The organism is Pseudoalteromonas sp. G5_S1_14_S5 (genome assembly GCF_054968605.1).
The window spans coordinates 1-54,117 of the sequence record NZ_JBQKUM010000034.1; the positions used below are offsets into that span (position 1 = coordinate 1).

A 54,117-nucleotide genomic window follows, 5' to 3' on the forward strand; every position below is an offset into this window, starting at 1 on the left:
TTTGAAAGTGAAACATGAAGAGCATTTTGGCAGAGTGCAATCCTTGCCAAGGTTGAGGTCACGCCTAATCCTTGAAGATCGGGAACCTCTTGTGTCGCTCCATTTTTAGAGTTGTACATAAAGGGCATTCTGGCAGAGTGCAACCTTAACAAGGTTGATGTCATACCTAATTCTTGAAGATCGGGAACCTTGTGTGCTGCTCCAATTTCTTTTTAAGCTATCTGGCTTAGATATAGGCTTTAAGCCTAAGCTCTTTCTTTAATGCTGCGAAGCATAATTCCCCAAAAAAGCAAATAATCCTCCATCATGGTGGATATTTTTTTGTCTTAAATTTTTCTTAGCAACTGGAATGCTAGTAATCATCAGGTCTCTGAAGTAGATACTTGATGCTTTTCACATCTATAAACAGACTTATCCACAAATAGTTAGATGTGGATAACTTGGTTGATAAAGTTATTTTAGGCTTAATTCTTTATATCTCTCAAGAAGATCTTTCTTGTTTTCAATATGTTAGCGAAACCTTAATGTTTGTAACCTATTGTTTTGTATGGGTTTGTGTGCGTATGCTGGATTTGATGAAAGATCGTTAACTTGTTGTTTTTTGATCTTAATCATTTATCGGTACTGTGTTTAACTTTGTGTAGGTGTCGGAAGTTTACGAGAGTTCTGAATTTTTTCCACATTGCCAAAATTGAGAACAAGGTCAAACATTGTTCTAAAATTATGTGCAACGAGTTATCTTAAATATTGGACTGTTAGTAAGAGCTAGCCTGCCAGACATTGGCATATGTAGGGCTAAGCATCTCTTGGTAGTCCTTTCTCAACAATGCGTATCAGTCGATGCTTTTTAGTTGCGACTTTGCTATTACCTTTTTGAACCTCCATCATGCTCGGCAATTGCTGTAATTGTTTTTCTAAAGCCCACTCGATATGAACATCTAACATGTCGCAATTACCTCGGTGAGACTCTAAGGTTTCAACAATACGTTGTTGGTATGGTGCATTACCCATAGCAACATAAATATTGCGTAACCATTGGGTATGACCAATACGTCTAATCGCTGAGCCTTCCATTTTCTTTAAGAAGGTCGCTTCATCCCAACTTGCGAGTATAACTAGGTCGGCTTCTTTAAAATCTTCTCTGCGGTGGAAGTCTTTTTGCTCAGTGATATCAGCGTGTCGATTCCATGGACAAACCAATTGGCAGTCATCGCAACCATAGATTCGGTTCCCAATTGCTTCTCTGAATTCCTCTGGGATTACGCCATCGTATTCAATCGTTAAATATGAAATACATTTTCGAGCATCAACCACACCATCAGCAATAATGGCGCCGGTTGGGCAGGAGGTGATACATGCGGTGCATTTTCCACATTCGTCAACACTCGGCTCATCGACTGGAAGAGGAATGTTCACTAGTAGCTCTCCAAGGAAGAACCAAGAGCCCGCGTCTTTATCGAGTATGAGTGAGTGTTTACCTGTCCAGCCAAGCCCTGCTTTTTGAGCAAGTGGTCTTTCTAAAATAGGTGCAGAATCGACGAAAGGACGAGAGTCTAAACCTTCGACCTCTTTTTCAATTCGTTGCCCCAGCTTTTTCAATTGGTTACGGAACAATTTGTGATAATCGCGACCTAAAGAATAACGGCTGATGTAACCTTGAGTGGTATCACTGAGGTTTGAGGCAAATTGAGCTTCTGGTGGTAGGTAGTTCATTCGGGCGCTGATCACTCGAATGGTTCCTGGGTGAAGTTCATTAGGACGTGCGCGCATCATGCCATGACGGGCCATCCAATCCATTTCGCCATGATGACCCGCATCTAGCCATGCTTGAAGAGGGGCTTCGTGTTCACTTAAAGCAACATCACAGATGCCAACTTTTTGAAAGCCTAGCTCTTTTCCCCAAATTTTAATTTTTTCAGAAAGATGGTCTAGATTCATGGCTTCATTCTTATAGAGATAAGGATAACTAAAATGAGGTTCGGCAAAAATGGGGGCGGATCTTAACGGATCTTAGTGGTGTTGACCAGAACAGACGTGTTTTGAATAGTATTTTTCATAGAACTTACACTTGAGTGCTTGTCTCTCAAAAGCATCACGGTTTACTATTCTTGTTCTTTTGATTTTTATATAGTCAACGATCGATTTTTAGAGAACGTATTCATGAGCACTAAACAATTTACTTTGAAAGATGAACAAGCAACGATTCAACTAGGAACGGAGCTTGCTAATCTTTGCTCACAGCAGACAACGATTTATCTACATGGTGATCTTGGCGCAGGTAAAACGACGTTTAGTCGCGGCTTTGTAAAAGCACTTGGTCATCAAGGAAATGTAAAGAGCCCAACGTATACTCTAGTTGAACCTTATCAACTTGCAGATTGGCAGGTGTATCACTTTGATCTTTACCGCCTAGCCGATCCTGAAGAACTCGAGTTTATGGGGATTCGTGATTACTTTACGCCTGACGCGATCTGTTTGGTTGAATGGCCAGAGAAAGGCCAAGGGCTGCTACCAGAAGCGGACATGGATATTGATATTCGTTACCAAGACGATCACCGTATTGTTTCCCTAACCGCTAATAGTGAATACGGACAGCGCTTACTTAGTCAGTTGGAGTTATGTTGATTTCTAGACGCCTTTTGCCAACAGTAGCCATGATGGCTGCTGTTTTCTCCTTACTATTTTCATCATTGGTTTCTGCGAATTCACTAAAAGGTTTGAGGGTTTGGCCTTCACCTGAAGACACGCGTGTGGTTATCGATCTTAAATCTGAGGTCGACTTTAGCTATTTCACACTGAGTAGCCCAAGCCGCTTGGTTGTTGATTTAAAAAATACCGAATTGGCGACTAAGCTGCCGGTGGTGGTGAAAGATAGTCCAGTACTTTCTAAAGTTCGTAAAAGCTCTCCCCCACAGAAAGGAACCTATCGCTTAGTTTTCGAGTTGAAGAAATCCTCTAAAGTTAACCTTTTTAAGTTAAGCCCAACACCGGGCGGTCAATATGGGCACCGCTTGGTGATCGATCTGCCTCATGGTACGGTAAGCAAGAGTAAACCAACGATAAAACCAAGTAAGCCAACGGTAAGTAAAGATATTAATCAGGTTAAGCGTCAGAAAGATATCTTGATTGTGATTGATCCTGGGCATGGTGGTGAAGACCCAGGCTCGATCGGCCCAAGTCGTAAATATGAAAAAGATGCGACGCTGAGTATTTCTAAAAAGTTAGCTGCTCAATTGAATGCGATACCGGGTATCAAAACTCGTATGACTCGTAATGCTGACTACTTTGTAAACCTCAATCGACGTGTTGCTATCGCTCGTGAGAATGAAGCACACCTATTGATCTCTATTCACGCGGATGCCTTTACTACACCTCAGCCTCGAGGCGGTTCGGTGTTTGTGCTGAACACTCGACGTGCGAATACAGAAATCTCCCGTTGGATTGAGAATAAAGAGAAACAATCAGAATTGTTGGGAGGCACGGGTACTGCTTTCACTAGCAACATTGATGATAAGAACGTCAACCAAACTCTGTTGGACCTGCAATTTAGCCACTCTCAGAAAGAGGGCTATAAACTGGCAACAGCGATTCTGTCTGAAATGGGGAAAGTTGCTAAACTACACAACAGTAAGCCGATTAATACGAGTTTGGCAGTATTGCGCTCACCGCAGATCCCATCGGTATTGGTAGAAACGGGCTTTATTTCAAACCCAACGGAAGAGAAGTTACTTTTCCAACGTTCGCATCAAGATAAACTTGCGCGTGCTGTGACTAAAGCCGTGGTGAAGTACCTAAAAGAGAACCCGCCTGAAGGGATTATCTTGTCTAATGCGACATCATCAACAGGCAGTGTGAGTCAGCACAAGGTGTCTCGTGGTGAATCGTTATCGGTGATTGCGAGTAAGTACGGCACATCGACACAAGCATTGATGAAATACAACAACCTGAAATCAAGCAGCCTAGCGATTGGCCAAGTGCTTAAGATTCCAGGCAGCGCTTCAAGCTCATCATCAAGCAGTGCGGTTAAAACTAAGACTATCACTCATACGGTTAAGTCTGGAGAATACCTAGGTAAGATCGCTAGCAGTTATAAAGTGTCTGTGGCTGATATTAAACGTGAGAACCGTCTAAAATCAGAAACAGTAAGAGTCGGTCAAAAGTTACGTATTACGGTTGAGGTTAAAGATATTCCTCTGCGCAAACATAAAGTCGCAAGAGGCGATTACTTAGGCAAGATCGCCGCTAAATACGGTGTGAGTGTGAACAGTATTCGCCAAGCGAATAAGCTCCGCTCTGATGAACTGGCGATTGGACAAGTGCTGATTATTCCTCATAAATAATCGAGTTTAACTAACATAGAAGTGCCTTCTAAGCTTGGAAGGGCTTCTATGGATGGCAGTAAGGTAGCTATAAATATGACGATCAAAATACTGCCAGCTCGCTTAGCGAACCAAATCGCAGCGGGTGAAGTGGTAGAAAGGCCAGCCTCTGTTGTAAAAGAGCTGGTTGAGAACAGTTTGGATTCTGGCGCGACACGTATCGATATTGATATAGAGAAAGGTGGCGCCAAGATGATCCGTGTTCGTGATAACGGTAAGGGCATCGTAAAAGATGAGCTTGCTCTCGCACTAAGTCGCCACGCTACTTCTAAAATCCATACTCTTGATGACCTTGAGGCTATCGTCAGCCTAGGTTTCCGTGGTGAAGCGCTAGCGAGTATCAGCTCAGTGGCGCGTTTAACTATGACTTCACGCCCTGCTACTCAAGATCAAGCTTGGGCTGCGCACAGTGAAGGCCGAGACATGCAGGTAAAATTGCAGCCTGCCGCACACCCAATTGGCACCTCGGTTGAAGTGCTGGATCTGTTTTTCAATACTCCGGCACGCCGCAAATTCTTACGTACTGAAAAAACCGAATTCACTCATATTGATGAGCTGCTTAAGCGCATCGCCCTAAGTCGCTTCGATGTGACGATCAATCTGCGTCACAACGGCAAGATGATTCGTCAGTACCGCTCAGCTAAGACAGAGGTTCAAGCCGAAAAACGCATTGCTGCAGTATGTGGTAATCCATTTGTTCGTCATATGCTCAAGATAGAGCTTGAGCATCAAGGGTTAAAACTTCACGGTTGGATCACCACGCCAGAAGGGGCAAGGCAGCAAAGCGACTTACAATACTGCTATGTGAATGGTCGCATGATGCGTGACAAACTGATCAATCATGCGATTCGTCAAAGCTACGAAACTAGCTTGCGTCCAGACCAATTTGCAACTTACGTACTCTTCATTGAGCTAGACCCGCATCAAGTCGATGTGAACGTTCACCCTGCTAAACATGAAGTGCGCTTTCATCAGGCTCGTCTGGTGCATGATTTTATTTATCAAGCACTGAGCGATGGCTTAGCACAAAGTAAGCAAGTCGATGCAGCGCCTATTAATCAATCCGCTTTCCACCAATCAGAAGCCCCTAACTATCAGCAAAATAGTTCTGTGCCTGAAGCGGAAGAGACGACGAGTTTTAGTGCTCCAGAAAGCAATGTCCCAGCTCATTCGGAACAATCGCAGGTTTCTGAAAGGGTGCGACATGCCATTGAGCAGACTCCAGCCTATCCGAGAAAAGCAGAATCCGAGCAAGCTTATAACCAGCCTCAACACAGTGTTCATGACGGTGGTCAGCACTATGGCTCAGCGTCTAACAGAGGTTCTTCAAGCTGCGGCTCTTTAAGTAATCTAGGTTCATCGGCTAACCGAAACTCGTCTGCTCGTGAAACCAGTTTTACCGGTTCACCTCGTCAAGAGTGGACAGAATCACGACCTGCTCCGAAAAAAGAGAAAGAGTCACATCAACACCACGCCGAACCTGCACCTTCGAAGCGCGAGGTGAGCGCTTACAAAGAGCTATTGAAAACGCCAGATTTTGAGCGTCAAACGGATGCGCCATCAGAGGCTCAACAGCCAATGTTGCAAACAGCGCCAAGCGAAGCTGAGTTGCCTCAACAGAAGCTACCTCAGTCGAAGCCAAGAACACCAGTCACTGAATTAGGTAAGGCGGTCTCTATTGTCGAGCGTCAGTTCCTGATGATGGGCAATAAGAATGGTTGCGTGTTGGTCTCCTTGGCTAAAGCGGAATTACTGCGCGTTATTGGCCAGCTCGATACACGAAGTGGGGCATTGAAAAGCCAGCCATTACTGGTGCCTTTATCGCTTAAAATTGGCAGTGAATTGGTTGAGGTGGCGAAGGCATTGAGCCAACCACTGGCTCGTCTTGGTATTGAGCTTAAAGTTCGAAACAGTGAAGCGGTCATGGTGATGGGGGTTCCTTCTCCATTAAGACAGCAAAACTTACAAATTCTGATCCCAGATCTGTTATCGTACGCGGCTTCAATAAATGCCCAGAGTACAGTGAAGCAACCTAATGACATGTTGCCAGCTTTGGTTAACTGGATCGGGGTTCAAACCTCACAAGTAAAAAGCGACTACACTCTATCTGAAGCGGTTCAATTAGTTGGGGAACTTGAACAACTTTGGCATGGTCTACTCCCATTAGATGATCCTGAGTTTGTTAACCCTATCGACTTTTCGGCGACTATTGCGGCATTTATGGCTTAGTTTACTGGTAAATTAAGCTATTTTACGGCTTAGGCTGTGTATGATTTTATTTTTACGATGGGACGCTATTTTTGAACGCGAATCCCTCGTGACAAAAGCCCTTTGCTAAAAAGTGCTATAACTGAGAAACAAATACTAAATATCATGACTGAAAAATTACCTTTAGCGTTGTTTTTAATGGGCCCAACGGCATCAGGAAAAACAGATTTAGCTATCCGCTTACGTCAGAAATACCCAGTAGAGATCATCAGTGTCGATTCGGCACTTATCTACAAAGACATGGATATCGGCACCGCTAAACCGGATGCAGAAGAGCTTGCGCTCGCGCCTCATCGCTTGATTGATATTCTTGACCCAAGCGAAGCGTACTCTGCGGCAGATTTTCGTCGTGATGCTCTGAAAGAGATGAACGAGATCGTTGCCCAAGGCAAGATCCCTCTTTTAGTGGGCGGCACCATGCTTTACTACAAAGCGTTGTTGGAAGGTTTATCGCCACTACCGGCTGCGGATCCTGAAATTCGCAAGCAGATTGAAGCGGAATCTATTGAGCAAGGTTGGCAAGCATTACATGCTCAATTAAGAGAGATAGATCCCGTATCCGCTGAAAGAATACACCCAAATGATCCACAAAGGCTTTCAAGGGCATTGGAAGTTTATCGAATTTCGGGTAAAACATTAACAGAGCTAACTCAAACGAAAGGCGATAGCCTGCCATTTCGTGTAAAACAATTTGCAATAGCTCCCAAGGAAAGGAAAGAACTCCATCGCCGCATTGAGCTGCGTTTCGAGAAGATGATCGAAGCAGGGTTTGAAGAAGAAATGAAGGCGCTGTACGCCAGAGAAGATCTTCATCCTGAATTGCCATCGATCCGATGCGTTGGTTATAGGCAGATGTGGGATTACTTAGATGGTAATTGTGATTTAGACGAAGCGGTTTTCCGTGGTGTCTGTGCAACCCGTCAGTTGGCCAAGCGACAGATCACCTGGTTGCGCAGTTGGGATGATTTAACTTGGTTGGATAGCGAAAACATTGATCAAGCGTTAGAAACTCTTTCAGATGCAATAGCATCTGATTAGTATTGCTGTGTATAATGTTATCGCTTTTGCGTGAATATACTCTGGAAAGGATCCGTTATTGAGGCTTTTTAAAATCACAGCCTTTCAATAACAACGGAGTTTTTTTATTCATTTAGCTCAGATGCAAAGGCCGCACCTTTTTGTGCACCACTAGCTAAATAATTACAACAAAATACAAAATAAGGAAAATAAAATGGCTAAGGGGCAATCGCTACAAGACCCATTCCTAAATGCACTCCGCCGTGAGCGCATTCCAGTCTCAATCTATCTTGTAAACGGTATTAAGCTGCAGGGTCAGATCGAGTCTTTCGATCAATTCGTGATCTTGCTGAAGAACACGGTAAACCAAATGGTTTACAAGCATGCGATTTCTACTGTGGTTCCTGCTCGTGCAGTGAGTCACCACAGCGGCGAGCAACGTGCTCCATCTGATCGTGCTGAGAAGACAGAAGATTAATCGTTCAATTAACACAGCAAATGCTGTGATAAGGAGTTGGTTGCTTGTTTGACCGTTATGAATCCGGTGAGCGAGCCGTACTTGTTCATATCAACTTCACGCATGAGGGAGAATGGGAAGACTTAAGCGAATGCGAAATGCTGGTCTCTTCTGCGGGGGTAGAAACGCTACAAGTGATTACTGGTAGCCGCCAATCCCCACTCCCTAAATACTATGTCGGAGAAGGTAAAGCCCTAGAAATCGCACAAGCTGTTCAGCTGACCGGTGCTGAAATTGTGATTTTTAACCACTCCCTCTCTCCTGCCCAAGAGCGAAACCTCGAGCAATTGTGTAAATGTCGTGTGATTGATCGCACGGGTTTGATCTTAGATATCTTTGCACAACGTGCGCGAACTCATGAAGGTAAGCTACAAGTTGAGCTCGCTCAGCTTCGTCATATCTCTACCCGATTGATTCGTGGTTGGACTCACCTTGAAAGGCAGAAAGGTGGTATTGGTCTTCGTGGTCCAGGTGAAACTCAACTGGAAACCGATCGACGTTTGTTGCGTGACCGTATAAAGGCAATATTACGTCGTTTAGCTAAGGTAGCTAAGCAACGTGAACAAGGGCGACGCGCTCGTAATCGAGCTGAGATTCCAACCGTTTCATTAGTTGGTTATACCAACGCGGGGAAATCAACGCTTTTCAATCGAATCACTAGTGCCGGTGTTTATGCGGCAGACCAACTGTTTGCAACACTAGACCCAACACTACGTAAGATTGATTTGCCAGATGTCGGGCCTGCGATTCTCGCAGACACTGTAGGTTTTATCCGTCATCTACCACACGACTTGGTCGCTGCGTTCAAGGCTACGTTACAAGAGACGCAGGAAGCTGACATTTTGTTACATGTTGTTGATGCCAGTGATGACCGCTTTCGTGAGAACATTCAGGCTGTTCATGATGTATTGGAAGAAATCGATGCTCATGAAGTGCCAACCCTTGTAGTCATGAACAAGATTGACTGCATGGAAGACCAAAAACCTCGCATTGATAGAGACGAAGATGGCGCGCCACGCGCTGTTTGGGTTTCTGCAATGGAAGGCGACGGTATCGAACTGCTGTTTGAAGCTTTAACTGAGCGTTTAGCGAGTCAAATGGTTCAATACCGACTGTGTATTCCGCATCAACATCAAGGCCGAATTCGTAGTTTATTTTTCCAGCTGAAATGTATTCAACAGGAAGAGTATGATGAAAATGGTAACTTGTTGATAGATATCCGAATGCAACAGATAGATTGGTCTAAACTTGAAAAAAGAGAAGGGGCGCTCTTGGGTGACTTTATCGTTACCTCAGAGACTGCTACAGTATAACGTCATATCAAATGATGGAGTTTTCTAATGGCGTGGAATGAGCCTGGAAATAACAACGGCGATAACGGCCGCGATAATGACCCTTGGGGCAATAAAAATAATCGCGGTGGCCGAGATCAAGGACCGCCAGACCTAGACGAAGTGTTTAACAAGCTGAGTCAAAAGTTGGGTGGCAAGTTTGGTAAAAAAGGTGGCAACGGAAACGGATCATCTATTGGTGGTGGCGGTGCAATTGGCTTTGGTGTCATTGCTGTTATTGCTATCGCTATCTGGTTCTTCGCTGGTTTCTATACCGTTGGCGAAGCAGAGAGAGCGGTTGTACTTCGATTAGGTCAGTTTGATCGTATTGAAGAGCCTGGTCTTAACTGGCATCCACGTTTCATCGATCAAATCAGCGATAGACAGCTGGTCAATGTTCAAGCGATCCGCTCACTGCGCGCATCGGGCACAATGCTGACGAAAGATGAAAATGTAGTGAATGTATCAATGGATGTTCAGTATCGTGTAACTGATCCATACAAGTATCTCTACCGAGTGACGGATGCGGACGATAGCTTACATCAAGCGACAGACTCTGCTTTGAGAGCAGTGATTGGTGATTCTCTGATGGACGCGATCCTAACCAGCGGTCGTCAGCAGATTCGTCAAAGTACGCAAGAGACGTTGAACCAAATTATCGATAGCTATGACATGGGTATCACCTTGGTTGACGTAAACTTCCAGTCGGCACGTCCGCCTGAGCAAGTTAAAGATGCGTTTGACGATGCCATTGCTGCTCGTGAGGATGAAGAGCGTTTCATTCGTGAAGCTGAGGCTTACAAAAACGAAATCTTACCAAAAGCGACAGGTCGTGCTGAGCGTTTGAAGAAAGAAGCGCAAGGTTACAGAGAGCGTATTACTAATGAAGCAGAGGGTCAGGTAGCTCAGTTTGAAAAACTACTTCCTGAATACGCTGCTGCTCCTGAAGTGACACGTAATCGTCTGTATCTAGATACAATGGAAGAAGTATATAGTAATACGTCTAAGGTTCTTATTGATTCAGAATCAAGCGGCAACTTGCTGTACCTTCCGATTGACAAGTTAGCCGGTCATGATAACGAAAGTGCTAAAGCTCGCAAATCGAGAACAGGTTCTGCTTATGATGAGATTCAACTAGAGTCTGACCGTAAAGACGTTGCACCAAAATCTAACTCTGAAACTCGCTCAACATCACGTCAAGGGAGATACTAAGAATGCGTAAGTTAATGATCCCTGTATTAGTGATTGCATTGGCTCTTATGTTGATGTCACTGTTTGTGATTCCAGAAGGTGAGCGTGGCATTGTTGTTCGTTTTGGTCGTGTTCTGAAAGACAATAACGAAATCACTCGCATCTATGAGCCGGGTTTGCATTTCAAAATGCCGATGTTTGATCGCGTACAGCGATTAGACGCGCTAATTCAAACCATGGATGGCCGCTCTGATCGTTTCGTAACTTCGGAGAAAAAAGACGTAATCATTGATTCGTACGTAAAATGGCGTATTGAGGACTTCGGTCGTTACTATCTGGCGACAGGGGGTGGTAATGCAATGCAAGCAGAGGCACTACTTGAGCGCAAGGTAACCGATGTTTTACGTTCTGAAATCGGTTCTCGCGAAATCAAGCAAATCATTTCTGGTCCTAGCGACAAGAGTAAAGAGCTTGCAGACGGCGTTGAAGATGAATTAGCGAATGAAGCTGCATTGAAAGCGTTAGAGATTGATGGCGAACGTGATCAAATCATGCAAGAGGTTTTGGATGATACTCGCAAGAGCGCACTAAAAGATTTGGGTGTAAGAGTTGTTGACTTCCGTATTAAGAAGATCAACTTACCTGATGAAATTAGTGAGTCTATTTACCGTCGTATGCGTGCAGAGCGTGAGTCCGTAGCTCGTAAATTCCGCTCTCAAGGTCGTGAGAAAGCAGAAGTTATCCGAGCTCAAGCTGAGCTTGAGGTGGCAACCATTCTTGCTGAGGCAGATAAAACGGCTCGTGTGACTCGTGGTGAGGCGGACGCAACGGCAGCTAAGATATATGCGGATGCGTACAATCAAGACCCAGAGTTTTTCAGTTTGCTACGCTCTCTCAAAGCCTACAAGAAATCGTTCAGCTCTAAGAGTGATATTCTAGTATTGGATCCAAAGAGTGAATTCTTCCAGTACATGAATCAAGCGAGCGGTGCTCCAGCGAAATAAGCTGAGTAGTTATTGAAGCAGCAAACGCAGTCCTTCAATAACGAGACATGTTAAGACTCAAAAGGCTCCCATTGTGGGAGCCTTTTTGCTTTTTGGGATTCTGCATTTCATCTTGTCTTGAGCTGCTATGAGAGAGTGGTTGCTCGAACTATCTTTCATCTAGCAATGCTAAGGAATTATACAGAGAAGCTATTCTGAGAAGTGATGACGTGAATTAGTGGTGTGTCATAAAAGCGATCACGGCGCCAGCGACAACAAGGCAGCCACCAATGCGGCGTAATTGAGTATCGGGCTGCTCGCTTAGCTGAGCGACCATATTTCTCCAGCCATTTGGTGCGATTAATGGGCCAAGCCCTTCCACGATGAGAACAAGCCCAATTGTGAGCCAAATTGAATCAGACATGATGCTGCCTTATATCTATAAAAATATAATGATATCAGCATCTTTAGCGATCTGCCCTTCGTAATCGCTGTTTTATTTTTGTACAGCGTTAACGTTTATGAACAAAAAGTGACTGCAAGAAGTGTGATTCAGTGCTAGAATCCATTTTTAATTAGCAACAGAAATTGGAAAGATGGGAAATAACGTAGTCGTTCTAGGCACCCAATGGGGTGATGAAGGTAAAGGTAAAATCGTTGACCTTTTAACTGAAGATGCAAAATACGTGGTTCGCTACCAAGGCGGTCACAATGCAGGTCATACACTTGTAATTGACGGTGAAAAAACCGTTCTTCACTTAATTCCATCAGGCATCCTGCGCGATAACGTTAAATGTGTTATCGGTAACGGTGTTGTACTTTCGCCTGAAGCACTTCTTAAAGAAATGAAGCCTCTTGAAGAGCGCGGTATCCCAGTTCGCGAGCGCCTTTTCGTTTCTGAAGCTTGTCCACTAATTCTTCCTTACCACATCGCTATCGATAACGCGCGTGAAATCGCTCGTGGCGCGAAAGCTATTGGTACAACTGGTCGTGGTATCGGTCCAGCTTACGAAGATAAAGTTGCTCGTCGCGGTCTACGCGTTGGTGATCTTTTCGATAAAGAAATGTTCGCTGAAAAACTAAAAGAAGTAATGGAATTCCATAACTTCCAACTAGAGCACTTCTACAAAGCTGAAACAGTAAGCTACGAAGATGTACTTGAGCAGTGCATGGGTTACGCAGATCTACTAACTTCAATGGTTATGGACGTAACTGACGAACTAGACACAGCACGTAAGCGCGGCGACAAGATCATGTTCGAAGGCGCTCAAGGTACTTTACTAGATATCGACCACGGTACTTACCCATACGTAACTTCTTCTAACACGACTGCTGGTGGTGTTGCTGCAGGTTCTGGTTTTGGTCCTCGTCACATCGGTTACATCCTTGGTATTACTAAGGCTTACTGTACTCGTGTTGGTTCTGGTCCATTCCCAACTGAGTTATACGATGGCCTTGAGAAGCAAGACCCAATTGGTAAGCACCTAGGTGATGTTGGCCACGAGTTTGGCGCAACGACTGGTCGTCTACGTCGTACTGGTTGGTTCGATGCTGTTGCTATGCGTCGTGCAATCCAAATCAACTCTCTAACTGGTATGTGTCTGACTAAACTAGACGTTCTTGACGGCCTAGAAGAGATCAAGATCTGTACTGGCTACAAGATGGCTGATGGTTCTATCCTAGAAGTTTCTCCAATGGCTGCTGAATCTTTTGAAGAAGCAACGCCAATCTACGAAACAATGCCAGGTTGGTCTGAAACAACATTTGGTGCCAAGTCAATCGACGCGCTTCCACAAGCTGCTCTTGATTACATCAAACGTATCGAAGACCTAACAGGTGTGCCAATTGATATCGTATCAACTGGTCCAGACCGTAACGAAACTATCATCAAGGTTCACCCATACAGCGCATAATGCCTGATTGAGTGATTACTACTGCACCTTTAGTGCTTTGATAATTAAATCGTTTTCTAAAAGCCGACTTTCTTAAGTCGGCTTTTTTATACTTGTAATTTGAGGGACGATACCAATCACAGTAAGTAAGTGATCAAAAATAGCGCCGGAAAAATGCTTGAGAACAAGGCAGAATTTTTCGATAAGTAGTTATTCTACAATCAAAAATTCTAACGAAGTTATCGAGTATTTTAACAAGCTAGAGTGAGCAGTTATTTACTACGATTGGTATATAGCTTTCTGTGATGATCTTTTGAACACCATCTGGCAAAAAATTGCCCATTTGCGGCAAATTTTGTCTAAAGCGATACGCTTAGTTGCCGATACAGATATCATAGTGAGTGAAATGTAATTGAGTTTAGGTTGCCCAAAGGCTCGATTCGTTTTTAAAACCGATAATAGAGTGCAGGTATGAAGCTACGAATTGTGGCAGCTTCATTGATAATGGCGCTGAGCTCACCCTTGAGTCAGGCAAATTTGGCTGATGTCGGGGAGCCGGTTCCAATATATACAGAAGCTGAACTGATTAATTTAATCGAGAATAATCAACACCTAGAGCGAGTGAAAGCTGATAAGTGCCAGTTAGTTGAAGATATCGTTGCTCGTGCAACGCGTATTAGCTTGCCTTCTTATGAGTTTTTATACGGCGATATGCTAGCGTGGGGTGTATGCGTTCCTCAAGATGTAGAGCTGGGTCTTTACTATATGGAAAACGCGGCACACCAAGGTTTACCTGCAGCACTAGAGCAATTAGGTCGTTATTATGCTCGTGGAACCTTGGTTCAACAAGACCAAGAGCGTGCGATCCCATACCTGCGTGAAGCGGCCTCTTTGGGGAACCTGAGTGCCAGTATTCATCTCGCAGAGTTGTTGTTGCGTGACTATGGCAGCCCGTTAGATTACGAAGATGCTTACCGCTGGTTATACAACTCGGTCACGGCAGATCAAAGGCAACACAAGCGCATTACTGTATTGCGAAGTGGTCTGGAAAAGAGAATGCCAGACAATATTATTGCTCGAGCAAAACGCCGAAACGCGTTCTGGTAAGACAGAACTAGAAACCTGTAATGACTCCTGCACTCATTGTTACAGGTTACAAGAGAAAAGAAGCCCCGCCTAACTGAATTAGTGCGGGGCTTTTTACGTTTAGATAGTCATGTTATTCGATAGCGAACTTATTGAACTACTTCACCTGATTCGATAACGGTTTCACGAACTACCTTGGTGAAATCGAGCGCCTCCTGACGAATCTTATCTTCATCTACCGTTAGCATGTCGCGATCTTGCATGATGATTTTGCCATCGATGATCGTGTGACGAACATTGCCAGAGTTAGCTGAATACACCAGTGCTGAATACGGGTTGTAAACAGGAACCATGTTTGGTGCTTTAGTATCGATCACTATGATGTCTGCTAGCTTACCGGCTTCAAGGGAGCCGATCTTATCTTCCATGTGTAGCGCTTTTGCAGCGCCCATTGTTGCCATGTCGATCACTTTGATCGGCGGCATTGCTGCACGATCTTTATTGACTAGCTTATGAACTTTAGCCACTTGGTTGAATTCATCAATGGTGCTCAGAGTGTTGCCAGACATTGGGCCATCTGTGCCTAAACCGATACGTACATTCTCATCATACATCTGTAGTGCTGGTGATACGCCTTTTGCCGACTTGATGTTTGCACTCATGTTATGAGCGACACCCATATCTGATTTTTTAACAAGCTCAATGTCATGGTCGTCAACTAAGATCATGTGTGCACCAACCAGGTTTTTGTTGAGTGCGCCAATGCTATCCATGTATTGAACCGGCGATAAGCCTTCTGAACGCTCTGCGATCTTCTCTACTTCACGGTGCGATTCTGCAAGGTGGATCATCACTGGCACATCTAGCTCTAGTGATAACTTAGAAATCTTCTGCAGGATCTCTGTGGTGTTGGTGTAAGGCGCATGTGGTGCAAATGCAGGAGTAATACGTGGGTGATCCTTATATTCTTCAATGAAATTCAACGCGTACTTGATACCTTCTTCAGCGTTTGCAGCATCGGCAACTGGGAACTTAATAACGGTCTCACCAAGGATGGCACGCATACCAATCTTATCGACCGTTTTTGCAACTTCATCCTCGAAGTAGTACATGTCGGCGTAAGTTGTCACACCGCCTTTGGCCATTTCAACGTTACCTAGGTTAGCACCAATGCGCACCATATCGCGTGATACTAACTTCTTCTCTAGTGGGAAGATGTAGCGGTGTAGTCGGTCTGGCACATCATCAGCCAGTGAACGGAAAACCGTCATTGATACATGGGTGTGAGTATTGATTAGGCCTGGCATTACGATATCGCCATCGACGTCTAGCACTTGCTCAGCCTTGTATTGCTTCTTGAGTGAAGCATCGCCAACCGCAATGATTTTATTGTCTTTGACGACAACCGTTCCGCTCTCATAAACCGTTTTGTCTTGGTTCATGGTTAGAACCATTGCATCGGTAATCATAAGGTCAGCTTTTTCCATCGCAGAACTTACGAATGGGAATAGCGCAAGGCTCGCCATTGCTGAAGCCAATAAGGTGCGTTTTAATTTCATATCAATACTTAGAACAGGAGTTGGTAAAAGTGTCTGGATAATAGTGCATTTAACGCATGAGGCAAACGTTTGTTTTATCGTTTGCGTAAAATTCTGATAGTAGTCCGTTACTGTGAAGTGATGTTTCACAAAATGAAGATATGTATCAATCTGAGGTTATTTTCGGGTTTTCTAAAGCATATCTGTAGCTTACCTCTAGCATCGGATATACTAGAGGGATATACCTTCCTTGCTTAAGCAGGCCCGCCTATGTCAAAAAACACACCGATGTCAGAAAACACGACAGCTACCACTAACGTTGATCCTTTTGCCGATCGAGAGTCGAAGAATTACGACAATCCAGTACCAAGCCGAGAGTTCATTTTATCGTTTCTAACGGAAGCGAATATTCCAATGAACCGCAATGACCTATTCGAAGCGCTTGGCCTTGCTGGAGAAGAACAATATGAAGGGCTACGTCGTCGTTTACGTGCTATGGAGCGTGATGGACAGCTTGTCTTCACTCGTCGCCAATGCTACGCGCTACCTGAAAAACTGGAGCTAGTGAAAGGCTATGTGATTGGCCACAAAGACGGTCATGGCTGGGTTCGTCCTGATGGCAGCAAAGGCAAGGATGACGATATTCTACTGCCGCATCATCAGATGAAAACCACCATGCACGGTGACTACGTTCTGGCTCAGCCAACGGAAAACAGCAAGCGTGGCCGTCGTGAAGGTCGTTTAGTTCGCGTGCTTGAAGAACGTACTACGCCAATCGTCGGTCGTTTCTTCTTGGAGTATGGTCACTCTTATGTGGTTGCTGACGATTCACGTATCAGTCATGACATTCTCATCCCAACCGAGCATAAAGGCGGAGCTCGAATGGGGAATGTGGTTGTGATTGAAATAACTGACCGTGGCGGTCGCTCTCGTAACATGATGGGTAAGGTAACTGAAGTACTTGGTGAAAACATGGCTCCGGGCATGGAAACCAAGATTGCGATTCATACCCACCAGATCCCAAATGAGTGGCCAGAAGCTGTTGATAAACAAATTGCTAATTTGGGTGAGCATGTACCTGAAGAAGCGAAAGAGGGGCGTGTTGACCTGCGTAAATTGCCATTGGTAACAATCGATGGTGAAGATGCACGTGACTTCGATGATGCGGTTTATTGTGAAGCGGAGAAAGGTGGTGGCTGGCGCCTATGGGTAGCGATTGCAGATGTTAGCTATTATGTTCGTCCTGATACTGCGTTAGACAAAGAAGCGATCAATCGTGGTAACTCGGTTTACTTCCCATCGCAAGTTGTACCAATGTTGCCAGAAGTGCTTTCTAATGGTTTATGTTCATTGAACCCTCAAGTAGACCGTTTGTGCATGGTGTGTGAGATGACTATCTCAGATAAAGGTAAACTGTCTGGTTACAAGCACTATGAAGCGGTAATGAACTCTCATGCTCGTCTTACTTATAACAAAGTAGGGGCAATCCTAGATGGCAACGAAGAACTTCGTGAGCGTTACGTTCAAGAAGTGCCGCATCTAGAAGAGCTACACAGAATGTACAAAGTACTGAAGCAGACTCGTGACGAGCGTGGTGCGATTGAGTTTGAAACGGTAGAGACTAAGTTTATCTTCAATGCGGATCGTAAGATTGACCGTATTGAACCCGTGATTCGCAACGATGCGCACAAGATCATCGAAGAGTGTATGATTCTGGCGAACATCGCGTCTGCCTCTTTGGTGGAGAAAGCGAAAGAACCATCGTTGTACCGTATTCACGAAACTCCAGGTGAAGAGCGCTTAGCAGGCTTTAAAGATTTCCTAAGTGAGCTTGGCTTATCGCTAGATGGCGGTTTGTCTCCGTCACCAACGGATTACGCAAAACTAATGCAGCAAATTAACGAGCGTGAAGATCGCGAGTTAATTCAAACCATGCTGCTACGCTCAATGAAGCAAGCGGTATACAACGCAGATAACGTAGGTCACTTTGGTCTGGCGCTAAAACGCTATGCTCACTTTACCTCGCCGATTCGTCGTTACCCTGACTTGCTTCTGCACCGTGCGATTAAGTACCTTATTGCGAAAGAAGAGGGTCGCAACAGCGAACGTTGGACACCAACCGGCGGTTACCACTACACTTTCGATGAAATGGACTTCTACGGCGAGCAGTGTTCAATGACTGAGCGTCGTGCCGATGACGCCACGCGTGAAGTGAACGACTGGCTGAAATGTGAATACATGCAAGACCACGTCGGTGAAGTGATGGACGGTGTGATTGCTAACGTAACGGGCTTTGGCTTCTTTGTACGTCTCACTGAACTGCACATTGATGGTCTGGTACACATCTCAGCGTTAGCGAACGATTACTACCAATTTGATGCTGTTGGTCAGCGCTTGGTGGGTGAAAGCTCTGGCAACATCTACCGCTTGGGTGATTCAGTTAAAGTGAAGGTTTCTGCGGTTAACCTAGAAACTCGCCAAATTGATTTTGATTTGGAAGACACTGTTCGTCAGCCTCGTGGCAAAGGTAAAACAGCCAAGAAGCGTGCTGCTGAAGCAATGAAAAAGGCGAAAAGTAAGAAACGCGCCTCAGTGAAGAGCAACAAACCGGGTGTCGCAGCTAAACCATTAGTTGAGCCAACTAAGCGACCAGATGGCAGTTCAGAAGCTTCTGAGAAAAAGAAAAAATCGCGTAATAAGACAGGTGCAGCAAAAGCTCGAGCGAAGAAAAAGCGCTCAGCAACGCGCAAGGCAAGGGCGGACAAGTCGTAGGACATCGCCAAGCGTTAACAACGAATGTAATGCGAGAGTGTCGGGCGTGAAACGCATACTCTCGAAATAAACAACGCAGAGCTGAATGCATTGGAGTTAGTGACATTCATCTCTGAGCAATAAGAGTAATTTGAGACAATGAGTAACGAATTTATTTACGGTATTCACGCGGTGAAAGCCGTATTAGAAAAAGATCCAGCACGCTTCATTGAAGCGTATGTGCTGAAAGGTCGTCAAGACGAGCGCCTTTTACCACTACTGAATCAGCTACAGCAGTTTGGTGTATCTATTCAACAGATGGGCCGTAAGCCGCTGGATGACAAAGCACAAGGTGCAAACCACCAAGGCATTATCGCTAAGGTGAAGCCTGCTAAGCAGCTTAACGAAACTCACCTAGATGACATCCTAGCGCAGCACGAACAGCCATTACTGTTGGTTCTAGATGGCGTAACAGACCCTCATAACTTAGGTGCTTGTCTGCGTAATGCTGATGCGGCTGGTGTTGCTGCGGTTATCGTGCCTAAAGACCGCTCTTCTCCATTAACAGCAACAGTTAGTAAGGTTGCATGTGGTGCTGCTGAAACCGTTCCTCTAGTACGTGTAACCAACCTAGCTCGTACAATGCGTGCTCTGCAAGAACAAGGTGTATGGTTTGTCGGTACTGCGGGTGAAGCGACGCACGACATCTACCAAGCGAAGCTAACTGGTCCTCTAGCAGTGGTAATGGGGGCAGAAGGTGACGGTATGCGTCGTCTAACGCGTGAAACCTGTGATGACCTCATCAAGATCCCGATGGCTGGTAGCGTATCAAGCCTGAACGTGTCAGTGGCTTCCGGTATTTGTCTGTTTGAAGCGGTACGTCAGCGTCTAGCTCAGTAACCTTTAAAGAGACATTGGCTTAAGTCCATGAATTTATTAACGCTCACCACTTGCTGGTGGGCGTTTGTTTTTAGCCGAACCCTTCGGGCAGCCTTTGTGGTTCATTTCTACTGTGTTATCGGCTTTTTACGTAGGCTAGCTACACGTCAAAGCCTCTGTCTTGTAGAAATTTCCCACCAAGAGCTGCAAAAGCCAGCTCTAAAGATTAACAGCCCCTAAATGGCGAAAGAAAAACTGTTTCATTATTCGCCAAATACCACTTGCCAATACAGGGTTCTTTCTATAATATTTGCCGTCCTTAAAACTCGGTCATTTATCTTTAGTTCCTTGCTTCCTCTGGACGACCGAGCCATTCGTGGAAGCTAATAATCCGTAAGGAGCAACCAAATGCGTCATTACGAAATCGTATTCATGGTTCACCCTGATCAAAGCGAGCAAGTTGCTGGCATGATCGAGCGTTACACTGGTTCTATCACTGAAGCTGGCGGTACTATCCACCGTCTAGAAGACTGGGGTCGTCGTCAAATGGCTTACCCAATCAACAAGCTTCACAAAGCTCACTACGTTCTTATGAACGTTGAAGCTGGTCAAGAAGTGATTGACGAGCTAGAAACTGCTTTCCGTTTCAACGATGCAGTTCTACGTAACATGATCATGCGCACTAAAGGCGCTGTGACTGAGCAATCTATTATGCTTAAGCAAAAAGAAGAGCGTGCAGAGCGTGCTCCTCGTCGCGAAGAGCGTACAGAAGCTAAACCAGAAGCAGCTGCTGAGTAATTCTTTTTTGGCTTAATGCCTTAAAAAATTCTCAACTTGTTTTAAGTCTTTCACCACTTTCTAAGTTTTGAAAGGCTGCATTATTAAATTTAAGATCAGGAGATAGCCCATGGCTCGTTTCTTCCGTCGTCGTAAATTCTGCCGTTTCACTGCAGAAGGCGTACAAGAGATTGACTACAAAGACGTAGCAACTCTTAAAAACTACATCACTGAAGCTGGTAAAATCGTACCTAGCCGTATCACTGGTACAAGCGCTAAGTACCAGCGTCAACTAGCTCGCGCTATCAAGCGTTCTCGTTACCTAGCTCTACTACCGTACACTGACAAGCATCAGTAATCGGTAATAGTTAATAATAGTTTAAGAGGACTAAGATAATGCAAGTTATTCTACTTGATAAAATCGGTAACCTAGGTGGCCTTGGCGACCAAGTAAACGTTAAATCTGGTTACGCTCGTAACTTCCTTATCCCACAGGGTAAAGCAGTTATGGCAACTAAAGGTAACGTTGAGATGTTCGAAACTCGTCGTGCTGAACTAGAAGCTAAAGTTGCTGAGCAACTAGCTGCTGCTGAAGCTCGTGCAGAGAAAGTTAACGCTCTAGAAGGCGTTTCTATCGCTTCTAAAGCTGGTGACGAAGGTAAACTATTCGGTTCTATCGGTACTCGTGACATCGCTGACGCTATCACAGCGGCAGGTGTTGAAGTAGCTAAGAGCGAAGTACGCCTACCTGAAGGCGCTCTACGTAACATCGGCGAATTCGAAGTAAGCATCCAACTTCACTCTGAAGTTTTTGCTACTGCGAAAATCGCTATCGTTGCAGCTGAGTAATTTCAGTACCAAGACGAATTCTTTCTTTATGAAAGTTTTAAACACCAGCTTCGGCTGGTGTTTTTTTATGTCTGACTTTCCTGACTGAAGATAATTAGCCCAGATATTGAGTGTTGCGAATCATAGTTGTTAAAGAGCCATTATTGGCAAACGTTTTTGACACCCCCTGCCTCAAGCTATTTTATTGAGAGTGTTAGAATGTGAATAATAGGCTGATGGACATGACAGAGTCCTCTTGGCTTAATCCTTCCGGAACCTTGTCGTGGTATTGGCGAGAATGAGCAATTTTCAGTGCTATGTTGTCAGTAATATTATTGATTACTTCTAAATCGGTATCAAAATTCAAGTTACTGTGGCCAGACACCAATGTTATATCGGCTTTGAGTTGTAAGTTGGGTAAAACTTGCCATGACGTCTTAACGTTGCCACGGAAAATCGCTTCTTCAACGATCTCTGGAAAGATGATGTCATCATCGTCGATCTCATCGAGGTTTGGCTCTTGGTAACGGAAACCCGGGCCCACTTCGACTTCCAATACAAACTCTTCGGTATTCGAAAACTGGTAACCCAGACCGCTCGAAACGGTGTAGTCCTTAAAGTAAGCACTGTAGCGTGAATCGACGCCTTTGAAACTGCCGTAAAGATAGGTTTTAGGGCTTAACTTGTAGTCACTCTGAGCCGTGTAAGTCGATTGCCTTTTATCTTCTTCGCCATCTTTATAGAGGTTGTAGTATTTCCATTCGCCACTGGTTCTGTGGCGGCCAGCCGTGTATTCACCGTTTAGGCGTGCGTTTAGAGAGCGTGAATCGGAATTACCAGTATGCGACTGATATCCAAACTCAACTTCAGTTTTTAGTGGGCTTGGCAGCTCGGTGTCACTCGTACCACTTGGGGCGATATCCATATCTTTGTCTTCTGGTGCTGGTTCAACGACGATCGGCTCAGCAGTAGGTTCTGGTACTACTATCGAGTCGAGGATTGCATCAACATCGGTTTTAGCATCATCAGCTAAAGCCATCGGAGCGCTCAGGAGACCAGCGCTGAGAAGACCAGTGCTCAGAGCCAATAGTTTGGACACGCATACCTCAGTTATACAGTGAATGAATGGCGAGATCGTAATGCTAGCCTTGGTTAATTTCGTCAGCAATAAGTAAATTCTTCCTACATAATAAAACAAACTCATAGGAACGGATTACAAATGAGTGTTCTTGGGTATAATGAACGATCATTATTAGTTATTGAGTGTAGTCATAGTGGATACCAAAAGTCAGAAATCAGCCAAAGATCAGGTGGACGCCATTAAGGTCCCGCCACATTCATTAGAAGCTGAGCAATCTGTTATTGGCGGTTTGTTATTAGATAACGAACGCTGGGATACGGTTGCTGAAAAGGTTGTGGCCAAAGACTTTTATAGCCGTCCTCACCGTCTGATCTTTGAAGCGGTAAAAGATATCCTTGAAGAAAGCTCTCCTCTGGATCTTATTACACTCTCTGAACACTTAGAGCTGCGTGAGCAACTTGAAGAAGTGGGTGGCTTTGCCTACCTTGCTGACCTAGCTAAGAACACGCCAAGTGCGGCTAACATTAACGCTTATGCGGATATCGTCGCTCAGCGTGCATTAGTTCGTAGCCTGATTGGTGTGGCGAATGAGATTGCTGATTCTGGTTACGATCCACAAGGTCGTACATCAGAAGACCTGCTCGACCTTGCTGAGAGTAAAGTATTCGCGATTGCCGAAGGTCGTGCGAGTGAAAACGAAGGCCCGCAAAACGTAGATAGTATTCTTGAGAAGACGCTAGAGCGTATCGAAATCCTGTACAAAACTCCGCAAGACGGTGTGACAGGTGTTGATACTGGCTTTAATGACCTCAACAAGAAAACAGCAGGTCTACAAGGTTCTGATTTGATCATTGTGGCGGCACGTCCATCGATGGGTAAAACCACGTTTGCGATGAACTTGTGTGAAAACGCGGCGATGAAACAAGACAAGCCAGTGCTTATCTTCTCGCTAGAGATGCCAGGCGAACAGCTGATGATGCGTATGCTTGCATCCCTGTCTCGCGTGGACCAAACCAAAATTCGTACCGGTCAACTTGATGACGAAGACTGGGCTCGTATCTCTTCGACCATGGGTATCCTCATGGATAAGAAGAACATGTACATTGATGACAGCTCAGGCCTAACGCCAACCGAAGTTCGTTCTCGTGCGCGTCGTATTGCTCGTGAACATGATGGTCTTTCAATGATCATGATCGACTACCTTCAACTGATGCGTGTACCTTCACTGTCTGATAACCGTACCCTTGAGATCGCCGAGATTTCACGCTCCCTTAAAGCGCTAGCAAAAGAGTTGAACGTTCCAGTTGTGGCACTTTCTCAGCTTAACCGTTCCCTAGAGCAACGTGCCGATAAGCGCCCTGTTAACTCGGACCTGCGTGAATCGGGCTCGATTGAGCAAGATGCCGACTTAATCATGTTTATCTACCGTGATGAAGTGTATAACCCAGACAGCTCACTGAAGGGCATCGCTGAAATCATTATCGGTAAGCAACGTAACGGCCCGATCGGTTCGGTTCGTCTGACATTCCAAGGGCAACACTCCCGTTTCGATAACTATGCAGGTCCTGCATTTGATGACGAGTAATCGCTAATGACGTATATGAAAGCAGCGACCGCGAGCATTGACTTAAATGCGCTTGAGCACAATCTAAGCCAAATAAAATCGAAAGCCCCGCAGTGCAAAGTGATGTCTGTTGTCAAAGCCAATGGCTATGGTCACGGCTTACTGCAAATTGCTAAGCACTCTAAAAGCTCAGATGCGTTTGGTGTGGCGCGTATTGAGGAAGCACTGCAGCTGCGCGCTGGTGGTATTGTGAAACCTATTTTGTTGCTCGAAGGCTTTTACTCTTCGGGTGATTTACCGATTCTTGTCACCAATAACATTCAAACGGTGGTGCATTGTGAAGAGCAATTAAGCGCGCTAGAGAATGCCGACCTAGAAACGCCGGTTGTGGTGTGGCTAAAAGTCGATAGCGGTATGCACCGTTTGGGTGTTCGTCCAGAGCAATACCAAGATTTCGTTGAGCGTTTGCATCAATGTGCGAATGTAGCTAAGCCTCTTCGTTACATGAGCCACTTTGGTTGCGCTGATGAGCTGGATCGAACGACTACGGTAGAGCAGACTGAGCTGTTTTTGTCTCTTACTGATGGTTGTGAAGGGGAGCGCTCACTGGCAGCTTCTGCTGGTTTGTTGGCTTGGCCTGATAGTCACCTTGATTGGGTACGCCCTGGTATCATCTCTTATGGTGTATCGCCGTTTATTAATAAAACAGCAAAAGAGCTTGGCTTTATGCCAGTGATGACCCTTACCTCGCACCTGATTGCCGTTCGTGATGTAAAAGCGGGTGAAAGCGTGGGCTATGGTGCTAACTGGACCAGTGAGCGTGACACCAAAGTGGGTGTTATCGCGATTGGTTACGGTGATGGCTATCCTCGAACTGCGCCTAACGGTACACCTGTGTTTGTAAATGGACGAAAAGTGCCTATTGCAGGCCGAGTCTCTATGGATATGTTGACGGTCGACCTTGGGCCGGACGCTCAAGATAAAGTCGGTGATGAAGCCACACTTTGGGGTAAAGAGTTACCTTCAGAGGAAGTCGCAGAACATATCGGCACGATCGCTTACGAGTTGGTTACCAAGCTTACCTCGCGTGTAGCGATGGAATATGTGAAGTAGCTATGGACTCAGTACAGTAAATGATGTTCAAGCGAACCACTCGACACTTAGTGATGTCAGCAATGGCATTACTCGGTGTGAGCTTTTCTTCTTCAGCCCTGAGTGAAGAAAAAGACTCTGCCTTTGTCCCTTTTTACTTCAGCACTGAAACCATGGGTAATACCTTTGGACTTGCTGGTGTCGCAAAGGGTGTTTGGCAGCCTCAAGCCGCTCTATTTGGTATGGCACTGTATTCAGATAAAGACAGCTACGTCGGTTTCCTATCCGCTTTTAACTTTGCACTGTCTGAGAACGTACTGTTCAGTACTCAGATGTATCAAGCTCGCTTTAACGAAAACCCTTATTACATTGGCTCTCAAGGCGATAACGATTCATCGATTGATGACAAAACTATTGCCGATGGCTTAGAAGAAAACTATCAGTTTGAGTTTAAGTATCTGCTGCCATGGGGCAATGTTGCTGAGCATGGTTTGTTGGGTGTGTTTCAACCTATCAAAGATGTGCGCTTTGCCTCACCAGTCGAGTCGGGGGTCAGCTCGATTATTTTTACGCCTTTTTATACTTCTCGAGAGTTAGAAGGTTTAAATAATAATGAAGAGGCGACAGGCTTTAGTTTAGCGTTTGATTGGGAGAACCGTGATAGCACACGCAACCCAACCAAAGGCTCTCATACCAATCTTGAGTTCACTACTGGCGCTGAAAGTTGGTCTAACGACGACTTATGGCTGAAGTGGACATTTCAAAATAGTCAGTACTTTGCTTTAGGCCCGTTGGGTGATGTGTTTGATGAGCAAGTCTTAGCATTTGATTTCTATACTGCAGATACACCGACTTGGGATAACTGCACAGGGCAGGATTGCGCTCGACCTCCAGAGGCGGAACAAGCTCGATTAGGTGGCTTATACCGCTTAAGAGGCTATACCGGAGGACGTTATCATGGACGTTCTGCAGTCCATTACTCGGCGGAGTATAGGGTGATTCCAGATTGGCAACCACTGGACGATATTCCACTGATTAATTACTACGACTTACCTTGGTGGCAGTGGGTTGCATTTGCCGAAGTCGGGCGCGTTGCCGATGAGTACGATATCAAAACACTGCATACCGATATGAAGTGGAGCTTGGGCGGCGCGGTTCGCTTCCAAGTCGAAGGTATTGTGGTTCGTGCTGAATTGGCGCGAGGCGGTGATGAAGGGACCTTTAGGGTTATGATAAACCAGCCCTTCTAAAGCTTTTTGCCTATAGTAGGCCAAATACTATTTTTATAAGAGTGGTTGTGGAAATACACCACTCTTTTTTTATTAAGAAGGCATTGCTTTTATCAAGAAGGTCTAGCTTTTAAGCAGCCTACTCCCCCTGAATCGTAGCAACCACAGTGCGGCTACCACCGTAGTCTCGGTGCTCCCCTAAGTAAATACCCTGCCATGTTCCTAAAGCTAAACGACCATTGGTGATAGGGATTGTCACACTGTTGCCAAGTGTTGATGCTTTAATGTGAGCAGGCATATCATCATCACCTTCATAAGTATGCTTGTAGTAGGGCGCTCGTTCGGGCACAAACTTGTTGAAGTGTGACTCCATATCTCTACGGACGGTCGGATCGGCGTTTTCATTGAGCGTTAAGCTGGCAGAAGTATGCTGAATAAATAGATGTAATAAACCAACAGATAGAGAGTTTATCTCGTGTATCTGTTGTTCAATTTCATCAGTAATGAGATGAAATCCACGCTTTTGTGCGTTTAGGTGTATGGTCTTCTGAATCCACATACGCCATCCTTTATAATGTATTTGGAAAAAAAATGGTTTGAGGCTATCTTTTGAACTTGAATTTATCAGGTCTCGCTCACATTTAATTATCTTAGAGCCAGAGTCTGTACCGATTCCTATCTCAGGAAATCTAATCCTGATTTATCTCAAGGTACAGCTCTTCATATACGGCATAATACGTCGTGAAAAAAAATTACAAAGAATCTTTCAGTGGTGACGCGGTTTGGTCATCACAGAAAAATATAAACTTTCGCCTAATCGGGGGTTCTATTCATCACCCAGGTGACGTTTAGAATAAAACCTAAAGTAACATCGGGATAGATACCATGTTGAAAAATATCAACCCAACGCAAACACAAGCGTGGAAAGCTCTAACCGCTCATTTCGAGTCTGCTCAAGATATGGATATGAAAGAGCTTTTTGCTCAAGATGCAAAACGTTTCGAGAGCTTTTCTACTCGTTTCGGTTCAGACATCTTAGTCGATTACTCTAAGAACCTAATCGATGCAGAAACGATGCAGCACCTATTCGCTCTTGCAAACGAGACTGAAGTTAAGTCTGCAATTGAAGCGATGTTCAGCGGTGAGGCAATCAACAAGACTGAAGGCCGTTCAGTACTTCACACTGCACTGCGTAACCGTAGCGACAAGCCTGTAATGGTTGATGGCAAAGATGTAATGCCAGCCGTTAACGCTGTACTAGCAAAAATGGAACTGTTCACACACCGCATCGTTTCTGGTGAGTGGAAAGGTTACACAGGTAAAGAGATCACTGATGTTGTGAACATCGGTATCGGCGGTTCAGATCTTGGCCCATACATGGTGACTGAAGCACTAACGCCATACAAAACTCGCCTAAACATGCACTTCGTTTCGAACGTAGATGGTACGCACATCGTTGAGACGCTTAAGTCTCTGAACCCAGAAACAACGCTATTCCTAGTAGCATCAAAGACATTCACGACTCAAGAAACAATGACGAACGCACACTCTGCTCGTGATTGGTTCCTAGCAGAAGCCGGTGATGAAGCGCACGTAGCTAAGCACTTCGCTGCACTATCGACTAACTCGACTGCAGTCGCTGAGTTTGGTATCGATACTGACAACATGTTCGAATTCTGGGACTGGGTTGGTGGTCGTTACTCACTATGGTCTGCGATCGGTCTTTCTATTTCTCTTTCTGTAGGCTTCGATAACTTCGTTGAGCTACTAGAAGGTGCTCACGAGATGGATAACCACTTTGCTTCAACTGAGTTTGAAAGCAACATTCCGGTAATCCTTGCGCTTATCGGTATTTGGTACAATAACTTCCACGGCGCAGAGTCAGAAGCGATTCTACCTTACGACCAGTACATGCACCGTTTTGCGGCTTACTTCCAGCAAGGTAATATGGAATCAAACGGTAAGTTTGTAGACCGTGAAGGTAACCCAGTAGAGTACCAAACAGGTCCTATCATCTGGGGTGAACCAGGTACAAACGGCCAACATGCTTTCTACCAACTGATTCACCAAGGCACTAAACTGATCCCATCAGACTTCATCGCGCCTGCTATCAGTCACAACCCAGCATCTGATCACCACCAGAAGCTAATGTCTAACTTCTTTGCTCAAACTGAAGCACTAGCATTCGGTAAAACAAAAGAAACGGTAGAGGCTGAATTCCTAGCGGCTGGCAAAACTGCAGAAGAAGTCGCTGAACTCGTACCTTTCAAAGTGTTTGAAGGTAACCGCCCAACGAACTCTATTCTTGTTAAGCAAATGACACCTCGCTCTCTGGGTAAACTAATCGCGATGTACGAGCACAAGATCTTCGTTCAAGGTGTTATCTGGAACATCTTCAGCTTCGACCAGTGGGGTGTAGAACTTGGTAAGCAACTAGCAAACCAAATTCTTCCAGAGCTTGCTGATGACGCAGAAGTGACATCTCATGACAGCTCAACGAACGGTCTAATCAACGCATTCAAAGCGCTTAAAGCTTAATTGAGTTGATAGCATTAAAGTAAACGCCAACCTCAGGGTTGGCGTTTTTGTATCTGTAGAGTAAGCAATGGTTGAATTGCAGGTAATAAAAAAGGCTGACGTATCGATGCCAGCCTTCTAAATATTTTGCAGCAGTTACTTCTATTCGAAACAGATCTCGATGAAGGCATTACCCCACTGAGATGAGAAAGGCATGATGATGATTGCGCCTTCGCATTTGTGGCGAATAGTGTGGCCTTTACCAGAAACCACCATAGGTGTTGCCATGTCGAAGTCGAAGCCGCTTTCCGCAAGAATACGTTTTGCACCACCCGTTACCATGTTGGTGATCTCACCAACCATGTCGGTTACCTCTTCGTTCAAACCGTTTGGTCGCTCACCAAGCATGTTTTCCATGATTTGCAGAGCCAGACCTTCATCAAAGGTAATCGACATTGAACCACGTGACTGTGGAGCAACCATACCGATTAAACCAGAGACATCACCACGAGCGATTTCATCTTTCTTAATTCTTGGTTTTTGTGGCTTCAATTCTAGCGAAGCCATCGTTTTTAGAACGTTCATCAAAGAAGCTAAAAACGGGTTTACAAATTCAGCGCGCATAATGTTCTTCTATAATCTTATTCTTTCATATCGGAGGAGCAAGACTGGCAAATGCCATGCGATTCAATGACGTGGTTGGTCAATTGAAAGCCATGCTTCTCAGCGTTACTCGCGAGCAGAGTAACAAGGGAATCGTCTTGTAGTTCTATCACTGTGCCACATTTATCGCAGATCAGTAGTTGGGAGAAATGTTTATTGGCATTACAAGAACAGCAGCATATAAAGCTGTTGGTTGACTCAACTCTGTGAATGAAACCTTGCTCCAACAAGAAATCCAAAGCGCGATATACGGTAGGTGGCTTGGCTTGCGGCTCACTGACTTTCAATTGCTCTAATAATTCATAAGCACTAGAGGCTTTATTATTAGAGAGGATGAGCTCAAACACTCGCTTTCTTTGAGGCGTTAATCTAACACCACGCGATGCGCATATCCCTTCAACTTGCTCTATTAATGTGTGGTCCAAATTCTTCACCATTCAATCGGACATCCTTAAACAAACCCTATTTTCAGGTTATTTCGGTTAAGGAGCCATTGATTTCTATTAAAGTCAGGTACAGAGCGTATTGTGACCCACGATTTTGAATAAGACAAGGTAACTCAAAATGACATTGTGACTCAAGGCATAACTGATTAGTGAAGCTGAATTAGAGATCTGGTGAATGTTTTTTAACAATCTTCTCATTTGTGAGAGTGCGGAATACATTACTTTAGTATGAAAAAGGTACTCTTTGCATTATTGTTTCTACTGTGCTTGTCGCATGCAAAAAATTCAGACTATATTGTAGGCGCGGGGTTAAGTGCTGATAACAACCATATACTAGGGTCAAGTAAAGAAACCTATGTGTTGAGAGGCGGGGTTATCACGAACGATGCTCACCGATTTTTAGGAACCTATACATATTCGAATGAGAGCAAGTTATCGAAATATCTTGGCTCATACGATTATATGTATGGTGTAGGGGCGAGTGGTAGGTTAAATACTTTCATTGGCTTAAGTGCGGGTTATAAAAACACCAAAACATCAATACGCTCAGCGGCAAGGGGGCTTACGTGGCCGGAGGGCAGGTTGGGGTGAACTACTTATTCACACAGTCTTTATCTACGGAATTAGGTTATCGAGTATTGAATGGCAGTATGCAAGAAGATGAGTCGATGAACGATGAACGATGAATTGTATCTGACACTCTACTACCGATTCTAGATTTTTCGCCGCTGGTGGCGATGATTTTTAATGTGAGAAATCGGCCTTCCGATTTCTCTCCCCTTATCTCGTGGTGATTGGCAATGAATCACAGCGAAAGGCCTTATTGGCAACCATTCCGGACTTACAACATCGACATCGCCCCATCCTCTTATTTGACCAACCATCGACCAAAAAGGGTTTAGCGTTACTTGGCGCGGGAGCGGCTTTGGTAGCTGGTTACCCTGAATTTATCACCGCGAGCGTATCGGCAGACGGTGTTCAATTCGGTGGCCTTATTGGCGCAAGTGATCCAATAGTATTTGGCCTATGGGAAACCCTACGCAATGAGTTCAAGTAAATGGCAGAGTATCGCTGAAAGTCTGCACTAACACTTCGTGAGTTGAGCGGGAAAAGCATACAAATGAGAATGCTGAATTCACGAATGTCGGTGAATGGAATTCGAGTTTTGCCATTTGGCCGGAAAGACTCACGTTGTTCTAATCCAAGCTTTAAGAGTTTCAGTTCTTTAGAAGTTGGGCGACGTGTTCGTTTCTGGCTTTTACCGACTAATCTCATATCATATCAATGAGTACGGGTACAGCTTCATCAAATATCTGGTGATTGGTGTCGATGTTGAAGACTGGCTTAGATTTTTTCATGACGGAACCTAGGTAAGCAATGTCATGATAAATCGTTGCAGGCTTTGCCCCTGCGCCCCTTCGATTTGTGCAGTGTTCGATTAGGTCGCTAGTTCTTAGCTGATTACTCTCAACTTTAGCGATGTCACAATCCCCCAAGTATCTTAATCACATAGCGTTTGTGCGGCCTGTATTATCCCGAAGGTCACGTTCTGCCATGAATAAATCGAGGAGTACCTAAAGGGGTACTGATTTTGGCTGATTGAGTCCCCCTTTTGCCTCTAGTTCAGCGATCCTTTTTTCCCTAAAGCTTTAGCGAGTGCTTTCTTTTTAGTGTTTTGCTTTCCCTGTGTATAATGCGCGAATTCTTTTTAACGATGATTGTTACCTTGAACCTTTGTTCACCGCTTTTTAGCTTTCTGGTCTCGATGGTATAACTTGCTATTGTCCAGCTCTTAAAGGGGTACTTAAGGGGTACTATAGGAAGTAATTCCGATTAATTCTAGGTAATTTGCTGTATTTTTGTACAGTGTTAATTGAGGCTGAATCATGACAAACACTAATAAAACCAGTAAATACGCTAGTAACCGACTTTCTGTTGCACCTATGCTCGATATGTGCAACTGCTGAACATAACATTATAAATCATGGCTTTAAGATTGAGTCGACACTCTGGGGGACATTTGAGGGATAAAAAACTCTCAAATTTGAAACAGCCAACCTCATCATACAGTAGGATCTTTTTAGGGGACAATTCTCTTTTAATCTTTTTATATTAGAGTAGCCTTATCCACATCACCCACATCACCCACATCACCCACATCACCTTTCAGCCAGTAGTGACGACAGCGTGAAGTGCAGTTGCAAATAAAAATTTGTGCACTTAGAAAAAAAATGTACGCTTAAATAAAACTATGAGCGACAACCATTTTGTATTTACGAAACGACTTCTCGTTGCGTGTGAATTTCATAAATTTGAAAACTTTAAAGTCATGACATGGGAAGCTGTCATCGAGCAATGCATAGAGAAAGGCTACCTAGATCAGCAAGATATACGACAAAAAAGTAAAGAATTTCAGTTTCTAGAAAGGGTTTTTAATAGAGACTTCCCTGCGATGATTCTAGCTGCACCAACTATAAAGCCATTGAGAGATATTGACGACTTCTCTCGGTTGAAAAAAGAGTCTCAAGAGTTGGCTGAGTCAATAGTGCAAGACGCAGCTCAAGTGCTGATGGGTAAGCAAATTGAACTACCATTTTAAATGGTAGAGTTGGGGTCGCAGGGTCTCCCCGCAAGATGGCAAACAGCACGAAGCAACTTGTTGCTAGGTTTGCCTATCTTGACTGCTGCATGTTTAGAGTAAGATTTTGAAACCATTGACTTTATTTGTATCATTACAATAAAGAGATGCTAAAAAACTGGACAGTCATAACAGAGTCAGCAAAGTGTGTGCTTGCTAGAGAGAGATATCTGAACGACGTAAAGCACAAGAACCACCGCAATACAGAAGCAATTTTGAATCTATATGGCAGCGAGGACACATCGCTGAACATGATAAGAAATTGCGACAAATACTCTCTTCGTCAAGCGCACAAACGCAAAGGCGGCCGCCCACCCAAGGCTGCAATTGAACTGGTTTGTACTCTCCCCAAAGGCATTCGCCCCAACAACCAAGAATGGCGTAAGATACTCAACATCATTATGCGCAACCTTGCCTGCTCTCTTGATGTCACTGGCAGGGACTTAGCTCAGATCACGAGAGCGGTAGTACATCAACAGGATCAATCTCAAGAGATGCGAGGTTCTGGCGACCATTTACATTTACTACTGGGCAAATTTACTAATGATTTAGTATATCTGCGAGACCTACAGAGAAAGTCTACAACGAGGCTTGTCAAGAAAGCTTTCAATACTGCGATACTTGAGGTGATGAATATTGATCATCGAAGTTACAAGCCACAAAAAAGTTATCGCGGTCAAGCCAAAAGGCGTGCACCTCAATGGGTGGTTAAAGCCGCTCGCCGTAATCAAGAAATTGACGATAAAGCGAATGAAACAACGCAGCGATTAATGAAGCTGATGAGTCAGGCAACTAAGTGGTTAGAAGCATTCAAGTCAGAAGACTCTAGGCAAATGAATCGACAATACAACCGTATGAAAAAAGAACTTAACTTGGTCGACACCCTAGATGCCTCTGTGGAAGATAAAGAGTTGTCGGTAATGTTAAAAACACTGTTGGAGAAAGTCGATAACAAGAGAAGTGGCGACGGTGAAAGCGAGCTGAAAAAAAGTTTGCGTCGTCTTTTTTAAATTTCTACAGTTAAGAAAAATGATGACTAAACTCATACACTTTCCTTATTGCTACCGCCTAGCAATTGTTGAAATAGCTGAAAAGAATCTACGGCAGCGATACAAAGAAAACGATTTATCATTTGAATATGTGTCATTCACCATGATGGTCACCCCTCTGCTAGAAAGGTTAGGCATCAAAGCCGAAGGGGAATTAAACTTTGGCTTTAGCGATGGCAGCGCTAAAAGAGTCGCTGCCTTAGTTGGTGAAATACTTTGGAATGATATGAGAGAGAATCGAGTTCACTATATCTTTTCTGAACAAATTAATAAGGTGCATTCGTGCCCTTTCCAACTTTCTAGCCAGAGGAAGTCTTTGCTTGAGTGATGAATGGATAGGGAGTTGTATTATCACAATAGTCAATTGATCTAACTTTAAAATAAACTAGATAAAAAATGAAAAACTTCTTTAATTTAAGTAGTATAGGTTGCTGATTCTGAATAAATTTTTAACAAATAATGAAAAAACTACTTAATTTTGCAAAGACATTTCCGTACTTTACAACAATGTTTCTAGTGGCGTTGTTCGCAGTGGGTAAAAACACCTTCCATATTATTGAAGCCCCCTATGCATTAGCGCATCTAGGTGGGTACTTTAGTGATGGATACCTTGATAGAGGCGCGTACTTTAAATCTCCATACACTTTTTTTTCTGCAATGACAGGTCGCGATGAACTAGGGTTTCTGATCGTGATGTCTATTGTTCTTGCGATTATCTTCCCTTTAGTGCGCTTTATCGCTAAAAAGGTAATGAAGACAACTTACGCTCTTTCTGTACCAAAACGACTAGCTCTATGGGTTCTGGAAATCGTTCCAGCAGGTGCAATCTTAATTACTTATATTGCAGCTGTAATCTTCCCTCGTACCGTGATGATTGAAAACCATCAAGCTATCCACAGCACAGATTACCGCGTGGGTGACACAGCTGTTTTCATAGATTTCACCATGGGCTCTATCTATGTAATGGTTCAGGCTCTACTACTGCTAATCCCTGCGATGCTTGCTCACAAGTTCTTTACTAAAGACATTAAGTCAGCTTCTCAGCTAGAGACAGAAGCGTCAGCGTAATAATTCGCTTACGATATTACCGAAAGGTCAGCTTAATAAGCTGACCTTTTTTAAGTTTAAATGTAGTTTGTAGTTGCACGGTTATAGTTTTCCAGAACGTTACCGAACCACGCTCACACAAAGCCTTATTGTACTCTTCCCAGTTAGTTATCTTCTTTTTTGCTTACCCATGCCACTACCTCTCTAATCATCACAAAAGATCAGATCGCGCAGGACTTGGGAAAGGTTCAACTGATTTAGCCATCAAAGCCGAAGGGGAGTTAAACTCTGGCTGTAGCGATGACACCGCCAAAAGAGTCGCTGCCTTAGTTGCTAAAATACTTTGGAATGATATGAGGGCGAATAATTTTCGTTACCTCTCCCCCCCGATTAGATCACATCAATATTTGATTTTTCAGATATAATCAGCACAAATTTTCATATTCAATGTGCTGATTATAATGACTAACAACAACTTCTCTTCAACAGCCGCATTCCTGTGGTCGGTGGCTGACCTCCTACGTGGTGACTTTAAGCAATCTCAATACGGTCGTATCATCCTACCGTTCACACTACTAAGACGCCTAGAGTGTGTATTAGAAGAAACCAAGCCAGAAGTGATTGCTAAGTTTGAAGCAGTAAAAGCAATGCCAGTAGAAGCGCAAGAAAAGCTTTTAACGCACACGGCAAAGCTAAGCTTCTACAACACCTCTAAGATGGACTTAAACCGCCTTGGTGAAACAGGTGTCGCAAGCAACCTAGAGAGTTACATTCAGTCATTCAGCCCTAACGCTCGTGAAATCTTCGAGCACTTCGATTTTTTCAACACCATCGACAAGCTTGAAGAAGCAGACCTACTCTACAAAGTCGCTAAGCAGTTCGCTAAAACAGACCTACACCCAAACACCATCAGTAACTACGGCATGGGTTTAGTGTTTGAAGAGCTAATCAGACGCTTTGCAGAAAGCTCAAACGAAACAGCGGGTGAGCACTTTACCCCAAGAGACATCGTTCGCCTGACCACATCATTGGTATTCAGCGATGATGATGAAGTGCTAACCCAATCTGGCTTAGTGCGCTCTATCTATGACCCAACAGCGGGTACAGGCGGCTTCCTATCTTCGGGTATGGAGTATGTGCACGAGCTAAACGAAAAGGCATCACTGTCAGCATTTGGTCAAGAGCTTAACCCAGAGTCTTACGCTATCTGTAAAGCAGACATGCTTATCAAAGGGCAGAAAGTCGATAACATTAAGCTAGGTAATACCCTATCGAACGACCAACTGCGTACCGAGAAGTTTGACTACATGCTGTCAAACCCGCCATTCGGTGTGGATTGGAAGAAGATTCAAAAGCACATTAACGATGAACATAAAGAGAAAGGTTTTGAGGGGCGCTTTGGTGCGGGTCTACCTCGTGTCTCTGATGGCTCACTGCTGTTCTTGATGCACCTTGTTAGCAAAATGCGACCACAGCATGAAGGTGGCTCTCGTATTGGTATCATCCTTAACGGCTCGCCATTGTTTACAGGTGGTGCAGGCAGCGGTGAGAGTGAGATTCGTCGTTACATCCTAGAGAACGACCTACTTGAAGCGATTGTCGCTCTACCTACCGATATGTTCTACAACACGGGTATCGCTACCTATGTCTGGATTCTATCAAGCCATAAGCTAGAACACCGTAAAGGTAAGGTTCAGCTAATCAACGCATCAAAAGAGCGCGCAAAAGCGGGTGGTCGAGGTCGCAGCGGTGGTGCTGAAGTTGAGGGTCATGATGAGCACGTATTCTACTCTGCAATGCGTAAGTCACTTGGCAGTAAGCGTAAAGAACTAACCGAAGAGAGCATCGAGACTATCGTAAAAACCTACGGTCAATTTGCTGAGAACGGCTTTAGTAAGCTATTTGACTACAAAGAGTTTGGCTACCGCAGAATCACGGTTGAACGTCCACTGCAATTGGCTATCTATCCAAAAGATGAAGCTCGCCTAGAAGCCCTACAAGCCGATAAAGCATGGGCGAAGCTAGATGAAGCACTACAACAAGCGGTTCTTGATGCGCTAGCCTCTTTTGATGAAGAGAAGCTGCTATCTCGTGACATCTTCAACAACGCCCTAAAAGCATACTTAGCTCCAGCGAAGCTAAGCGCAGCACAGCTAAAACTTATCGTGAAACACCTTGGCGAGCACGATGATGCAGCCGAAGTATGCAAGACCAAAGGCAAGGTAGAAGCCAACCCAGAACTACGTGATAACGAGAACGTGCCACTAACGGAAACCGTTGAGGATTACTTTGCTCGTGAAGTATTACCACACGTTCCAGACGCTTGGATTGATGAAAGTAAAACCGATGAAAAAGATGGCGAAGTGGGTATTGTCGGCTATGAGATCCCATTTAACCGCCACTTCTATGTGTACGAGCCACCAAGAGCATTAGAAGCGATTGATGCAGATTTGGATGCAGTATCGGCTGATATTATGCAGTTGCTTCAAGAGGTGCATTCGTAATGGTTGGGCGTTATAAAGCTTATTCAGAGTACAAAGATTCAGGTGTCGTATGGGTTGGTGATATTCCTAGTGATTGGTCGATGTGGAAACTATCACATGCATTTAATGAAATTGGATCAGGAACAACGCCACCAACAAGTAATGAAGAATGGTTCAAAGGTGACATTCCGTGGATTACTACAGGGGAACTTCGAGAGAAAGTAATTACAGATACCAAAAAGAAGCTGTCTGAAGATACTTTAAAATCCTTTCCCACACTAAGGAAATACCCAGTAGGCTCTATAGCTATTGCCATGTATGGTGCAACGATTGGTCGACTAGGCATCTTTGGTGTAGAAGCAACAACAAACCAAGCTTGCTGTGTAATGACTGCTTCTAAGCAATTAGAAAACAAATACCTTTTCTATTGGTTATGGGCATTCAAAGAGGAGATCATTCAGCTGTCCTCTGGAGGTGGTCAACCAAATATTAATCAAGAGAAAGTTGCATCATTAAAAGTTTCTGCACCAGTAAAAAGCGAACAACAAAAAATCGCCAACTTCCTCGATCACGAAACAGCCAAGATCGACACCTTAATCACCAAGCAAGAAAAGCTGATTGAGCTGTTAAAAGAAAAGCGCCAAGCGGTAATTTCTCACGCTGTAACCAAAGGACTTAATCCACAAGCACCTATGAAAGATTCTGGTGTGGAATGGTTGGGTGAAGTGCCAGAGCATTGGGTTGTTTCCCCTATCAAGCATTTCATAAGTGACCGAAAAGGGGCTGTAAAAGTAGGTCCTTTTGGTAGCCACTTGAAGAATACGGATATGTTGGGTGAAGATGTAAAGGTAATAGCTCAAAAAAACGTAATATCAAAAGATATTAGAGTGGGAGAAGCATTTATATCTTGGGAAAAGTACGAAGAATTAAAAGCTTTCACTATAGAAAAGGGCGACTTGCTTATCACTACTCGAGGCACACTTGGACGTACCTTTATTTACGATACCGATACATTGGGTATTCTGCATCCTTGTCTAATCCGTTTGCAGTGTAATGAAAACAAGATTATGCCTGATCTGTTAGCTTTGATTATTGAACGCAGTGGGTACGCTATGGAGCAGATTCTTGTTTCAAGTAATTCCACCACGATAGAAGTTATCTACTCAGAGTCATTGATAAATACAATCATTACGTTACCAGCATCTTTGTCTGAACAGTGTGAACTATTTGATTATATAGAAAATCAAGATGCTAAATTTTCAAACCTTATTACTAGCGCAGAGCGCTCTATCGAGCTAATGAAAGAACGCAAAACAGCCCTTATATCAGCAGCAGTAACAGGCAAGATTGACGTGCGTCACTTCACCTTGAAAGACGGGGAGGTTAACTAATGTCAGATGCAGCACAGGAAAAGGTATTTCAAAATGACATCCTTGACCAAATGCAATCTCACGGTTGGCTGGTGGGTGAGTCAAACAAGTACAACAAAGAGCTAGCCTTATACCCTGAAGACGTCATTGCCTTTGCTAAGCAATCGCAACCTGAACAATGGGATAAGCTAGCCAAGCACTACCCAGAGACAGACCGAAACCCAACCGCTACAGCAGACGCACTACTAAAGTCACTAGAGCGAGAGCTAAAAAGCAAAGGCACGCTATGGGTTCTGCGTAACCAAGTGAAAGATCGCGGCGCGAAGTTTAGCCTTTGTAGCTTTAAGCCTGACCATGACTTAAACCCAGATGCTACCGCTCGTTATGAGCAAAACATTTTGCGTGTTGTACCTGAGCTGGTGTACTCACCGCATACAACTCCAGAATTTAAGGGGGATAAGGTTGCTAAAAGGTACAGAATTGACTTAACGCTATTCGTTAATGGTATTCCTATCGCTACCTGTGAGCTGAAATCTGAATTTAAGCAGTCGATTGATAATGCCAAAGTTCAGTACATGAAAGACAGGCAGCCAAAAGATCCAATAACCAATAAACCAGAGCCACTATTAACCTTTAAACGTGGTGCATTGGTTCACTTTGCTGTTAGCCAATACAACGTGGCAATGACTACTCGCCTCAATGGTAAAAGTACGTTCTTCTTGCCGTTTGACCAAGGTACGGCTGATGGTGGTGCAGGCAACGACCAACCAGAGAACGAGAGCGAATACGCTACCGCTTACCTTTGGAATGAGATCTTCCAGAAAGACAATCTATTACTGATTCTTGGTCGCTATATTCACCTCGAAGTGAAAGATGAAGAGCAACTAGACGGCTCAATCAAAACCAAAGAAACCATGATATTCCCTCGTTATCACCAGTGGGCGGTAGTATCAAAGCTACTGAACACGGTAGATATGGAGGGAACAGGTAATAAATATCTGATTCAGCACAGTGCTGGCTCGGGTAAATCTAACTCGATTGCTTGGTTATCCCACCAACTGGCATCAAAGCATTACTACACCGATCACCCAGAGCTAAGCAAGCAAACAGGTGATAAGGTGTTTGACTCGGTGATTGTTATCACTGACCGAACGGTACTGGATAGCCAACTGCAAGACACCATCTATCAGTTTGATCATAACGAGGGCATGATTGCTCGTGTGAACAGAGAAGAGGCACAAGGCAGTAAATCTAGCCAATTAGCAGGAGAGCTAAAGGCAAGCACCTCAATCATCATCGTCACCATTCAAACATTCCCTCATGTGCTTGAAGCTATTCGCAAAGACTCAACACTTGCAGGTCGTAGCTATGCGGTAATTGCCGATGAAGCGCACTCAAGCCAAACAGGCACAACCGCTCGTAAGCTGCGTGAAGTGCTTATGGCTGAGCAACTAGAGGGAGATGAAGAGCTTGATAGTGAAGATATGCTGCGCCTGTCTCTTGAAGCTCGTAAAGGCTCAAATAAGATCAGCTACTTTGCTTTCACAGCAACACCAAAAGGTAAGACGCTAGAGTTATTTGGTCGCCCTGAAGACCCAGACGCACCATTAAGCGATGACAACAAGCCATTGCCATTCCATGTTTACTCGATGCGCCAAGCGATTGAAGAGGGTTTCATTCTCGATGTTCTGCAAAACTACACCAGTTATCGAGTTGCCTACCAATTAGCACACGACAACCCAGCGTCAGACCAAGAGGTAGACAGCAAGAAAGCCGCAACCAAGATGGCGAAGTGGGTTCGTTTGCACCCGCATAATATCGCCCAGAAAGTGGAAACCATCATTGAACACTTCAATAGCAAGATTAAGCACTTGTTAGGTGGTGAGGCAAAAGCGATGGTTGTCACCAGTAGTCGTTTAGAGGCGGTGCGTTATAAGCTTGCCTTTGAAAAGTATGTCGAGAGTAAAGGCTATGAGAACGTGAATGCGATGGTGGCGTTCTCTGGTGAGGTGAATGACCCAGATTTACCTGAAGAGCAGTTCACAGAAAAGACCATGAACCCTAAGCTCAATGGTCGTGACATGCGTAAAGCATTTGATACCGCTGACTATCAAGTAATGTTGGTGGCAAACAAGTTTCAGACGGGTTTTGACCAACCTAAACTAGTGGCAATGTATGTTGATAAACCACTAAAAGGCGTTGAATGTATCCAGACACTTTCACGCCTAAACCGAACCTGTAAGGGCAAAGATAAGACATTCGTTCTCGATTTTGTGAACGACCCAGAAGAGATCTTGAATGAGTTTAAGGTTTACTTCCAAACCGCTGAGCTAGCTGGCGTATCTGATCCAAACATTGTTTATGACCTAATGAACAAGCTTGCGGAAGCGGGTATCTACCAGTGGATCGAGGTTGAGTCTTTCGTTGAAGCCTACAACAGTAAACAAACGAACCAAGCAAAACTTGCTAATCTTTGTAAGCCAGCTGTTGACCGCTTTACGATCCGCTACAAAGAAGCCACGCAAGTTCTTCAATCGGCACAAGCTGAGCTGTCAAAAGCCAAGATTGAGAAGAACGACAAAGCGATTAAGTATTGCGAGAACAGTGTTAAGAATGCCAAAGAGGCACGAGACATTCTTGAGGTATTTAAGAAAGACCTAATCTCGTTCTACCGCTACTACGAATTCACCTCACAGATCGTAGACTTCGATGACTTTGAGCTAGAAAAGCTAAGTGTATTCGCTAAGCACCTACACCCATTACTTCGCCTAGATGTTGTCGAGGATGATGTAGACCTGTCAGATGTTGTAATGACGCATTACCGCCTACATGAGCAGCGTGAAGCAGACTTGCAACTAGGGTACAAAGTTGGTGAAGAACAGAAACATTATCTTGCTCCAACCAAGGAGGGCTCAGGCGCAACACCGAAAGACCCCAAAACCGAGCTACTTAACGAAATCATCGAACGCATGAATGGCTTGTTTATCGAAGACGGGCTATCAGAGAACGATATGCTCAACTACGCAAACACCATCATGGGTAAGGTCGCTGAAAATGAAGTAGCAATGGATCAGGTGAAGAACAATACCAAAGAACAAGCGATGTTAGGTCAGTTCCCTGAAGCAATTCAAACAGCCATTATTGAGAGTATGGAAACCCATAATGAGATGGCGATGAAAGCACTGTCTGAGGAGTTGGTTTCTAAAGGTATTGCGAGCTTGGTGTTTGATATGCTGGTGCGTGGCGGGGCAAAGCAATAGAACTCAACCTCGTTTTTTGATGCTGTAAACGCAGTTTGCAGATCAAGAAGCGAGGCTCTGCGAATGCAGAATTGTACTTAATACCATCAATGTGTGGAATATGTGGGGGATGTGGACATACCTACTATTTACTCTGATTTAGTTCATTCATAGACCGCACTATACCTGTGCGGTTTTTTTAAGATAAGCAAAAAAATTTGCATCGCCACTAAATAAGATTCATGTTTAAGAAAAATGATTCTTATGAAAGAAAAGAATGATGTTTTAACCCCAGCAGAAGTACAAAACAAATTTGAGTTTTCTTGGGGAACTCCTCAACCCATCCCTGAAGATGAAGAGCGATTTGACTTAAAAAGTGTGAAGCCTCTTCATCCGCAAATGTTGCCCAAAGCGCTGAGAGCCTATTGCTATAGTGCAGCGTATTCACTTAACAATACCGCGCCTGACTTTTTAGCTGTCACTTTAATTTCAAGTTTGAGTATTGTCCTCGGTGGCAACGTGGCGGTGCAGCCGAAACAAAATGATAGTTGGTCGCTCAATCCAATATTTTTCTCGATGATTGTTGGCTATGCCTCAGACATGAAAAGCCCTGCGCTCAATGCTGGCGTCAGATTTTTGCAAGAGCTCCAGAAAAACGCACTTGAAGAAGACAATAAGCTGAAGAACATCCTTTACGCCTCCAATAAAAGGCGTTATGAAAAAGAGTATAAGCAGTTGATATCCGAACTCGATGCAGCCACGGAGCAGGAGGATGATCTGCTAGCCATGGAGTTAGCAGGGCGATTATCTAACTTGATTGAGCCTGAGGCTCCACTCGCTAGAGAGCTTGTTTGTAATGACACTACAATGGAGGCGGCTTGTCAGTTATTAGAGACAAACCCCAGTGGTGTGCTCTGTGTGAGAGATGAATTGAGCGGGTGGTTCGACTCATTAAGGAAAAATGGTCGAGAGGAAGAAAGAGCGTTTTACCTTACTGCACATGATGCCTCGAATAGTGAATATAAACAAAATCGAGTGACGAGAAAAAATATCGTGCTGAAACGATTATGTATGTCTGTCGTTGGCGGTATCCAACCCAAAATGCTCCGAAGAGAGGTTATTGAGAAGCTCAAAGGTGTCAAAGACGACGGGTTACTCGAACGATTTTTGCAGATGGGTGTCATGCCTGATATCCACGACATTAAAGCTACAGATACAAAAATTGATGGCGACCTCACCAAAGCTGTGATGAAATTTTTTGAGTTATTTAGCCAGTTCGATACACCGCTTGAACCAGTGACATTCACCTTTAGTCCCGAAGCTCAAAAACGTTGGGATACTTGGAATAAACAAGCAGTAGAAAGACAGCTATCAGCGACAGAATCGCTTCAATCGTTCTATGGAAAAAGACCAGCCCACTGTGCCAAGTTAGCGCTAGTGTTCCACCTTGTCGAACAAGCTACAGAGCAATTACATGAGACGTCATTTAAGCCGAATCTGCGAATATCTAAGCGTGCCCTACTGCAGGCTATCAGTTGGAGCAGTTATCTAGAGCTACATGCACAACGTATTATTGCGTTATCAAACTCTAAAATCATCAGTTATGAATCTGCGAAGAAGCTGGAGTCCAAACTAAGACACTTATACCCACATTTCACCGCGCAAGACATTGCGTGGGCAAAATGGAAAGATCTGAAAGACAAATATGAACGTGCTGATGCGATTCAAATGCTAGAAAAACTGGGTTATATCGTTGAAGACCAGATCCCCTCAAAAAATGACGGTCGACTCGTCAAAGGTTATCGTGTACACCCTTGTTATATTGATTGATGCTAGCTAGCAGTGCTCAATTAACCATTTGAAAAGTAGCCACCATTCGTTGAACTTGAACTGAGTGGTGGCACTGGAGGGCGTTAGGCTTAACTTGAGCTCTACCGAGTAGAAAGCTCGATCAACCGTAAGTAGTGCCCATAGAGAATTTTTGTACTCTGATTACCTGTTATTTTTCCAATCTCTTCCAGACTTTTCCCAGTTTTGTGCATGGTTGTGACTGCATGGGCTTTTAAGTCTCTGAATTGGTAGTCTTCGATTCCTGCTTTTCTTACAGCCTTACGGAACGCAGCGCTGATGCTACTCCCAATATAAGGGAATATTCGCGGGTCATCATCCGCCTTCCTTTGTATTTGCCTTTCAATTAGATGAACCTGTGATTCAGTTAGCTGTATCACTGTTGTTGGCTTTCGGCACGTTGGACTTTTTCTGTTTCGTATGGTTAGGGTCTGTTTATCTCTGTTGTAGTCATCCCAAGATACTTTTGTTATCTCTCCTTGTCTTGAACCTATTTCACTAGAGAGCTCAACAATGTCATCCAAAGGAAGTGCTGTATTTTCCGCTTTCACGAATTTCATTAGTCGTTTCATCTCTTCGCTTTTTAAAAGGCGTTCCCGTGGTATGCTTTGTGCTATGACTTTGCGTTGACGAAGGACGTCACATGCATCTTTGAAAACCTCAGCATCGAATTTTAAAGTAAATATGGCTTTTGCTTGCTTGAGAGCTGACTTCAAATTTGAAAAATCTACGCTGATAGTTGCAGGTGAGATAGCTGGGTTTCTTGTTTGCCTTTCTTCAGCGTGTTCAATTAAGTGGCTCGGCATGAGATAGGCGAGCTCAATGTTGGCAATAGAAAACCCCTTTAACATCTTTAGATTTGAAATGACCTTTTGGCTTGTTGTTTTCAAAAATGTCTGATCAGACATTAGCTTATCTAAAGCGCATCCTACGGTAACTTTTTTGTTGCGCTTTAGATAAACTAATCCCTTGTAGCCTTCTTTTTTTTCAATTTGCTTCGCCTCTTCTAGCCATCGTGTTGCTCCTTGTCTTGAATCAAATGTTCTGCAAACTTCAATTAATTTTTTTCCAAAGAGGTACTTTCTAATACGAGCCTTATATCTTAACTCATCTTTTCTTCTTACTACTTCAATCATTGTTGCCATGTCGCCTTTACTTATGTGTGTGACTTTATCTGTGGCTCAATCTATAATTGAGGCAGGTGCCAGCGCAAATAATCCGAATGATTTTAGTAAATTAGGTGATTTGGTGTACCAAAGTTGAGATAAGATGTTTTAGTGCCAAGAAAGCGAGGGCACATTCCTCCTCGCTTCATTGGTTCAGAGTTAGCGGTTATGCATGGCTTCTACCCCTAATCTAAGATAGATATTGTTAAGAACATTGATGTCTCGATGTCCTGTGATCTTACTTATTTGAACTACATCTAGCCCTCTCTCAAAGAGCCTACAAGCTCCTTCAGCTCGCAAGTCATGATACCTAAGATCTTGAATACCATTAGCTTTAGCGACTCTTTGCCATGCTGCGGTGATAGATCTCGCTTCTACTGGGAAAATAAGGTCATTGACTCGTGGTTGTCGCGAAATTATATCTTTAGTTTCTTTATCTAGAGGGATAGTGGTGTTGTTCCCGAATTTGTGGCGAGGATTCTTTCTATTTCGTACTACAAGTGTTGCTGAGGAGCTATTAAAGTCATCCCAGCGTAGCTTCGTGATTTCGCTTACTCTCATGCATGTGTTAATAGATACATGAAAAATATCTACTAAAGGTATGTGTGAAGCATGATGTTGCTGCCTTTGAAGTAAACCCTCCTCCATAATTCTTAACTCTTCAGGGGTTGGACGTCGATCCCTCTGGTTTGATCTACCAATTAGCCCGTAATGAATCAGCGATGGTATAGCCTCATGGTGAGCCTGTGTATTCGCTTTATACCCAAACATGGCATTAGCTACATCAAGAACGCTTTTTAGGTAGGTAATATCATGATAAATGGTTTGAGGTTGGGGGCACGAATCTTCAGCTTGTCTCATTTTGCAGTGTTTGATGAGGTCATAAGCTCGTATTTCATCGGAGTACAACAGTGCTAACGGGTATGTTCGCAGTCGACTCAATACAGCATGTTTTGAGCGACCAATAGTTGGTGCTATAACGGGGTCATTCAGATAAAGCGTTATGAGGTCACCGATCGTTATGGGCTTAGACTTTGCGCTACCATCAGGAATGCCGTTTGTCTCTAGATTCTCAAGTGTCTCTGCTGCCCACTTTTTTGCGTCAGTGCGTTTATCAAACGTCTTTGACTCTTCATACAGCTTCTTCCCTTTGCGGGTGAGTCGGATACGAGCTTTATATTTTGTTCCCGTTTTTCTCTTGATTGTTTCTATTGTAGATGTCGCCATTGTAAACCTCTTTTATTGATTGAAAGAGGCTGTTTCTAGTGTGAGTTTTGTCACGAAATGTCAGTGTGTGTATAATTCACCGCATTTCGTTTTTATTGTCCCTCAAATTGTCCCCTAAAATGTCCCTTGGGGGACAATTAGGGGTGTTTGAGTGTTTCAACCTTGCAACAGTTAATTGAACGGTGTCTTTTTAAGTTGTTGCTTTATAAGGAATAATTTTAATGTATCAATCAAATAGATTTTCCGTTGCACCCATGCTCGATTGGACTGACCGCCACTGTCGTTACTTTCACCGTTTGCTCTCTCAGCAGACTCTTCTGTACACGGAAATGGTAACAACAGGCGCGATCTTACACGGTAAGGGCGATTTCCTAGAATACAGTGAGCAAGAGCACCCACTGGCTCTTCAACTTGGTGGTTCAAATCCAGTCGATCTTGCGGCTTGTGCCAAGCTTGCAGCTGAGCGTGGTTATGATGAAGTAAACCTTAACGTAGGTTGTCCTTCAGACCGAGTTCAAAACGGTCGCTTTGGTGCGTGCTTAATGGCGGAGCCAGAACTAGTAGCCGATTGTGTATCAGCAATGAAAGAAGTCACTGATATTCCAATCACGGTGAAAACTCGCATTGGTATCGATGAGCAAGACTCTTATGAGTTTCTGACGAAGTTCATCTCAACGGTTTCTGAAAAGGGTGGCTGTGAGCAATTCACCATTCACGCACGTAAAGCTTGGCTGAGTGGTCTGAGCCCGAAAGAGAACCGTGAGATCCCACCTCTGGATTATGATCGTGCTTATCAGATCAAGAAAGACTTCTCAGATCTAGTGATCGCAGTAAACGGCGGTATCACCACATTAGAGCAGACAAAAGAACATCTTCAGCACCTTGATGGCGTGATGATTGGTCGTGAGGCTTACCATAGCCCATTTATTCTGGCGGAAGTGGACCAACAGATCTTCGGCTTAGATACGCCAATCAAGAAACGCTCACAAGTTGTCGAAGAGATGTACCCGTACATCGAACGTGAGCTTTCAAAGGGTGCAAGCTTGGGACACATTTCTCGTCATATGCTTGGCCTGTTCCAAAGCATGCCGGGTGCAAGACAATGGCGTCGTTACATCAGCGAAAATGCGCATAAGAAAGGCGCGGGCATCGAAGTCATGCAGACAGCATTGGCTAAGATTCCTAAAGAGCTGAACGTATAGGTTAAATTCGCCATTTAAGGCTAAATTTACCACTCTGATTTATTTGAAAAGCCACGCATGAGAATGTGTGGCTTTTTATTTGTTTGATAAATAGGGTTTTTATTGGTTTTGGTGAATTGGTACAGAAGCTGCAACGTTAGGGATTAGGAAAGATAGGTCATTAACTCATTAGGGAGACCATTATGTTTGAATTAATCTTTGTTCTTATTTTCGTTGCTACGCTACTTGTGACAGGTATTACCTTTATGACGGTATTAGTGGCAACTGGAGTCGCATTAGCCGTAATGTTGCTACTTGGTATGATGAGTGTGGTGTTTAAATTAATGCCTTGGTTGATTGTGATTGCAATCGGTGTGTGGTTTTTCAAAAACTTTGTACATAGCTCGAATCAGAGACGCTACTAAAGTCATGACACCGTCAAAGATCGGCTTGCTGTCGGTTTATCGTTTTAGTCTTTAAGATGTGTGGTAGAATTTTCCCCAATAATCTATGAATGTGCATACACTTAGCACAACGATATGGAATTGGAGCTATCTCAAATGAATAAAATGCCATTAATTGCTTTAGTGGGAATGCTATCTTTAAGTTCAGCGGTATCTGCTGAGGAAGAGTTTTCTTACACGGCTAAAGTCGGTGCCGATATGTGGTGGGGAAGTACCAAGCTAAACGAAGCGAGACAAAACGAAGACTCTAACTCTCCTTCTGTGTATTTCGCATTTGAGCATAATGCCCCAATCCTACCAAATGCAAGCTTCCGATATTCTACGGCCGATACAACATTGTTAGCATTTGATAAGTACGACTACACATTCTACTACACGTTGCTAGAGCACAAGTCGATGAACTTCGATGCAGGTGTGACTTTTACGCAGTATGCAAACTCGCACTATAAAGATCCTTACAGTTCGAAAACGACAAGTTTTGATGAGTTGACCTGGAGCTTCTATGGTAACGCAGAATTGAATGTCCCAAATACTCAGCTTGATATCATCGGTACCATGGAATTTGGTGATAGCAATGGCATTAAGAGTACTGATTTGATGGCAGGTGTTCAGTACCGTATTTCACTGGCAGAGACTAAAATAGCATTGCGTGGTGGCTATCGTGTGATTGACCTTGATTCGGACAAGTTCTTCTCTTCAGAGCTGAATAGACATTCCGATACGGACAAAGAACCTGACCCTTCGGATGAGCCACAGCCGGGGCCACCTAAATCGTTTGTCATGTTAGATGGCTGGTTTGTTGGTGCAGAGGTGCGATTCTAAGTCGACCCTAAAGAACATCTAAAACCCATTTAAGAACGCCGCTTTGTTAAGTGGCGTTTTTTATATCTGTTGGTTAGACCCAAGCATCTGGAGGTTACTTGGGTATATATCTTTCTGGAATGAGTTAGCACATTCATCACTTTCGACCATCCTTATACAGAAAGCTGATTAACGTCTATTCTTATAAGGTCTATGTTGTTGGTTCAGAACAAGGGATGGAATATGACACTCAATGAATTACGCAATTTATATCGAGAAAATGTGTTAGTTGAAGCCATTATAGAGCCCTCAATACAAGAAGGGTGTTGGGTTGTGGAGTTTCGCCATATGGGCGGCGGCTTTGTTCTGCTTACTGATGCCCATGGTGAGGAGTGTCATTACGCAGATTTAGACCTAGCCTCTAAGTCGGCAATGGCGGTGGGCTTTCAACAAGTTCGTATTGAAAACCAGTAGCCCATTAACCCATTCAATTGCTTTTTACTTCCAAAAAGTTATAAAACATACTTTTCTATTCTTTCTTGTTATTAAAAGGAGTGGTTAATCTATCGTCACGCAATGATTAGGGATGTCGTGACCATGTCTTTAAATAAGAAAGAGTCTTCACAAAATAATAATGCACAGTCTGGGGCGAACGAGCTGCCTGGATTAGCTGCACCGCTTAATGACCTACAACTGGGTCATCTTCAACAAACGGTTTCCGAATTATCTTCTCAGCAACTGGCATGGGTCAGTGGTTACCTATGGGGTGTGAGCCAAGCTCAACCTGTGGGTGCAGCCGCACCGATCACTCAGGCAGCTGCGGCGGTTGCTGCAAAACCTGCTGGCAAGCTCAGCATTATCTTTGCTTCTCAAACCGGTAATGCGAAAGGTGTCGCTGAATCACTTGAGGCAGAAGCAAAAGCCCTAGGCATCGCCGTCGAGCTTTTCGATGCCAGTGATTACAAAGGCAAAAACCTAGCTAAAGAGACGCACGTCATTTTCGTGGCTTCAACTAATGGCGAGGGTGAAGCGCCAGATAACGCGATTGAGCTGCACGAATTCCTACAATCAAAGAAAGCGCCGAAGCTATCAAACTTACAATATGGCGTGATTGGTCTGGGCGACTCAAGCTACGAGTTTTTCTGCCAAACGGCGAAAGACTTCGATAACTTCCTATCTAAGCTTGGTGCTAAATCATTTGTTGACCGTCTTGACTGTGACGTGGATTACGAAGCGGCAGCAACAGAGTGGCGTGCTAAAGCTCTATCACAAGTACAAGAAACACTGTCGACAGGCGCTGAGGCCGAGGTAGTTCAATTACCAGTAGGTCAAGCCGCTGCTGGCCATTCACAATACACTAAACAAAATCCATACACCGCAACATTGCTAACAAGCCAAAAGATCACGGGTCGTGATTCGGGTAAAGATGTTCGTCATATCGAGATTGATCTGGATGAGTCCGGTATTACTTATCAACCGGGTGACGCACTGGGTGTGTGGTATGAAAACAGTTCAGAATTGGCGAATCAGATTCTTGCTAAGGTTGGGCTCTCTGGTATCGAGAGCGTAGATGTGGATGGTGAAAACCTTTCTATCCATAGTGCTCTAGTGAGTAAGTTCGAGATCACGGCTTCAAACCCTCAACTTGTCACTAAGTTTGCTGAGCTATCTGGCAGTAAGAAACTGTTAAAGCTGGTGGAAGATAAAGACAAGCTTCGTGAATACGCGGGCAACACGCAAATTGTTGATGTATTAGCTGAGAAGAAAACCAAACTATCGGCTGATGAGCTTTTAGGTCTGTTGCGTAAGCTTACACCACGTCTTTACTCAATCGCATCTAGCCAAGCTGAAGTGGATGAAGAAGTTCACCTAACGGTTGGCTTGGTTGAATACCAAAAAGGTGAAGAGTCTCGTTTAGGTGGAGCATCAAGTTTCCTAGCTCAGCGTTTAGAGGAAGGTGGTGAAGTGAAGGTGTTCGTAGAGAACAACAATAACTTTAAGCTACCACAAGACGAAAATACTCCAATCATTATGGTCGGTCCGGGTACTGGCATCGCACCATTCCGCAGCTTTGTTCAAGAGCGCGAAAACACAGATGCTCAAGGTAAGAGCTGGCTGTTCTTTGGCGACCGTACCTTTACTCAAGACTTCCTGTACCAAGTTGAATGGCAGAAGTACCTCAAATCTGGTGCGCTAACTAAGCTAGATGTTGCTTTTAGCCGAGACCAAAAAGAGAAAGTGTATGTGCAAGACCGCTTAATCGAGCAGGCAGAGCAAGTATGGCAATGGCTACAAGAAGGTGCGTACTTCTATGTTTGTGGCGACGCGACTCGAATGGCGAAAGACGTACATGAAGCGCTAGTGACGATTGCTGAAAACCAGGGCAATCAAAGCCGCGAACAGGCTGAGCAATATATTAATGATTTACGTAAAGCGAAACGTTACCAAAAGGATGTGTACTAATGAGCAAGCAAGTAATAGAGCAAGAAGTGCTAGGCCAAGTACTTGGTCCATTGGCTGACAATGAACGTCTAAAGCGTGAGAGTAATAACCTGCGCGGTACGATAGAACAGGACTTACAAGATCGTATCACTGGCGGCTTTACAGCAGATAACTTTCAACTGATTCGTTTCCACGGCATGTACCAACAAGATGACCGTGATATTCGTAACGAACGCGCTAAGCAAAAGCTAGAGCCTCTACATAATGTTATGCTTCGTGCGCGTATGCCTGGTGGCATCATTACTCCTAAGCAGTGGCTAGCAATAGATAAGTTTGCTGATGAAAGTACGTCTTATGGTTCAATCCGTTTAACGACCCGTCAAACGTTTCAGTTTCACGGCGTGTTAAAACCAAATATCAAGCTGATGCACCAAACGCTAAATAGCATTGGTATTGATTCAATTGCGACAGCGGGTGATGTAAACCGAAACGTTTTGTGTACGACAAACCCTATTGAATCTGAACTTCACCAAGAAGCCTATGAGTGGGCGAAGAAGATCAGTGAACACCTACTTCCTAAAACTCGTGCTTATGCTGAGATCTGGCTTGATGGCGAGAAATTAGAAACAACCGATGATGAGCCAATCTTAGGTAATAATTATCTACCGCGTAAATTCAAGACAACAGTTGTGATTCCACCACAAAATGACGTTGACGTTCACGCTAATGACCTTAACTTTGTCGCCATCTCTGAAGGTGGAAAGCTGGTGGGTTTCAACGTATTAGTCGGTGGCGGCTTAGCAATGACACACGGTGATACCTCTACTTATGCTCGTAAAGCTGACGACTTTGGTTTTGTGCCACTAGAAAATACGTTAGATGTTGCGGCAGCGGTTGTTACCACACAGCGTGATTGGGGTAACCGCTCAAACCGTAAAAATGCAAAAACTAAGTACACACTAGACCGTGTAGGTATTGATGTGTTCAAAGCGGAAGTTGAAAAGCGTGCGGGTGTTAAGTTCTCAGAAAGTCGCCCTTATGAATTCACAGAGCGTGGTGATCGTATCGGCTGGGTTGAAGGCATTGATGGTAAGCACCACTTAGCGCTGTTTATTGAAAATGGTCGCTTGCTTGATTTCCCAGGTAAAGCATTGAAAACCGGTGTCGCAGAAATTGCTAAGATCCACAAAGGCGATTTCCGTATGACTGCAAACCAAAACTTAATTGTTGCTGGTGTCCCTAAGAGCCAGAAAGCAAAAATTGAGAAGCTAGCTCGTCAATATGGTTTGATGGATGACGCGGTAAGTGAACAGCGTAAAAACTCGATGGCGTGTGTGGCATTTCCTACTTGTCCGCTAGCGATGGCAGAGGCCGAACGTTTTCTTCCTGAGTTTGTTACTGATGTTGAGGGGATTCTTAAGAAGCATGGATTACCGGAAGACGATAACATTATCCTTCGTGTAACCGGTTGTCCAAATGGCTGTGGCCGTGCAATGTTGGCTGAGCTTGGTTTAGTAGGAAAAGCGCCAGGTCGTTACAATATGCATTTAGGTGGCAATAAAGCCGGTACTCGCATTCCTAAGATGTATAAAGAGAACATCACATCAGCTCAAATCTTAGAAGAGATTGATTCGCTGGTGGGGCGTTGGGCTGCAGAACGAGAAGGCAACGAAGGGTTCGGTGATTTCACAATTCGAGCTGGCATCATCCAAGAGGTGATCATTTCAAAGAGGGATCTGCATGCATAATTCTGTCGCTTCAAAATTGAAGTTAGCAGAACTGCTCGCACTGACCAAGACAGAGCAGGTACTTCGTCTTGGACAGATTAATGCAGAGTTAGAACAGCTAACTGCTCTAGAAAGAGTGAAATGGGCACTAGAAAACTTAGAAGGGACACATGTTGTGTCTTCAAGCTTCGGAATCCAAGCAGCACTCATGCTGCACTTGGTCACTCAGGCAAAGCCGGATATTCCAGTTATCCTTACCGATACCGGGTATCTATTTCCAGAGACCTATCGCTTTATAGATGAGTTAAGCCAGAAGCTCACCTTAAACCTACAAGTATTTCGTGCTCAGCAAAGCCCTAATTGGCAAGAAGAGCAATATGGGAAACTGTGGGAGCAAGGATTAGAGGGTATTGAGAAGTACAACAAGCTAAATAAAGTCGAACCGATGAGAAGGGCGTTAGATGAACTTGAAGCTGGTACTTGGTTCTCCGGGTTGAGAAGAGAGCAATCCCAATCACGTGCAAACCTAGCAATATTGTCAATCCAAAATGGTGTGTTTAAGTTCTTACCTATAATTGATTGGACCAATAAAGATGTTCACTACTACTTAGAAGAGCACGGTTTGAGTTACCACCCACTTCGAGAACAGGGTTACCTTTCAGTTGGAGATACACATACAACTAAGAAGTGGGAGCCAGGTATGACAGAAGAAGAAACCCGCTTTAACGGGTTAAAGCGAGAATGTGGGCTTCATGAAGACGATGGCGAACAGTATGGCTCTGGTATTTAGGAGTATTGCTGATTAAAAAGCTGCTTTAGGGCAGCTTTTTTGCTTTTCTGGGGGCAAAAAAACAACTCCTGTGGATAACTCTGTGGTTAGTTTGTCGGTACTTTGTAGTTAAACTTGCATAAATAGAGTGTTGGTGGTTTATCCATCATGTAAGTCTTATTTTTGCATTTTTCTTAAATAAACACTTGCCAATATGTGCGACATCTCTATAATGCCGCCTCACTGACACGGCAGACGCCATAAGGCTTCAGCGAAGAATGTTGGTTAGCCAACTAGCTTCAAGCAAATATTCGCTTCTACTTTTAGAAAGTAGGAATTAATTTTAAAAAGTGTTTGACACTGAAAATTAAGTCGCTAGAATGGCCGCCTCTTCCGAAGTGATGTAAGTCACAATGAAGAGAAGTTCTTTAACAATTTAAACCTATCAATCTGTGTGGGCACTCGTTGATGAATATCAAATTGATTCTTAGGAATTACATTGATTTCAATGAACTGAGTGACCAATTCGAATTGGTACAGCCTTGAGCTGTTTGATTTCACTTTTTAAAGTGAAAACCAATAAGAGCACAGTCAATTCACAGTCACTATTCGTAAGCTTTTTGCTAAAACGAATGGG

The 54,117-nt window shown here is 44.1% G+C and carries 44 protein-coding genes; 35 read left to right on the forward strand and 9 right to left on the reverse strand.

Annotation, left to right across the window (positions count from 1 at the left end; genetic code table 11):
* Nucleotides 1–795 precede the first annotated feature (795 nt).
* Nucleotides 796–1,938: a tRNA epoxyqueuosine(34) reductase QueG gene (queG, locus tag ACTRWI_RS11725; RefSeq protein ID WP_499131567.1), complete on the reverse strand. Its 1,143-nt coding sequence runs from the start codon at nucleotides 1,936–1,938 to the stop codon at nucleotides 796–798.
* A gap of 222 nt (nucleotides 1,939–2,160) precedes the next feature.
* On the opposite strand from queG, the gene tsaE reads away from it, so the two are divergent.
* The 8 genes from tsaE to hflC all read left to right on the forward strand — a co-directional run bounded on the left by tsaE (nucleotide 2,161) and on the right by hflC (nucleotide 11,707).
* Nucleotides 2,161–2,625 carry a tRNA (adenosine(37)-N6)-threonylcarbamoyltransferase complex ATPase subunit type 1 TsaE gene (gene tsaE / locus ACTRWI_RS11730; protein WP_499131570.1) on the forward strand — a complete coding sequence of 155 codons (465 nt, stop codon included), beginning with the start codon at nucleotides 2,161–2,163 and terminating at the stop codon, nucleotides 2,623–2,625.
* Complete coding sequence (locus tag ACTRWI_RS11735) at nucleotides 2,619–4,340, forward strand: N-acetylmuramoyl-L-alanine amidase (RefSeq protein ID WP_499131571.1); 1,722 nt, start codon at nucleotides 2,619–2,621, stop codon at nucleotides 4,338–4,340. The genes tsaE and ACTRWI_RS11735 overlap by 7 nt, the downstream gene beginning before the upstream one ends.
* Nucleotides 4,341–4,415: 75 nt before the next feature.
* The gene (gene mutL / locus ACTRWI_RS11740) at nucleotides 4,416–6,608 is read left to right on the forward strand and encodes a DNA mismatch repair endonuclease MutL (protein ID WP_499131573.1); all 2,193 of its coding nucleotides are present in this window, start codon (nucleotides 4,416–4,418) and stop codon (nucleotides 6,606–6,608) included.
* Between the two features lie 144 nt (nucleotides 6,609–6,752).
* Nucleotides 6,753–7,685: a tRNA (adenosine(37)-N6)-dimethylallyltransferase MiaA gene (miaA, locus tag ACTRWI_RS11745; protein ID WP_499131574.1), complete on the forward strand. Its 933-nt coding sequence runs from the start codon at nucleotides 6,753–6,755 to the stop codon at nucleotides 7,683–7,685.
* 193 nt (nucleotides 7,686–7,878) lie between these two features.
* Nucleotides 7,879–8,142, forward strand: a complete 264-nt coding sequence (gene hfq, locus ACTRWI_RS11750) for an RNA chaperone Hfq (RefSeq protein ID WP_004741290.1) — start codon at nucleotides 7,879–7,881, stop codon at nucleotides 8,140–8,142.
* 44 nt (nucleotides 8,143–8,186) lie between these two features.
* Nucleotides 8,187–9,494 carry a ribosome rescue GTPase HflX gene (hflX, locus tag ACTRWI_RS11755; RefSeq protein WP_499131575.1) on the forward strand — a complete coding sequence of 436 codons (1,308 nt, stop codon included), beginning with the start codon at nucleotides 8,187–8,189 and terminating at the stop codon, nucleotides 9,492–9,494.
* A 27-nt stretch (nucleotides 9,495–9,521) separates the two neighbouring features.
* Entirely contained in the window at nucleotides 9,522–10,724 is a 1,203-nt protein-coding gene (hflK, locus tag ACTRWI_RS11760; protein WP_499131576.1) for an FtsH protease activity modulator HflK, read from the forward strand.
* A gap of 2 nt (nucleotides 10,725–10,726) precedes the next feature.
* On the forward strand, nucleotides 10,727–11,707 hold the full coding sequence (gene hflC, locus ACTRWI_RS11765) for a protease modulator HflC (RefSeq protein ID WP_499131577.1): 981 nt from the start codon (nucleotides 10,727–10,729) through the stop codon (nucleotides 11,705–11,707).
* 214 nt (nucleotides 11,708–11,921) lie between these two features.
* Here hflC and ACTRWI_RS11770 read toward each other — a convergent pair whose 3' ends face one another.
* On the reverse strand, nucleotides 11,922–12,110 hold the full coding sequence (locus tag ACTRWI_RS11770; RefSeq protein ID WP_499131578.1) for a DUF2065 domain-containing protein: 189 nt from the start codon (nucleotides 12,108–12,110) through the stop codon (nucleotides 11,922–11,924).
* Nucleotides 12,111–12,282: 172 nt separating this feature from the next.
* Here ACTRWI_RS11770 and ACTRWI_RS11775 point away from each other — a divergent pair, with 172 nt between their 5' ends.
* Nucleotides 12,283–13,599, forward strand: a complete 1,317-nt coding sequence (locus ACTRWI_RS11775) for an adenylosuccinate synthase (protein WP_499131579.1) — start codon at nucleotides 12,283–12,285, stop codon at nucleotides 13,597–13,599.
* A 450-nt stretch (nucleotides 13,600–14,049) separates the two neighbouring features.
* Nucleotides 14,050–14,685 carry a flagellar protein MotX gene (gene motX / locus ACTRWI_RS11780; protein ID WP_499131580.1) on the forward strand — a complete coding sequence of 212 codons (636 nt, stop codon included), beginning with the start codon at nucleotides 14,050–14,052 and terminating at the stop codon, nucleotides 14,683–14,685.
* A gap of 128 nt (nucleotides 14,686–14,813) precedes the next feature.
* On the opposite strand, the gene ACTRWI_RS11785 is transcribed toward motX, so the two are convergent.
* Entirely contained in the window at nucleotides 14,814–16,223 is a 1,410-nt protein-coding gene (locus tag ACTRWI_RS11785; RefSeq protein ID WP_499131582.1) for an amidohydrolase, read from the reverse strand.
* A 249-nt stretch (nucleotides 16,224–16,472) separates the two neighbouring features.
* Between ACTRWI_RS11785 and rnr the strand changes: the two genes are divergently transcribed.
* From rnr to rplI, 5 genes are all read left to right on the forward strand, one after another.
* Nucleotides 16,473–18,974 carry a ribonuclease R gene (gene rnr, locus ACTRWI_RS11790; RefSeq protein ID WP_499131584.1) on the forward strand — a complete coding sequence of 834 codons (2,502 nt, stop codon included), beginning with the start codon at nucleotides 16,473–16,475 and terminating at the stop codon, nucleotides 18,972–18,974.
* A 138-nt stretch (nucleotides 18,975–19,112) separates the two neighbouring features.
* Nucleotides 19,113–19,853: a 23S rRNA (guanosine(2251)-2'-O)-methyltransferase RlmB gene (gene rlmB, locus ACTRWI_RS11795; protein ID WP_004741280.1), complete on the forward strand. Its 741-nt coding sequence runs from the start codon at nucleotides 19,113–19,115 to the stop codon at nucleotides 19,851–19,853.
* Nucleotides 19,854–20,240: 387 nt separating this feature from the next.
* Nucleotides 20,241–20,630, forward strand: coding sequence for a 30S ribosomal protein S6 (gene rpsF, locus ACTRWI_RS11800; protein ID WP_004741278.1), 390 nt, complete (start codon nucleotides 20,241–20,243; stop codon nucleotides 20,628–20,630).
* 109 nt (nucleotides 20,631–20,739) lie between these two features.
* Nucleotides 20,740–20,967 (forward strand): 30S ribosomal protein S18, encoded by a 228-nt coding sequence (gene rpsR / locus ACTRWI_RS11805; protein WP_000090472.1) that lies wholly within the window; start codon nucleotides 20,740–20,742, stop codon nucleotides 20,965–20,967.
* A 38-nt stretch (nucleotides 20,968–21,005) separates the two neighbouring features.
* A complete protein-coding gene (gene rplI / locus ACTRWI_RS11810; RefSeq protein WP_004741277.1) occupies nucleotides 21,006–21,458 on the forward strand; it encodes a 50S ribosomal protein L9 in 453 nt (150 codons plus the stop codon).
* 193 nt (nucleotides 21,459–21,651) lie between these two features.
* On the opposite strand, the gene ACTRWI_RS11815 is transcribed toward rplI, so the two are convergent.
* Complete coding sequence (locus tag ACTRWI_RS11815; RefSeq protein WP_499131588.1) at nucleotides 21,652–22,476, reverse strand: DUF481 domain-containing protein; 825 nt, start codon at nucleotides 22,474–22,476, stop codon at nucleotides 21,652–21,654.
* 235 nt (nucleotides 22,477–22,711) lie between these two features.
* Between ACTRWI_RS11815 and ACTRWI_RS11820 the strand changes: the two genes are divergently transcribed.
* From ACTRWI_RS11820 to ACTRWI_RS11830, 3 genes are read left to right on the forward strand one after another with little or no spacing between them, the layout of a single operon-like run.
* Nucleotides 22,712–24,103, forward strand: coding sequence for a replicative DNA helicase (locus ACTRWI_RS11820; protein WP_004741275.1), 1,392 nt, complete (start codon nucleotides 22,712–22,714; stop codon nucleotides 24,101–24,103).
* Between the two features lie 15 nt (nucleotides 24,104–24,118).
* Nucleotides 24,119–25,195, forward strand: coding sequence for an alanine racemase (gene alr, locus ACTRWI_RS11825; RefSeq protein ID WP_499131632.1), 1,077 nt, complete (start codon nucleotides 24,119–24,121; stop codon nucleotides 25,193–25,195).
* 20 nt (nucleotides 25,196–25,215) lie between these two features.
* The gene (locus tag ACTRWI_RS11830; protein WP_499131590.1) at nucleotides 25,216–26,424 is read left to right on the forward strand and encodes a BamA/TamA family outer membrane protein; all 1,209 of its coding nucleotides are present in this window, start codon (nucleotides 25,216–25,218) and stop codon (nucleotides 26,422–26,424) included.
* A 118-nt stretch (nucleotides 26,425–26,542) separates the two neighbouring features.
* On the opposite strand, the gene ACTRWI_RS11835 is transcribed toward ACTRWI_RS11830, so the two are convergent.
* The gene (locus tag ACTRWI_RS11835; RefSeq protein WP_499131591.1) at nucleotides 26,543–26,962 is read right to left on the reverse strand and encodes a secondary thiamine-phosphate synthase enzyme YjbQ; all 420 of its coding nucleotides are present in this window, start codon (nucleotides 26,960–26,962) and stop codon (nucleotides 26,543–26,545) included.
* 326 nt (nucleotides 26,963–27,288) lie between these two features.
* Between ACTRWI_RS11835 and pgi the strand changes: the two genes are divergently transcribed.
* The gene (pgi, locus tag ACTRWI_RS11840; RefSeq protein WP_499131593.1) at nucleotides 27,289–28,941 is read left to right on the forward strand and encodes a glucose-6-phosphate isomerase; all 1,653 of its coding nucleotides are present in this window, start codon (nucleotides 27,289–27,291) and stop codon (nucleotides 28,939–28,941) included.
* Between the two features lie 141 nt (nucleotides 28,942–29,082).
* Here pgi and ACTRWI_RS11845 read toward each other — a convergent pair whose 3' ends face one another.
* Both ACTRWI_RS11845 and zur read right to left on the reverse strand, forming a co-directional pair.
* A complete protein-coding gene (locus ACTRWI_RS11845; RefSeq protein ID WP_499131595.1) occupies nucleotides 29,083–29,544 on the reverse strand; it encodes a chemotaxis protein CheX in 462 nt (153 codons plus the stop codon).
* A gap of 17 nt (nucleotides 29,545–29,561) precedes the next feature.
* Nucleotides 29,562–30,020 carry a zinc uptake transcriptional repressor Zur gene (gene zur / locus ACTRWI_RS11850; protein ID WP_499131597.1) on the reverse strand — a complete coding sequence of 153 codons (459 nt, stop codon included), beginning with the start codon at nucleotides 30,018–30,020 and terminating at the stop codon, nucleotides 29,562–29,564.
* Between the two features lie 832 nt (nucleotides 30,021–30,852).
* Here zur and ACTRWI_RS11855 point away from each other — a divergent pair.
* The 9 genes from ACTRWI_RS11855 (at nucleotide 30,853) to ACTRWI_RS11895 (ending at nucleotide 43,685) form a co-directional block, all read left to right on the forward strand.
* On the forward strand, nucleotides 30,853–31,086 hold the full coding sequence (locus tag ACTRWI_RS11855; RefSeq protein ID WP_499131599.1) for a hypothetical protein: 234 nt from the start codon (nucleotides 30,853–30,855) through the stop codon (nucleotides 31,084–31,086).
* A 1,194-nt stretch (nucleotides 31,087–32,280) separates the two neighbouring features.
* The gene (locus ACTRWI_RS11860; RefSeq protein WP_032549883.1) at nucleotides 32,281–32,628 is read left to right on the forward strand and encodes a hypothetical protein; all 348 of its coding nucleotides are present in this window, start codon (nucleotides 32,281–32,283) and stop codon (nucleotides 32,626–32,628) included.
* 290 nt (nucleotides 32,629–32,918) lie between these two features.
* Complete coding sequence (locus tag ACTRWI_RS11865; protein WP_499131601.1) at nucleotides 32,919–33,677, forward strand: hypothetical protein; 759 nt, start codon at nucleotides 32,919–32,921, stop codon at nucleotides 33,675–33,677.
* 22 nt (nucleotides 33,678–33,699) lie between these two features.
* Nucleotides 33,700–34,044 carry a hypothetical protein gene (locus ACTRWI_RS11870; protein WP_499131603.1) on the forward strand — a complete coding sequence of 115 codons (345 nt, stop codon included), beginning with the start codon at nucleotides 33,700–33,702 and terminating at the stop codon, nucleotides 34,042–34,044.
* A 131-nt stretch (nucleotides 34,045–34,175) separates the two neighbouring features.
* Nucleotides 34,176–34,784, forward strand: a complete 609-nt coding sequence (locus tag ACTRWI_RS11875) for a hypothetical protein (protein WP_499131605.1) — start codon at nucleotides 34,176–34,178, stop codon at nucleotides 34,782–34,784.
* Nucleotides 34,785–35,224: 440 nt separating this feature from the next.
* On the forward strand, nucleotides 35,225–37,267 hold the full coding sequence (locus ACTRWI_RS11880; RefSeq protein WP_499131607.1) for a type I restriction-modification system subunit M: 2,043 nt from the start codon (nucleotides 35,225–35,227) through the stop codon (nucleotides 37,265–37,267).
* Nucleotides 37,267–38,637 carry a restriction endonuclease subunit S gene (locus ACTRWI_RS11885; RefSeq protein WP_499131608.1) on the forward strand — a complete coding sequence of 457 codons (1,371 nt, stop codon included), beginning with the start codon at nucleotides 37,267–37,269 and terminating at the stop codon, nucleotides 38,635–38,637. The genes ACTRWI_RS11880 and ACTRWI_RS11885 overlap by 1 nt, the downstream gene beginning before the upstream one ends.
* Nucleotides 38,637–41,876, forward strand: a complete 3,240-nt coding sequence (locus tag ACTRWI_RS11890) for a type I restriction endonuclease subunit R (protein WP_499131610.1) — start codon at nucleotides 38,637–38,639, stop codon at nucleotides 41,874–41,876. Before ACTRWI_RS11885 ends, ACTRWI_RS11890 begins: the two co-directional genes overlap by 1 nt.
* A 243-nt stretch (nucleotides 41,877–42,119) precedes the next feature.
* Nucleotides 42,120–43,685, forward strand: a complete 1,566-nt coding sequence (locus ACTRWI_RS11895; RefSeq protein WP_160168786.1) for a DUF3987 domain-containing protein — start codon at nucleotides 42,120–42,122, stop codon at nucleotides 43,683–43,685.
* Between the two features lie 101 nt (nucleotides 43,686–43,786).
* Here ACTRWI_RS11895 and ACTRWI_RS11900 read toward each other — a convergent pair whose 3' ends face one another.
* Both ACTRWI_RS11900 and ACTRWI_RS11905 read right to left on the reverse strand, forming a co-directional pair.
* Nucleotides 43,787–44,848, reverse strand: a complete 1,062-nt coding sequence (locus ACTRWI_RS11900; protein ID WP_499131612.1) for a tyrosine-type recombinase/integrase — start codon at nucleotides 44,846–44,848, stop codon at nucleotides 43,787–43,789.
* Nucleotides 44,849–45,028: 180 nt separating this feature from the next.
* On the reverse strand, nucleotides 45,029–46,096 hold the full coding sequence (locus ACTRWI_RS11905; protein WP_499131614.1) for a tyrosine-type recombinase/integrase: 1,068 nt from the start codon (nucleotides 46,094–46,096) through the stop codon (nucleotides 45,029–45,031).
* A gap of 221 nt (nucleotides 46,097–46,317) precedes the next feature.
* On the opposite strand from ACTRWI_RS11905, the gene dusA reads away from it, so the two are divergent.
* The 7 genes from dusA (at nucleotide 46,318) to ACTRWI_RS11940 (ending at nucleotide 53,501) form a co-directional block, all read left to right on the forward strand.
* Complete coding sequence (gene dusA / locus ACTRWI_RS11910; RefSeq protein WP_499131616.1) at nucleotides 46,318–47,298, forward strand: tRNA dihydrouridine(20/20a) synthase DusA; 981 nt, start codon at nucleotides 46,318–46,320, stop codon at nucleotides 47,296–47,298.
* A gap of 182 nt (nucleotides 47,299–47,480) precedes the next feature.
* Nucleotides 47,481–47,702: an envelope stress response protein PspG gene (gene pspG / locus ACTRWI_RS11915; RefSeq protein ID WP_499131618.1), complete on the forward strand. Its 222-nt coding sequence runs from the start codon at nucleotides 47,481–47,483 to the stop codon at nucleotides 47,700–47,702.
* Nucleotides 47,703–47,837: 135 nt separating this feature from the next.
* Nucleotides 47,838–48,563, forward strand: a complete 726-nt coding sequence (locus tag ACTRWI_RS11920; protein ID WP_499131620.1) for a TIGR04219 family outer membrane beta-barrel protein — start codon at nucleotides 47,838–47,840, stop codon at nucleotides 48,561–48,563.
* 222 nt (nucleotides 48,564–48,785) lie between these two features.
* The gene (locus tag ACTRWI_RS11925; RefSeq protein ID WP_499131621.1) at nucleotides 48,786–49,016 is read left to right on the forward strand and encodes a thymidylate kinase; all 231 of its coding nucleotides are present in this window, start codon (nucleotides 48,786–48,788) and stop codon (nucleotides 49,014–49,016) included.
* 123 nt (nucleotides 49,017–49,139) lie between these two features.
* Nucleotides 49,140–51,005 carry an assimilatory sulfite reductase (NADPH) flavoprotein subunit gene (locus ACTRWI_RS11930; protein ID WP_499131623.1) on the forward strand — a complete coding sequence of 622 codons (1,866 nt, stop codon included), beginning with the start codon at nucleotides 49,140–49,142 and terminating at the stop codon, nucleotides 51,003–51,005.
* Nucleotides 51,005–52,732 carry an assimilatory sulfite reductase (NADPH) hemoprotein subunit gene (gene cysI / locus ACTRWI_RS11935; RefSeq protein WP_499131626.1) on the forward strand — a complete coding sequence of 576 codons (1,728 nt, stop codon included), beginning with the start codon at nucleotides 51,005–51,007 and terminating at the stop codon, nucleotides 52,730–52,732. Before ACTRWI_RS11930 ends, cysI begins: the two co-directional genes overlap by 1 nt.
* Nucleotides 52,725–53,501 (forward strand): phosphoadenylyl-sulfate reductase, encoded by a 777-nt coding sequence (locus ACTRWI_RS11940; RefSeq protein ID WP_499131629.1) that lies wholly within the window; start codon nucleotides 52,725–52,727, stop codon nucleotides 53,499–53,501. Before cysI ends, ACTRWI_RS11940 begins: the two co-directional genes overlap by 8 nt.
* The last annotated feature ends 616 nt before the right edge of the window (nucleotides 53,502–54,117 follow it).

Coding starts and splice junctions, on each gene's coding strand:
- mutL (WP_499131573.1), top strand. CDS start 4,416: ATGACGATCAAAATACTGCCAGCTCGCTTAGCGAACCAAATCGCAGCG.
- pgi (WP_499131593.1), top strand. CDS start 27,289: ATGTTGAAAAATATCAACCCAACGCAAACACAAGCGTGGAAAGCTCTA.
- ACTRWI_RS11940 (WP_499131629.1), top strand. CDS start 52,725: ATGCATAATTCTGTCGCTTCAAAATTGAAGTTAGCAGAACTGCTCGCA.
- ACTRWI_RS11860 (WP_032549883.1), top strand. CDS start 32,281: ATGAGCGACAACCATTTTGTATTTACGAAACGACTTCTCGTTGCGTGT.
- ACTRWI_RS11870 (WP_499131603.1), top strand. CDS start 33,700: ATGACTAAACTCATACACTTTCCTTATTGCTACCGCCTAGCAATTGTT.
- ACTRWI_RS11830 (WP_499131590.1), top strand. CDS start 25,216: ATGATGTTCAAGCGAACCACTCGACACTTAGTGATGTCAGCAATGGCA.
- cysI (WP_499131626.1), top strand. CDS start 51,005: ATGAGCAAGCAAGTAATAGAGCAAGAAGTGCTAGGCCAAGTACTTGGT.
- rnr (WP_499131584.1), top strand. CDS start 16,473: ATGTCAAAAAACACACCGATGTCAGAAAACACGACAGCTACCACTAAC.
- ACTRWI_RS11865 (WP_499131601.1), top strand. CDS start 32,919: ATGATAAGAAATTGCGACAAATACTCTCTTCGTCAAGCGCACAAACGC.
- miaA (WP_499131574.1), top strand. CDS start 6,753: ATGACTGAAAAATTACCTTTAGCGTTGTTTTTAATGGGCCCAACGGCA.
- ACTRWI_RS11775 (WP_499131579.1), top strand. CDS start 12,283: ATGGGAAATAACGTAGTCGTTCTAGGCACCCAATGGGGTGATGAAGGT.
- ACTRWI_RS11845 (WP_499131595.1), bottom strand. CDS start 29,544: ATGCGCGCTGAATTTGTAAACCCGTTTTTAGCTTCTTTGATGAACGTT.
- tsaE (WP_499131570.1), top strand. CDS start 2,161: ATGAGCACTAAACAATTTACTTTGAAAGATGAACAAGCAACGATTCAA.
- ACTRWI_RS11890 (WP_499131610.1), top strand. CDS start 38,637: ATGTCAGATGCAGCACAGGAAAAGGTATTTCAAAATGACATCCTTGAC.
- ACTRWI_RS11895 (WP_160168786.1), top strand. CDS start 42,120: ATGAAAGAAAAGAATGATGTTTTAACCCCAGCAGAAGTACAAAACAAA.
- queG (WP_499131567.1), bottom strand. CDS start 1,938: ATGAATCTAGACCATCTTTCTGAAAAAATTAAAATTTGGGGAAAAGAG.
- hfq (WP_004741290.1), top strand. CDS start 7,879: ATGGCTAAGGGGCAATCGCTACAAGACCCATTCCTAAATGCACTCCGC.
- ACTRWI_RS11905 (WP_499131614.1), bottom strand. CDS start 46,096: ATGGCGACATCTACAATAGAAACAATCAAGAGAAAAACGGGAACAAAA.
- zur (WP_499131597.1), bottom strand. CDS start 30,020: ATGGTGAAGAATTTGGACCACACATTAATAGAGCAAGTTGAAGGGATA.
- hflC (WP_499131577.1), top strand. CDS start 10,727: ATGCGTAAGTTAATGATCCCTGTATTAGTGATTGCATTGGCTCTTATG.
- dusA (WP_499131616.1), top strand. CDS start 46,318: ATGTATCAATCAAATAGATTTTCCGTTGCACCCATGCTCGATTGGACT.
- rlmB (WP_004741280.1), top strand. CDS start 19,113: ATGAGTAACGAATTTATTTACGGTATTCACGCGGTGAAAGCCGTATTA.
- ACTRWI_RS11815 (WP_499131588.1), bottom strand. CDS start 22,476: ATGGCTTTAGCTGATGATGCTAAAACCGATGTTGATGCAATCCTCGAC.
- ACTRWI_RS11835 (WP_499131591.1), bottom strand. CDS start 26,962: ATGTGGATTCAGAAGACCATACACCTAAACGCACAAAAGCGTGGATTT.
- pspG (WP_499131618.1), top strand. CDS start 47,481: ATGTTTGAATTAATCTTTGTTCTTATTTTCGTTGCTACGCTACTTGTG.
- hflK (WP_499131576.1), top strand. CDS start 9,522: ATGGCGTGGAATGAGCCTGGAAATAACAACGGCGATAACGGCCGCGAT.
- ACTRWI_RS11900 (WP_499131612.1), bottom strand. CDS start 44,848: ATGGCAACAATGATTGAAGTAGTAAGAAGAAAAGATGAGTTAAGATAT.
- ACTRWI_RS11920 (WP_499131620.1), top strand. CDS start 47,838: ATGAATAAAATGCCATTAATTGCTTTAGTGGGAATGCTATCTTTAAGT.
- ACTRWI_RS11770 (WP_499131578.1), bottom strand. CDS start 12,110: ATGTCTGATTCAATTTGGCTCACAATTGGGCTTGTTCTCATCGTGGAA.
- ACTRWI_RS11930 (WP_499131623.1), top strand. CDS start 49,140: ATGTCTTTAAATAAGAAAGAGTCTTCACAAAATAATAATGCACAGTCT.
- motX (WP_499131580.1), top strand. CDS start 14,050: ATGAAGCTACGAATTGTGGCAGCTTCATTGATAATGGCGCTGAGCTCA.
- ACTRWI_RS11875 (WP_499131605.1), top strand. CDS start 34,176: ATGAAAAAACTACTTAATTTTGCAAAGACATTTCCGTACTTTACAACA.
- rpsF (WP_004741278.1), top strand. CDS start 20,241: ATGCGTCATTACGAAATCGTATTCATGGTTCACCCTGATCAAAGCGAG.
- ACTRWI_RS11925 (WP_499131621.1), top strand. CDS start 48,786: ATGACACTCAATGAATTACGCAATTTATATCGAGAAAATGTGTTAGTT.
- ACTRWI_RS11735 (WP_499131571.1), top strand. CDS start 2,619: ATGTTGATTTCTAGACGCCTTTTGCCAACAGTAGCCATGATGGCTGCT.
- rpsR (WP_000090472.1), top strand. CDS start 20,740: ATGGCTCGTTTCTTCCGTCGTCGTAAATTCTGCCGTTTCACTGCAGAA.
- ACTRWI_RS11885 (WP_499131608.1), top strand. CDS start 37,267: ATGGTTGGGCGTTATAAAGCTTATTCAGAGTACAAAGATTCAGGTGTC.
- ACTRWI_RS11785 (WP_499131582.1), bottom strand. CDS start 16,223: ATGAAATTAAAACGCACCTTATTGGCTTCAGCAATGGCGAGCCTTGCG.
- rplI (WP_004741277.1), top strand. CDS start 21,006: ATGCAAGTTATTCTACTTGATAAAATCGGTAACCTAGGTGGCCTTGGC.
- ACTRWI_RS11880 (WP_499131607.1), top strand. CDS start 35,225: ATGACTAACAACAACTTCTCTTCAACAGCCGCATTCCTGTGGTCGGTG.
- alr (WP_499131632.1), top strand. CDS start 24,119: ATGAAAGCAGCGACCGCGAGCATTGACTTAAATGCGCTTGAGCACAAT.